Source organism: Spirosoma daeguense, assembly GCF_054776875.1.
Genome location: NZ_BAAHBF010000003.1, coordinates 519043 through 576713 on the forward strand (window position 1 = coordinate 519043; position 57671 = coordinate 576713).

Here is a 57671-nt window from a genome sequence, read left to right on the forward strand (position 1 = left end):
CCGGTCGTTTGTGATAGAGCCTACAAAGCGACCATTCTGCGCTACCGCGAAATCCGGTCCGAAGTTCACACGGTACTTAAGTCCGTCAATAATATTCGCTTCGGCATAAACACTGTTGAAAATCCGGTATTTCTTAGTTAAATCAACCTGAGCACCTGGCACAATTTCGGCAAGTGGATTGGTCAACAGCGCATCATTAGTAGGAGCGAAGATAATGTTTCCATTATCGTCATATGGCCGGCCAAGTGGATTCTGCTGAAGCGTAAACCGATACGGGTTAAGGCTGGTTCCGTTACGGGTGCTATACATCATGTAGGCCGAGAGGCCAACTTTGATCACTTTGTTAATCTGGTGGTCGACATTGGCCCGAAGTGAATAACGCGAATAATCTAGGCCTGGAACGATCCCCTTATCCAGAAAATAACCTGCCGAAATATAGAACTGTGTTTTATTATTCCCTCCCTGAATACCCAGCGAATGGTTCTGCTGGAATCCTGGGCGAAGAAGCATCGACTGATAGTCGGTGTTCCGGTTGGCTGCAATACCTGCTGCTACGGCAGGGTCGCCACCCAAAACGGCCACTTTTGAGTCGGCAAACGCGTCTGCTACGCCAGTTGGTACGTCCTTTCCGGTGGCATCTTTATACAAACCTGTAGAACGATAGGCTTCCCGAACGTACTCCGTAAATTCAGGTCCGCTAAACAAATGTACTTTGTCAAGTGCCTCAGTAGCACCCGCATACGCATCGTAGCTAATAGTCGTTTTGCCGTTGTTATTGCCGCGTTTCGTAGTTACCAGAACTACGCCGTTTGCACCTCTGGCTCCGTAGATTGCTGTTGCAGTAGCATCCTTCAGAATTTCAAGCGAGGCAACATCATTGGGGTTCAAATCCTCGTAACCGCCCGATGCAAAATCGAATGGGCGAGTTCCTAAAAGTTCATTCCGATCTCCCGTGAGCGGTACACCATCCACAACGTACAGTGGGTTGTTACCTGCATTGAATGAACGACGACCCCGAATACGTATCGTTGGTGTTGCACCTGGCTTACTACCCGACTGGGCTACGTCGACCCCGGCAACCCGGCCCTGCATAGCCTGGCCAATGTTGGTAATAGGCATTTCGGTAATCTGCTTCGCGCTTACCGAGGAGATGGCACCTGTTAACTGACTTTTCTTCTGCGTACCATATCCGACAACAACAACCTCGTTCAGGGAGCGGTTGTCGGCCTGAATTGTAATGTCGATCGAAGAACGGTTACCAACGGTAACTTCTTGAGAAACAAAGCCGACCGAGGAAAATACTAACACGGCCTGATCGTTCGGAATGCTAATTCGATACGTACCATTAGCGTCGGTGGTTGTACCACGCGATGAACCTTTTACCGTTACGTTAACCCCGGGTAGTGGGTTGTTATCGTCGGAAGAGAGCACTTTACCGCTTATGGCTCTTTCCTGAGCTGGGTTTGTGTGCGAAGGCGGGCTACTTGGCACAGCGCTTAACGCTGGTTGCCCTGCCAAAGCCAGTGCTGTCAGGCCAAGCAGAGGAAGCCACGTTCTACGTAGCAAATGAGTAGTTGTTGTACACATTATAGGTTGGAGTAAGAGTTAATTAAGAAAACGTGAAATAGAATAGACTATGGTAATAGCTTAGGCGAACTGGTAGGAACCTCGATCCATTCGCCGGGTTGAAGGTGAATGGGGTTATGGTGTTTGACCAGCAGATTAATACTGCCCGATGTTAAGGCGACGGAAGTGCTCCGCGATTGTTGACGAACCCGAAATGCTGTACCCAGTGCTTCGATAGTGAGATCGGTTGTATGTACCCGAAATAATCTTGCCGACGACGTATCATTGCGGTGTTGAACCGAAAAATCAGCTTCACCTTTGAGCCACACGGCCCGTGGCGTGTCATCGTTCCACCGGCGGGCATAACGTACTGTGCTGTTAGGATATAGTGTTAGTGTTGAATTATCTGGGAGCTTGAGTTTTCGTGTCTGATTTGGTTCAGTTGTTATGGTCGATACCCCCTGATTTGGTCCATATTGCATCCACAATGCCCAGCCAATCAATAAAACAACTCCCATAGCGGCTACTATCGTGCGGATAAAATACCACCAGCCAACCACAGCCCGTACATCGGGGAGAAGCGGTCGTACATCTTCCATTGTCTGGAGTGATACACGAATACGTCCCCAAACGGATGAAATTTCATCGGTCGACAACGGAGAGCTGGCGGGGCGGCTACTGACTGTAATCAGTTTTCGAGCTAGCTCTGCTCTGTCGCTGCATTCAGGATTCTGAGCGAGCCAATTTTGCCAATATGCTGCTACCTCATCGTCGTCAGGATGCTGCACCCAACGAACAAACAGGTCGTCAAGTACTAGTTCCTCAACAGTGTAAGCAGAGTATGGCTTGTTCACGATATATGTTTGTTGCGTGTAGGCCAAAGCGTCTGGACTGAGGGTTTCTACTTATTGAATCGCTAAATAAAATGTATTAATTTAATTGTATTATAAGGCCGAGTTTCTGGATTATTCTGCGTTTATAAAGAAGCTAAGAGACTCACTTTTAAAGGAAACGCATTCATAATGTTTAGAATAAAAATAGATATTATGAATAAAAAATCTGATTTTTTTTATGCAAGCGTTACCGGGATCGTTCCCAGAAGCCGCTAGGCAGACGAACAATTTCTCAAAAGTTAAAAAAACAGAATACTTAATAGGCCTATTTAAGCTGCTCCGTTGCGATCTTTGAAGTGGGAGAATTTGTACTTATTTAAGAATTTGCCTTTTCGATATTTAGCACAGCGGTATACTAATGAAAGGAACCATAAAACCTGAGTGACATGAGCGCCTTTCTGTGGGATGAAATTTAGTTGAACATACACGAGAGTTTTTAGATCACCGATTCAAAAGTCCAGAAAATAGCAAGTTGAGGTTGCAAGTTACTCGTTCAGAACCATTACCGGCTTCGGTCGTTATATCGTTATCAACGTTCTGAAATCTATGCGTTTACCTTATCGTCTGTTTTTATTTCTTCTTTTGTACCTCTGCACTAGTCAGTTGGTTATGGCGCAGGCTAAAGTATCGGTCAAGGAAGAAACAAAGCTGACTAGCACCCAATTGGTAAATAACATGCCTGATACAACGGCTAGTATACAACCCAAATCACTAACCTTTACGGCGTCGACCGATCAACGTTTTTTTTTCTTTAATGATACACGTACAGAAGATAATCGACGTGTTCCTGTCAGTGTTTATGGATTGCGGGCTGGTTTTTTGTTCCCGCCCAGCCGTCGGCGACCCAATCTGAAAGAAGGACGAACGGCCAGTTTTAAAGCTGGTGCTGGCTTTTACTTTGTCAATCAGCAACTTGACAAGCCTGGTTTATTACCTAATACGTCTGAATCAATTACCCGCCGACTGCGAATGGCTACCGTTTATTACGAGCGGTATCTGCTACGTCGGAGGGCGTTTGAAGTTAGTTTACCCCTCGAATTTGGTTATGGGCATTCGCGTTATGAACGTAACGACGATGGAGCCGACAAGCATGAACTAGCCAGAGGAGTGTTTATTCCATTAGGTGTTGGGGTTTCAGCCGCGTACCAATTTCCGACAGTGAAATGGCTACGTCCTTTACACTGGTTTGGTCTGAATATGTTGGTGGGCTACCGTTTTATTCTGAAAAAAGATATTCCCGAAAGCCAGATTAATTATACGGGATTATATCTATCAGTCGGCCCGTCGTTTTTTCTCGAAAACCTGACCGCCGATATTAAATATTGGCGACAGAAGCATAAAAAGAGAAAGAATGGATAATGAAAAATAGTTTGTAAAACATTATCCATTATCAAACGCCTATTGCAGTTTCCCACCGAACGCTTATCGCCTGTTCGAGATCGGGGTGTAGGCTAATGGCAACGGGGCAAGTATGGGCTATTTTTTCGAGCCGTGCGCGCGTTTCGTCATCTGGTAGAAAAACTTCGCCGTTTCGATTGGCACGTAGCACAAGATCGATTTCAATACGTTTGATACGTCGGGGGGCATCAGAGCTCATAACTTTCGTTACGTCGAGGGCGCTGTGTGTTAAATCGATGCCATCGCGACGGGCGAAAATCGCCATAGTTGTAATAATGCAGGAGCCTAGTGCGTTGGCTACTAAGTCGGTGGGCGAAAAAGCTTCACCTCGTCCTTGGTTATCGGTTGGTGCATCGGTGTTGATATGCGTTCCTGATTGGATGTGCTCACAGTCGGTACGTAAATTGCCCTGATAATCAATATGAATGGTTGCCATATGCTGGAAATTATGCTGTATTAGCAGTAAGTTAAACCACTTACGAACTTACTTTTTTTGGTTAAACATAAAATAATTGGTGTAGTTACGCTAATACGGGTTATGATTTCGTAAAAATTAGTAGCTTTATTTCAGGAATTTACGACAATGCGAACACTTTACGGACTTCTTGGGCTTACGGTATGCGGCCTGATGCTCTCGGCTCAGGTTGCTCAGGCACAAAATACAGATGCCGACGATGAAATTTACCCAACTGAAACCACGTTTGGTATCACTACCAACACAAATGCTGGAGTGATTGGTGGCGTTTCATTTCGGCAATCGAAACTCTTATCCGGTACGTTATTTGGCTTACCGCAATACCGATATTTAAGTGTAGAACTCGTTAATGTGAAGCACCCAAAGGAACTTCAATCTTCGATTAACTCACTAGGGTCTCGTTATATCAACGGAAAAGAAAATTACCTGTTTGTGCTACGTCCGCAGTATGGTCGTGAGGTGAAACTGTTTCAACGCAAGGCCGATGAAGGTATCGCTGTAAGTGCAATTGTAGCTGCCGGACCATCGTTGGGTATTATTAAGCCTTATTACCTTGAAGTTGCTTATGGCAACAACAGTCGAACTGTGCCCGCTTCGCAGGTAAATGGATTCACAACACCAACTGGCGAAACCGTGATTGGCTCGGGTGGGTTTCTGGAAGGATTTGGTCAGTCGAAACTAACGGTTGGGCTTAATGTAAAAGCGGCTCTAAGTTTTGAACTGAGCGCGTTTCGAGCCAATACAACAGGTGTTGAAATCGGTTTTCTGGCCGAAGCTTTCCCAAACACGATTGTGATTATTCCCAATACAAGCCCTACTGGTAATCGCGAAGACGGTAATCGAAGCCTATTTACATCGGCTTACATAACCCTGTTTTTCGGAAGCAAGAAGTAGGGGATAGGGATTGCAAAGAGCGGGGTAGAATAAAAACTACGGTATCCCATCCCCTGCTATCCGTGCTTATGACAACCCCTGCGCTTTTCGTGAACTTTACGGCCGAAAAACGAATTCTGATGGAAAGTATTGAGGAGTTATGATTGAATTACCTGTAATACCCTCCGAACAACAACGCAAAAAACGTCCGGACTGGCTCCGCGTAAAGTTGCCTATTGGGCCCGAATACGCTAAAGTACGTAAGCTGGTCGACGAACATAAGCTACATACCATTTGCGAAAGCGGCAATTGCCCGAACATGGGCGAGTGCTGGGGAGCAGGTACGGCAACCTTCATGATTCTGGGAAATGTTTGTACCCGGAGTTGTACGTTCTGTGCCGTAGCGACTGGCCGTCCTAATGAGTATGATACCGACGAACCGCGTCGGGTAGCCGAAGCCATCGTACTGATGAAGGTGAAACATGCGGTTATTACATCTGTAAACCGTGATGAGCTGAAGGATCGGGGTGCTGAAATTTGGTACCAGACCGTACGGTTAATCAAAGAAGCATCGCCTTCTACAACAATCGAAACATTGATTCCTGACACAAAAGGAAATTGGGAATCGCTCGAACGAATGATTTCGGCTGGCCAGGAAGTGGTTTCACACAATATGGAAACGGTTGAACGGCTCTATCGTCGGGTTCGTCCACAGGCTCGTTACGAGCGTAGTCTTGAGCAGATTCGTCGGACGAAAGAATATGGACAACGTACTAAATCTGGTATCATGCTTGGTTTGGGCGAAACCCATGACGAAGTTTTTAAAGCGATGGACGATTTGGCTGCAAACGGTCTGGACGTACTGACGCTGGGTCAATATCTTCAGCCAACCAAAATGCACCATGAAGTAATTGAATGGATTCACCCTGATACGTTTGCCATGTATCGGGAAGAAGGGCTGAAACGAGGGCTGAAATACGTAGAATCAGGTCCACTGGTACGTTCCAGTTATCACGCTGAGAAACACGTAAATGTTTAAAATGAGCCTTGCTACGTCGTTACAGTACGTAATAACTGCCATTGAGGTGCCAATTTTATAAACAATTAAGCAACTATAGTGCTTACTTAAGAAAAGTCTGAACTTGGGTTCAGACTTTTTCTTTGCTGCATGGAAAAATACGACTTCATCATTGCGGGAGGAGGAATGGCCGGACTTAGTCTAGCCTATTATCTGTCGCAGTCACCGCTCCGAGATCGCCGTATTCTAATTATAGATCGTGAACCGAAAGACCGAAATGATCGAACCTGGTGTTTCTGGGAACGAGAAGCAGGTCCATTTGAACAAATCTTGTTTCGAAAATGGAAATCTGTTTGTTTTCATGGCACTACGTATGCAGGCCCTGTAGATTTGGGCGAGTATACGTATAAAATGCTACGTGGCATTGATTTCTATCAGTTTGTACAGAATGAACTAGATAAACATCCTACGTTTGAGCGAAAACAGGCAACTATTAACCGGATCAAAGAAACGCCACAGGGCGGCTTTCTGATCGCTGACGATGAGCCATATATTGCCGATTACATCTTCGATAGTACGTTTGCTCTGAAACTAAACCAACCCGAAAACCATAACTTACTTCAGCATTTTAAAGGTTGGGTCATTACCACCGAAAAGCCCTGTTTTACTCCTGAAAAAGCTCAGATAATGGACTTTCGGATGGAACAGCACGGCGACTGTAGATTCGTTTATGTATTGCCGTTCGATAAAAAAACGGCATTGGTGGAGTTTACGCTTTTTAACGAGAAGCTTCTTGCAGACGATGAATATGAAGCACAGCTACGTCAGTATATCGACCGTTTTCTGGATACGGGTACGTATCGAATTGCTGAAAGTGAGTATGGTGTCATTCCAATGTCAGACGAACTGACACAGGAGAAACCTTCGGAACATATTGTTCGAATTGGTACATCGGGTGGATTTACAAAAGCATCGACAGGGTATACATTTCAACGAACACAACGGTATTTGAGCAATATAGTCCAGAATCTTGTCGAAACCGGAAACCCAATACGTCAGGACCCTTGGTTTAAGAAGCGATTTAAATTATATGACAGTATATTCTTGAACGTACTGGAAAAGAATCGTCATCCAGCCGACGACGTTTTTACGCGAGTTTATACCGGAAATCCCCGACGTGTGTTTACGTTTCTGGACGAGGATACGAGTTTCGTTGATGAACTCCGACTCTTTGCTACGATGCCGATTTGGCCGTTTATAAAAGCGTTTTTCGATGTTATTCGGCGTAAATTAACTGGAGCGCGCTGAGCATTATTGTTGATTTGTTTGCCACCTATTTATAAACTCGTAGCTTTGTGATTGCAAACAAAGTCATATAGATAGCGTAATGCCATATCTCTTCACGTCTGAATCCGTTTCTGAGGGACACCCCGATAAAGTCGCTGACCAAATCTCTGACGCACTGATTGATAATTTTCTAGCGTTTGACCCATCTAGTAAAGTTGCCTGCGAAACACTGGTAACAACCGGACAGGTTGTACTGGCTGGTGAAATTAAAACTGAAACGTATCTCGACGTTCAGAAAATCACCCGGGAAGTTATCCGTAAAATCGGCTACACGAAAAGCGAATATATGTTCGAAGCTAATTCGTGTGGCATTTTCTCGGCATTGCATGACCAGTCGGCTGATATTAATCAGGGCGTTGACCGTCAGGCCGATGATTCGGATTTCGAAGCCAAAGCCAATGCGCAAGGCGCTGGCGATCAGGGCATGATGTTTGGCTATGCCACTAACGAAACGGATAATTTTATGCCATTGCCGCTAGATTTAGCGCACGCTATCCTGCGTGAAATGTCGAATATCCGTAACAACGAAATTGATCTGATGCCGTATCTGCGTCCTGACGCTAAGTCGCAGGTTACGATTGAGTATTCGGATGATGACCAGCCGATACGCATCGATACCATCGTAGTTTCGACGCAACACGATGATTTTGCCGATGACGAAACGATGCTGGCGAAAATTAAAGAAGACATTATCAATATCGTGATTCCTCGGGTAAAAGCAGCTCAGAAAGCAGACCTGCACAGCCTGTTCACAGATGATATTACGTATTACATCAACCCAACAGGTAAGTTCGTAATCGGTGGTCCACATGGCGATACGGGCTTAACCGGACGGAAAATTATTGTTGATACGTATGGTGGTAAGGGTGCTCATGGTGGTGGTGCTTTCTCAGGTAAAGATCCTTCGAAAGTTGACCGTTCGGCCGCTTACGCAACTCGCCACATTGCTAAAAATCTGGTAGCTGCTGGTCTGTGCGATCAGGTGCTGGTACAGGTTTCATACGCGATTGGCGTTGCAAAACCATGTGGTTTATACGTAAACACCTATGGTACGTCGAAAGTAGATCTGCATGATGGCGTGATTGCCGAAAAAGTAAGTCAGATTTTCGATATGCGCCCGTACGCTATTGAGCAGCGTCTGAAACTGCGTAACCCAATCTATTCGGAAACGGCAGCTTATGGCCACATGGGACGTAAGAGCGAAGTTGTAACGAAAACATTCACTTCGAACGGACAGACGAAAGAAGTGGAAGTTGAATTGTTCACTTGGGAAAAGCTTGATTTTGTTGATAAAGTCAAAGAAGCTTTTTCGCTGTAAGGAATATATACCTACAACAAAAGCCTCTCCGTTGGAGAGGCTTTTGTTGTTTTTAGATTAGTTATAGTTGGTTAAAAGTCGTCTGTTTCAACAACTTCATCTTCTTCCTCTTCTTGGGTTCTTGCCTGTACAATGGCCGAGTTGGAAATATCATTTCGTTTTTGCTTACACCGAACGAGTTTATCTTTTAATACGTCCATAACGCGGTCGGTAGCGCTTTCGAAACTTTTGTCGTGTTCTTTCACGAACAACTCTTTGCCGGGAATCAATACTCGTACTTCGACTATTTTTTCCTTAACCTTGTTAGTGTCAGCCCCTTCGAGCCTTAAAAATACCTCTCCGCTGATAATGCGGTCGTGAAAGGTATCCAACTTGTCAAGCTTAGCCTGGATGAAATCTAACAGGCTTTGATCGGCTGTGAAACGCACAGCATGAATTTGTAGTCTCATTGTGTCGCCTTTAAGGTGAATAATCTATGAACATCAATGGATTAACTAAGTTTGGCTATACATACCAGAATGTCAATAGCTTCTACGAAAGATGCAACTCGGTTTCACGGATTTATCTGATTGAAAAACGTAATAGCCTGATGGAGCAACGTTTTAGCATCCGCGTGGAACGATTTACGACTAAAGTTCTTCGAAAAATATAATTATAAAATTATGCCAATAACGCAAAAATGGGTTTTGCCGGGCGTAAGGTAATGAGTGGCCGAGGTGAAATAAGTTTGTTATGTATCGATTTGAGAGCAAATGTACGCACGAGCATCGCCAGCAGAATCTGCATTTCCATCAGCGCAAATTGATTACCGATACATAAGCGCGGCCCGCCACCAAAAGGCAAATAAGCATAAGCGTGAGCCTGGTCTTTTTCATTGCCCGGCGCAAATCGATCGGGATTAAATCGCTCAGGATCTTGCCATGAATTGGGGTCGCGATGGAGCAAGTAAGGGGATACAAGAGCTGTGGCTCCTGCCGGAATAATATATGGTCCGACTGTGTCATCCTGAAAGGCAAGTCGGGTCATAATCCAGGCGGGCGGATACAAACGTAGTGATTCCTGAATAATCTGTAATGTATACGGCAACGCCCGAAACACGTCGGCTGGTGGGGTACGCTCGTTGCCCAAAACAGACTCAATCTCTGTTTTCAGACGAGCCAACACGTCAGGATACTGGGTAAGCAGGTGGATCGTCCACGCCATCGACACTGCTGTTGTTTCATGGCCCGCTGAGAAAAGCGTAACACATTCATCACGTAGTTGGGTATCGGACATGCGCTCGCCAGTTTCTTCATCCTCGGCACTAAGCAACATGCCCAACAAGTCACTACGTTGTGCTTCTTCTATTAATGAATTTTGCCGTCGCTGATTTATCACATCATAAATGAACGTATTAACTAGCTGGCTCGACTGACGAAAACGTTTATTAGCTGGCGTTGGCCAATGCAACGGGAAACGAATAGGTGATAACAATCGACGGTTCGCTACGTAGTTGAGCGTATCCAGTGCCGACGACAGTCCCGATAATTTGCCTGCCGTATCAGAGCCGAAAAGCGTTTTGCAGACAATACGCATCGTAACGTCCATGAATGCCTGTGATACGTTAACAGGCTGTTGTTTTGGAAGCTGTTTAAGTTCATCAATCCAGTCGGCGGTTTCCGAAATCATTGTTTCTGCCAGAGCCACCAGTTTTTGCCGATGAAAAGCGGGCTGAGCCAGTCGCCGTTGCCGACGCCAGAAATCGCCTTCACTGGTGAGTAGACCATTCCCTAGAAAAATCCGAAGCACCTGAAAGGCTGGTGAGCGGCCATAGTTTCGATGATTCTCCTGTAAAACATGCTTGGCATCTTCGGGTTTAAAAACCAGATATTGATTTCGTCCGCCAATCTGCAAATGAACCATTCGGTCGTGCTGTTGCTGGAGCGAACGTAGCGTTTTCAGCGGATTATAAAGAAAAGCAAGGGTATTGCCCACCATCGGCAGGCCAGCTAATTGCGGTACTGGCAGGGGCGACGTAGCAGTAGTTTCCATTAAAAAAAGCCATTCCCGAGTTATAAGGAATGGCTTTAAATATAACAGCTAGCTAGCAGAATCGCTACGAATTTACCACCTCGCCACCGTTGATGTGAATAACCTGACCCGCATAATACGTAGCGTCTTCGGAGGCCAGAAAAACGTAGGCAGGGGCCAGTTCTGCGGGTTGTCCGGGACGTTCCATGGGCGTATCTTTTCCAAACTCACCTACTTCCTTTCGGGTTTTGGTAGCTACAATCAACGGTGTCCAGATTGGGCCGGGAGCCACTGCATTGACGCGAATGTTACGTTCGATTAGATTCTGCGACAGAGAGCGGGTGAAAGACGTTACAGCTCCTTTGGTCGAAGCATAATCAATAAGCGCTTCACTACCCCGATACGATACAACCGACGTCGTATTGATAATTGAATCGCCAGCGGTCATGTAGGGCAACAGAATTTTCGTGAGCCGAAACATCGCCAGAATATTCAGCTCAAACGTTTCGCGCATTTGCTGATCCGAAATATCGACGAACTCTTTTTGTTCGACATGATTGGCGGCATTATTTACTAAAATATTGACGCGACCATACGTATCAATCACCAAATCGACGGCATCCTGAATAAATTTCAGGTCTTTCAAATCGCCCGAAAGCAGTAAACACTTACGGTTTTCAGCTTCAACAAGCTCTCTGGTTTTTTGCGCGTCTTCTTCTTCTCGTGGATGATATATGATTGCCAGATCAGCACCTTCACGAGCAAAGTGAAGCGCAACGGCCCGGCCAATACCCGAATCGCCACCAGTGATGAGGGCAATTTTATTTTTCAATTTATCGGAGCCCCGATAATCGTCCCGGATGTAAATCGGTTGCGGGTCCATTTTATATTCCAGCCCCGGCTGTGCATTCTGATGCTGAGGCTTGGTTGCAATTTCCATTTGATCCATGTCTGTAGGGAATAAAGCAAGTGTTAAGAGCAGTGGCTACCCAAAGAAGTAACAGGTGTCGGTAAATTTGCTGCTCTTTAAATTTGATTTTACGCATTCACGATGGTTCCGCCATTGGGATGTAATACCTGACCGGTAATATAAGATGCATCACTTGAGGCCAGAAAAACGTAGGTAGGCGCGACTTCACTGGGCTGTCCGGGGCGTTTCATTGGTACGTCTTTCCCAAACTCGGCAACTTCTTCGGCACTTACCGACGCTGGGTTCAATGGAGTCCAGATGGGGCCGGGCGCAACGGCATTAACCCGAATACCTTTGGAAATCAGATTGCTCGACAATGCCCTCGTAAACGTCATAATTGCCCCTTTGGTCGAGGAGTATTCCAGCAAATCAGCGCGGCCCTGATAAGCCGTTACGGAAGTTGTGTTTATGATTGTATCACCTTCCTGCAAGTGAGGTACAGCCGCTTTTGTGACCCGAAAAAATGAATAAATATTTGTTTCGAACGTAGCGAGCAGGTCTTCGTCGGTTTCCTCTTCCAGCGTTTCGTGTTGTAATTGGAGGGCCGCATTGTTGACCAGAATATTGAGTTTCCCGAATTTCTTTACCGTATCGTCGACAATTTTACTGCAATACGTTTCCTGACGAATATCGCCCGGCAGGAGTAAACAACTACGTCCTTCAGCTTCGACTAACTCTTTGGTTTTCTGCGCATCGACTTCTTCACGAGGTGTATAGGAAATGGATACGTCGGCACCTTCGCGGGCAAAATGCACAGCCACCGCCCGACCAATACCTGAATCGCCACCCGTAATCAGCGCGACTTTATCTTTCAATTTATCGGCTCCCTGATACGATTCCCGAATCACTTCGGGCTGGGGTTTCAGTTCTGCTTCAATGCCCGGCTGGGTGTTCTGATGTTGAGGAGGAATTTTAATTGACATAACGTTGCTTTGGTTTTTCTTGCTTTTATAAGCTCAAAGCAATGTTGGTTGTTTACAGAAATCTATCGGAATGATAGGATTTGGCCCCGGTAAGATGAATTCGTAATATAGCAGTTGAAATACATTGGATAATGAACATAACTGGTGATGCAAAAGCGGCTCGCACTTACGATGCTATCGTGATTGGTTCGGGTATTAGTGGGGGATGGGCGGCTAAGGAACTCTGTGAAAAAGGGTTGCGAACGCTTGTGCTGGAACGTGGGCGTGATGTACGACACATTACCGATTATCCGACGGCTACTCAAAATCCCTGGGATTTTCCGCATCGGAATCGAATGTCAGAAGCGTTCGACAAAGAGAATCCTATTGCCACCAAATGTTACGCGCTGGATGAGAGTACCCAGCAATTTTTCGTGAAAGATGCCGAACATCCTTATGTTCAGGAAAAACCGTTCGACTGGATTCGCGGCTATCAGGTAGGAGGTAAGTCATTGATTTGGGCGCGGCAGACGCAACGTTGGAGTAAATTCGATTTCGAAGCCAATGTTCGTGACGGGGCCGCTGTCGACTGGCCGATACGTTATGAGGACGTAGCGCCCTGGTATAGCCACGTCGAAAAATTTGTGGGAATAAGCGGTAATAAAGATGGTCTGGAAACGCTGCCTGACGGCGAATTTCTGAAGCCCTGGGAATTGAACTGTGTTGAGAAACATATTCAAAAACGCGTTGCTGAGCAGTATAAAGATCGCCACGTTATCGTCGGTCGTTGTGCCCATCTGACCGAACCTAAGCAAATTCATTACGATCAGGGCCGGGCACAATGTCAGGCACGGCATTTATGTTATCGGGGGTGTCCATACGGTGGCTATTTCAGTTCGAATTCTGCTACGTTACCTTGGGCTGCCAAAACGGGTAAGCTTACGCTACGTCCTGATTCAGTTGTTCACTCGATTATTTATGATGAAACAAAGGCCGGGTCGACGTTCGGGAAAGCGACTGGCGTTCGCGTGGTAGATGCCCACACAAAGGAAATGACGGAATATTATGCCCGAGTTATTTTCGTAAATGCAGCTTGCCTGAATACCAATCTGATTCTACTTAACTCAACCTCCCGGCGATTTCCAAACGGTTTGGGCAATGATAATGGCTTATTAGGTCGCTACGTAGCGTTTCACAATTATCGCGGAAGTATTACGGCTGATTATGAGGGTTTTAAGGATGACTACTATTTTGGTCGGCGACCAACTACGGCCTTTATGCCGAACTTTCGAAATGTTGGTAAACAGGAAATGGATTTCCTACGAGGTTATATGGTTGCTTTTAGCGCTGCCCGTACAAACTGGGGCAGGGGAAAAGCTCAGGCTGGTTTTGGTGCCGAATTCAAAGATAAATTAAGTGAACCGGGTGCCTGGAATATTTACATGATGGTGCAAGCCGAGACGGTACCGCGTTACGAAAACCATGTTCGGCTGAGCACTGACCAGAAAGATGCGTGGGGCATTCCACAACTCGTTACGTCGATTGAATATACCGATAACGATGTCAAAATCTCGAACGATTTTCTGGAGCAGGGAGCCGATATGCTCGAAAAAGCAGGCTGTATACGAATCAAACCTAATCATGATCAGCGTAATCCCGGTCTTGACATTCACGAAATGGGCGGAGTCCGTATGGGCCGTGACCCGAAAACATCACTGTTGAACGGACATAGCCAATTGCATTCGGTAAAAAATGTCTTTGTAACTGACGGTGCAGCTATGACATCCACCGGCTCTCAGAATCCATCTATTACGTTTATGGCATTAACCGCAAGAGCTGCTACGTTTGCCGTTAACGAAATGAAAAAGAAAAATTTATAGCGTGACTGATAACGATTTACAAATTAAGCAGACACTTTTTAGCCTTTGTCAAACCTACGTACAGCAACGTATCAACACAGCTCGTATGGCTATGGAAGCGGCTCAGGAAGCGGCCAATTCAGAGTCCAAAAGTAGTGCTGGAGATAAATACGAAACAGGCCGAGCAATGGCGCAACTCGAACGCGACCGAAACGCCCAATTGTTAGGAGAGGCACTAAAACTCCAGCAGGATTTAAACCGACTGGCGGTTGATAAAATCTACGAAACAGCTCAACCCGGAAGTATGGTTATTACCAATCGTGGTACGTTTTATATTAGTATCAGTGCGGGTAAATTAACCTTCTCTGGAAAGGATTATTTTGCTGTATCGCCCGCTTCGCCGATTGCTACATCGTTGTCGGGCCGAAAAGCGGGCGATACCGTTACGTTTAACCAACAGACGTATCAGATTCTGTCGGTGAGTTAATGTACCCGTTCGCCACCAATCCATGTTTGTTTTACCACAGTCTGGCGAATTTGTTCATTCGGAACAGTCATAATGTCGCGGTCAAGAACCACGAAATCAGCTTGTTTGCCAGGAGCGATGCAACCGCGTAAATGATCTTCGAAGCAAGCGTAAGCCGCCCAACGCGTCATCGCTAACAAGGCTGATTTACGGTCGACGGAGTTTTCCATCTGAAAGCCGCCAGCCGGATAATTTTTGGCATCCTGTCGGGCTACGGCTGCGTGAAAGCCGAAGATCGGATTTACGGCTTCGACGGGGAAATCGCTTCCGAACGTAATGAGTCCATTTTGCTTCATCAAGTCATTAAACGCATAAGCACTTTTCACTCGTGTAGCTCCCAGACGATCGGCTGCCCAATACATATCTGACGTAGCGTGTGTAGGTTGGACAGACGGAATGATGGAGTATTTCCCGAATTTCGCTACGTCATCAGGCGATACAACCTGCGCGTGTTCAATGCGCCAACGCCGGTCGTTTTTCTCGATAAGTAACTTGCCATATAAATCGAGCATCAGATGATTGGCCGAATCGCCAATGCAGTGGGTATTTGCCTGAAATTTCGAATTATACAGCAGTTTCGTAACACGCTCCAACTCAGATGGGCTTAATAGAAGAAATCCGCTGGTTTCAGGGCGGTCGCTATAGGGCTGGCGCAGACAGGCACCCCGCGAACCGAGTGCACCATCGGCATAAAGCTTAAACGAACGTACTGTCAGGCGGTCGGTTTGGAAAGGGCCGCGCTGGAGAAAATAATTCATATTCGTCTCGCCGAGACTGATCATGGCATAATCCCGGATTTTAAGCTTACCGATACGTTGCAGACTATCGATCAGGTTGATTTCATCGGGATTGATACCTGCGTCTGAAACAGTGGTCAGTCCTAAGGCAACACACATTTTTTGCGCATTAATCAGCATTCGGGTTTTATCGGCGGCATCGGGTCGGGGAAGTACGCGTCTGATGAGTTGCATGGCGTTATCTACCAATACGCCGGTAGGTTCGCCGTTTTGCAATACCACTTCTCCGCCAGCCAATTGAGAACCGGCCGTTATGTTTGCTAACCGAAGGGCTTTGGAATTTACGACCAATGCATGTCCATCTATACGCATCAACGCAACTGGAACGTCGGGAAACGCGGCATCGAGTTTTTCTTTTGTCGGAAAGGTTTTTTCAGGCCAGTCGTTCTGATCCCATCCCCGTCCCGAAAGCCACTCTACGTTGGGATGGGCTTTGTAGAAATCTTTTAAACGTTGAATCACTTCATCATACGACGTAGCACCAACTAAATCGGCCTGATCGAGAACCTGACCCAAGCCCAGAAAGTGCGCATGTGGGTCGTAAAAACCCGGATAAACAGGGAGTCCATCCAGATCAGTTTTGGTTTCGGCATCATATTCTTCGGCTAAGGTTTTCGACGAACCAACGGCCAGAAATTTACCATCTTTTATAACAAAAGCATCGGCGGTTGAAAAGCTCGAATCAGCGGTATAGATCGTGGCATTGGTAACGAGCAAATCCGCCTTTTTTTTTGATGAGCAACCAGATATAAGCAGCGAAAGAGTAGAAAGCAGTAATGCTATACGTTTCATGGTGTTCGGGAAGAAAAATGCAAGATAAATGAAAGGCTGATAAACTGATGTGCTTATCGCAGATTCCCTTACTTTTGTTGTAGTTGTTTTTGATAACATTAATTCAATGAAACTCAGCCACTGGCTCACTCTAGCTTGCCTGCCTCTTTCGGTCTTCGCTCAACAAACGCCCAATGCCATTCAACGTGCTCAGCAACGTACTTTTACAGTCGCTACAATTCCGCAACCTGGTGAATTACTGACTTTACAACAGGCTGTTCAACAGGCAATTGATAAAAACTATCAGATTAGAATCAATCGTTCGCAGGAAGAGATAGCCCGAAACAATTACACCAAAGGGAATGCTGGTTACCTGCCCGTTTTTACAGGAAATTTGAACTCGAACGGAAGCTTACAAAGCTTTCGACAAACGTTTATTGATAACATTCGCCCTCCGCAGGAAGTAAAAGGTATTTTTAACCGAAACTCCAACGTGGGGGTTAACCTGAATTATACTGTTTTTAACGGGTTTGCTCGTCGAACTTTTTACACGCAGCTTCAGCAGTTGCTTCAAATCAGCACGGTGAACACACGGGCTAACGTTGAGGCCACGATTGCTGGCATCGCAACCAGCTATTATGACGTAGTACGTCAGTTACAGCGCTTAATCGCGTTCAGTCAGGCGCTCGATATTTCGCGCGAGCGGCTTGAGCTGGCCAGAGCAAACTATGAAGTAGGAACGCGCTCGAAAGTTGATTTTTTGAGTGCTCAGGTCGATTATAATACGGATAGTGCGGCCTTGCTGTCGCAGGAGCAGTCATTACGAAATGCTAAAATCATCCTGAATACGCTATTGGTACGCGATCCGCAAACGGAGTTTTCAGTGCGTGATACCATCGTTGCCCGAGTTGATCTGCAACTGGCTCCGTTACAGCAGTCGATGTCGACCAACAACCCGCAATTAGCTTCGCTGGTGTTGAACCGTAGCGTGGTTGATTTGAACGTCGAGCTGGCTAAAGCCCAACAACTCCCGCTGGTTACAGCACAAACAGGATATAACTATCAATTTATTGATAACCAAGGCGGTTTTGGGGTTGCTACCGGACGTACCAGTGCCGTAACCTATGGCGTAGTAGCGTCTATCCCGATTTTCAATGGCTACAATCTGAAGCGGCAGATCCAGAATGCAAAGGTTAACACAATGATTGCGCAAAATCAGGAAAACGATTTACGTCTTCAGTTGCAGTCGGCTGTGACACAGACGTATCATAACTATCAGAACAGCTTGAAGCTACTTAATCTGGAGGTTCAAAATAACCAACTGGCGAATCAGAACGTAGAAATTGCCTATGACCGGTACAGAATTGGAAACTCAACGTTTGTTGAATTCCGGGATGTGCAACGTAACGCCATCAACGCACAGACGCGCCTGATCGAAGCCGAGTACAACGCTAAAGCGGGTGAAATTGAGTTACTTCGGCTTAGCAGTACTATCTCGCAGGAGCTAGGTTTGTAAACACTTATTGGTTGAGCCAGTTATTGCTGAAACGTATTAACTGCTCAACCAACATGCCCTGGTCAAAAACAGACTATCCTAATTCGCTGAAGTATTTTATGGCCCCCGTTCGGAACAAGGCCATCGAAATCGCTAATGCCCTTCTTGCCGACGGTGCCCCCGATGACCGCGCTATTGCCATTGCTACGTCAAAAGCCGAAGAATGGGCCGAAAATCGTGGGATGAAGATTCGGAAAAATAACGCCCCAGAAACGAAATAACCGCCAGATTTCAAGCCTGTTTATATACCGACAGAAACTATGAAAGAACCGGTTGAACCGTTCGATTGGGAGCGCATACTGCTCGATGATTTCCCTTGGCTATATCTGGGCGAAGTAGCGCTTCGAACCATATTCATGTTCCTGATTCTGCTGATAGCCTTGAAAATTTCAGGAAAGCGGCAAATCAGTCAATTATCAGTATTTGAGCTTGTTTTGGTGATTGGCTTGGGTTCGGCGGCAGGCGACCCAATGTTTTATCATGACGTACCACTGGCTTCTGCGGTTGTGGTCTTTGCGGTCATGATAATTTGCTATAAACTAATCACAACATTATCCGATAAAAACCGCCCAGTACGGGAAGTGCTGGAGGGCAAGCCGATTTATGTGATCGAAAATGGCTGTATTCTGATCAATAACTTCAAAGACGAAGATATAACACAGGATGAGTTGTTTACGATGCTACGTCTATCGGGAATTCGTCACTTGGGAGAAGTCCAATACGCTATTCGCGAGCCAACGGGTGAGGTTAGCATTTTTTCATTCGAAACATCTGAAAAACGCGCTGGCTTACCAGTTCTGCCAAACGCGTTGAAGATGGCTGTAAAAACTATAAAGCAACCCGGTACGTATGCCTGCTGCGTATGCGGTAATGTACAAACGTTTGGGAATGAGCAGCATCCGGTTTGTCTAAACTGTGAACATGATAGTTGGGTTAAAACGGAGCAGTAAACGTTGTTACGTTGCTTTAGCCACTTTTTTTACTGACTTTTTTACCTGATCGTTCAGGAAAGTCAGTAATAATTTCTCTACACCGTCGAGACCATGCGGGCTGGTTTTTCGATAACGATTGCTACGTTGAATATACGGATTCAAATCATGACATTCGTAGGCTTCTAACAGTTGCGGATGAACGTAGTGTTTTCGGCAAACGGTACGTGTATTTCCTAATTGATGCGCCACCTGATCGAGCACTGTATTCACATTCTTCTTCGATTGTTTTTCACTCTCGCAGGGTTCTAGTTCAACAAGTAGACGTAATGCATTGACGGTTCCGGCCCAGGTTCGAAAATCTTTGGCCGAAAAATCGCTTCCCATTGTTTCGTGCAGATAGTCATTAACCATCCCTGAATCAATAGGATGCCGTTCTCCGTTTTCATCGAAATATTGAAACAATTCTTTACCCGGAATGTCACGACAGGCTTTAACTAGTTTTGCCAGCCGTCGGTCGTGGAGCGCGATGTCATGATAAATACCTTTTTTGCCTTTGAAACTAAAACGTAGCTCCTGTCCATTTAGCTTAACATGACGGTCTTTCAAGGTGGTCAGGCCGTAAGACCCATAATCCTTTTCGTAAGCCGCGTTGCCAATTCGAATCAGCGTCTGTTCCATTACAGATAAGGCAATAGCAATTACTTTATTGCGTGATAATGAGCGCTGATTCAGATCTTTATGAAGTTGCTTGCGTAGCAACGGCAGGGCTTTACCGAAAGCCGCCATCCGGAAGAATTTTGTTTCACTCCGAATAGCATTCCATTTTGGATGATATCGATATTGTTTTCGATTTTTGGTATCGATGCCGGTTGCCTGTAAATGGCTATTGGCTTTTGAGCTAATCCAGACGTTTTGCCAGGCAGGAGGTAGGGCAAGCCCACGAATACGATTCAACGTTTCGTCGTCATGGATTTTATTTCCCTTCGTGTCAACATAGGAGAACGTAGCACCATTTGCTTGCCGACTGATACCGGGCGTGGTATCGTTGCTATAAATGAGTCGGGCAGCACGGGCTGTCTGAACGAGGTCGTATTCGGGTTGCGATAAATTCACTGTATTTAGGTCTCAAAAGAATAATGCAGGTGAATAACCGCTTGAGCAGGGAATTGGTTAGGTAGCTGGAGAAATTTCTGGGGAAACGGGTTTTACTACGTATCGTTGACTACCGAATAGATGTACGCCATTCGGCTGCTTTTCCGAAAAACCACAAGGATAACGTAGTGGCATAATGATAAAAATCGGTTGGATGAATAAGGCTCTTGAAGGCATCGGCTTTTGTGGCAAGTCCCATTGCCATAGCTGCCATTACAACCCACAACCCCCGTTTATTACGTTGCAGTAGTGAAAATACCGCCAACAGCATCAGTACCAGAATTCCCAGTGAGGGAACAATTGGTGTAAAAACGCGCACATCGGGGAGTAAGAGGCTGATAAACAGGAATAAACCGAATAAAACAGTGGTAACGAATGTGACCAGTGAAAGGGTCCGCAGATTAAGAAGTGCATACACGGCAGTAACCACGCAAACAACACCTAACGTATTGGAAAGAACAACCATGGATTGGCGCAAAGGCTCAAGCGATTCATTTCCTGCAAAATGAATAACGCTAATCAGTGCCGCCAACGAAGTAGTAAGCAGGAAAAACCCCCATAATAGGCGGTTAAAAAAGGAAATACGTCCGAAAAAATGCCAGAATACGCCAACGCCCGCACCGGCCAAAATAGAGCCGGAAAGGATGTGTGAAAAAATCATCACGTAATTTACGAAGTTTCGGCTACTTTTGCCCAACTTTTTATGAGAAGTAACGTGGTTAGACGAAAGAAGAAAGATAAACGTTGACTCGAATGCCTTTTTTCAACTATCTGCTCGTCTTTCCTCTTTAAAACCGTATCGCCAACGATTTCCAAAACCGTCATGAGTGTTTTAGTAAACAAAGACTCCAAAGTTATCGTCCAGGGCTTTACCGGCTCGGAAGGCAGTTTTCATGCCCAGCAAATGATTGAATATGGCACCAACGTAGTTGGGGGCGTTACGCCCGGTAAAGGTGGGCAAACACACCTCGACCGGCCGGTGTTTAACACCGTTCAGCAAGCTGTTGACCAGGCCGGAGCTAATGTGTCCATTATTTTTGTTCCACCTGCATTTGCTGCCGATGCCATTATGGAAGCCGCTGAGGCAGGCATCAAGGTTATCATTTGCATTACGGAAGGGATACCAACGGAGGATATGGTTGGTGTGAAAAATTACCTGACCGACAAAGATGTACGCCTTATTGGGCCAAACTGCCCAGGTGTTATGACGGCCGAAGAATGTAAAGTAGGTATCATGCCGGGCTTTATTTTCAAAAAAGGTACAATTGGCATTGTTTCGAAGTCGGGAACGTTAACGTACGAAGCTGTTGACCAGTTAACCAAAGCAGGTTTGGGCCAATCGACTGCTATCGGTATTGGTGGCGACCCGATTATTGGTACGACGACCAAACAGGCTGTTGAATTATTAATGAATGACCCCGAAACCGAAGCTATCGTTATGATTGGTGAAATCGGTGGCGGTATGGAAGCTGAAGCAGCTCACTGGATAAAAGCTGACGGAAATCGGAAACCTGTTGTTGGGTTTATTGCTGGCCAAACGGCTCCAAAAGGTCGTCGGATGGGCCACGCTGGGGCTATCGTAGGCGGTGCTGATGATACAGCCGCTGCTAAGATGGCCATCATGCGTGAATGTGGCATTCATGTAGTTGAATCGCCTGCTCTGATCGGTGATACAATGCTGAAAGCTTTAGGAAAATAAAAAAAGCGAAAGAGTGAAAGAACAAAATAGTGAAAGAGTGAAAAAGCAGGGGTGGTGTATCAAAACGATCGCGACGCTCTTTTGCTCTTTCACTCTTTCACTCTTTTTATTTTCCAGTGTTACGGCCCAGACGCGAAACGTAGGAACTGGCCCAGATGGACGTTATTACCCTGTACATGATTTTCGGGAGGATTTTCAGGTATATGACGAAGGAGCAAAAGCCTATATTCCGTACATTGTTGAGCAACATGCCGACCAGATTGCCCTAAGTGCTTATATCGACCTCGAAAGTAACCGGAATTACAGCCTGTTGATTTCAACAAAAGAAGACGGCTATCTATTTATCAATGCCGCTCTAAAACGAAAACTGGTTGCTAATCAGTGGCAGATACTACGTATCGATAGCCTGTATCGATTATATCGTCAGCCCGAGATTTTTCTGACTATTTACGGTGCCCCCGGCATTGATGGTAAACAACTATTTATTGGTTACCCAAAGTCGACTACGCAAAAGCAAGTGGTACTACGTGACGATAATTTGAGTGTTCGGCCTCGTCCACAGACTGTTTATGCGAATTTTCTGGGCTTAGGTTTATTGTTTTTGTTAGCCTCCCATGCGTTTCTGTATTCACTATATCACCGAGCTTTTCTTCGGTTCTATAGCCTACGCGATTTACTCTCATTGCGAGCGCAGGAAGAATCTTTTCTGATTAATAGGCCACTCAGTGGTACTAATACACTATTCGTGCTGAATCTTAGTTTTGTGATTGCTTACCTGATCATCTTTGTGCAAAGCCGAAATCTGGACGTATTTGCATCGCGGAGGCTATTGTTAGGAGAAACCAATCTGGGTTGGCTGATTGGTGAGTTTTTCCTGCTTAGCACGGCCGCGTTCTTTAGCCTGATGGGCAAATACATAAGTCTTGAAGTCATCGGCGGACTCTATAAACTACAGGGTATTGTTTACGTTCATTATTTCAAAATCCTGCAGGCATCTCTGTTGTTTTTTTCCTTTCTAACAATCTTATTGGCCATAGTAGCTTATAACCTGCCTCTAGTCGAATGGCCGGCAAGTTTGCTGATTTTTCTTCTTACGGTCTTTTATGTAGCTCGCCTGGCGCTTCTCTACGTCGTGATACGTAGTCAGGAGCCTATCAAAAATCTCTATTTATTTTCGTACCTTTGCATTGTCGAATTGATCCCGCTTATCATTGGTTTGCGTTTTGCGCTGTGATAAGAAGTTGATGGTCTGAAGTTAGATAGCTATGGTAACAAACTGTTGGTTCTGGCAGTTTCTGATATATCTACCGGCTTCATCCCACAACCTAACGATTGACCCCGAGTAGAGATTCAATGAACGAGCCCAGCATGCATCTTGCCGAAAACCGGCTTACTAAGGTGAACCGGTTGTTAGTAACCCAATCCCGACCTGCCGACGAAAAGTCTCCGTATTTTGATTTAGTCAGCAAATACAACGTCCAGATTGATTTCCGACCCTTCATCCAGATTCAAGGCGTATCATTTAAAGATTTTCGTCGTCAAAAAATTAATATCCTAGGGCATACGGCCATTATATTTACCAGCCGTAATGCCATCGATCACTTTTTCCGGATTTGTCAGGAAGGACGTATCGAGGTGCCTGCCGATATGAAATATTTCTGTATTTCGGAGCTGACAGCCAATTACTTACAGAAGTATATTGTTATTCGGAAGCGTAAAATATTTAGCGGTACGAAAACGGCTGTTGAGCTTTTTGATTTAATCAAAAAACATAAGACAGAGAAATTCCTTTTCCCCTGCTCAAATATCCGTGGAAATGATATTCCAGAGTTTATGGATACGAGCGGACTGCACCTGACGGAGGCTGTCATGTATGAAACCGTACCTACTGACTTATCTGATTTGGATATCCGTAGTTATGATATTATTGCTTTCTTCAGCCCCTCTGGTGTTAGTTCCTTATTGAGCAATTTCCCAGATTTTGCTCAGAATGGTACACGATTAGCAGCATTTGGTCCTACAACGGCTAAAGCTATTGTGGAGGCTGGATTGACTCTGGATATTGAAGCTCCTTTACCCAATGCACCTTCTATGACCGGGGCGCTGGAGTTGTACATAAAAAAGGCCAACAATTAATTTAGTAAATAATACTTATGTGTTGAATGCCAGAGGTGAGTTTTATAGCTCATTACTGGCATTCAGTCTTTATTTATATACCAATAATTTGGCCTTATCAGCGTTTACTTGTAAACTGTGACCCGATAGTAAAAAAGCTGTGTTTGTTCATAACCAGCAATTCCGAATCCTGTTGTATTAGTATGATTCGCACACTCTACGTTTACGCCTTCCTGCTTACCATTGCTATCCCATCAGCCTTGGCTCAGCAGGACCCACAATTTAGTTTGTATATGTACAATCCGGTTTATTATAACCCGGCAGGAGCTGGATCGGAGGGCGTATCCAGACTACAACTTACTCATCGGACTCAGTATCTGGGTTATCAGGCAATTGGCAGTAATGATGATGGAGCACAGAGTACGCAGTTGTTGTCATTTAATATGCCTCTTGATAAAATAAAATCAGGTATTGGCATCTATGCACTGAATGATAAGCTCGGGGCTGTTATTAATCAGGCTGTACAACTTTCTTATGCTTATCGAATGACACTTAAAAACGGTACGTTGGCAGTTGGCTTACAGGCAGGGTTGTTCAGTAAAGGATACAATTACGGCCAATTACGGCCCGGAGAGGCAGGCGATCCGCTTATTCCTACGGGTACAATTAGCCAGGCAAGGCCTGATTTTGGAGCTGGTATTTATTATAACACAACGGATTACTGGATCGGTGTAAGTATGAACCATATCAACCAGGCAACTTACACTGTTGGGACAGATCGGTCAACTAACCCGCTGAATCGAAACATGTATTTGTCGGCAGGTTACCGACTCGGGTTAGGATATAATATTGACATACAGCCGTCTATACTGGTTCAATATACAACACCCAGTCAGGGAAACGTAACGGTTAATTTGACTGGTACATATGACAATCGGATTTGGGCAGGGCTGGGGTATCGTTATCAGGATGCGATAATGGCTACAGTAGGCGTAAACCTTATGCGTAATAATGCATTACGTGTGGGCTACTGTCTGGATATCGTTACGGGGCAGGTAAAGAGCCCAACATCACATGAGCTAATGGTATCGTATGCGCTGCCAGCTATCGATGCCAGAAAAAAACCTATTATACGCACCCCACGTTTTAGGTACTAATTTAATAAAAAATTGTATAGTTCTCTGAAGGGGTGTATACCGTTAAATATTTTGGCAATATTGTTGTTAGAGTGTTTGGCATAAGAATGTTATTTTTGGGAGATAGGCTGTTTTGACGATTAATGACGGTTCGGGCTATGCTCAAAATAAGAGTTATAAAGAATACCGAACAGAAAATAAATTGGAACGAGCATATACATACAATAACCAAACAGATTTTCGTTTTTAGTCTGATCTCGCACAAGAAGAAGGTAAAAGTTCTACAATGATGAAGTATAACTGGTTAATAGTCAACGCAACCCGGGTAGTGATGGTAGCTGCAGTGGTATTGCTTATGCAAGGTTGCGGCTTTCTAAAGTCGAAATTTGGCGGCAAGGGAGGTAAAAATGGCGAAGTAGGCGTTACGAATGGTGAAATTACCGCCACGAAACGTAAAGGCTACTCGCAAACTACGCCTTATGGTATGGTACTGATTCCATCGGGTTCGTTTATCATGGGGCAGGCTGATGAAGACGTAGCAGCCACTCAGATTAACATGAACCGGCAGGTGACCATCAGTTCATTCTACATGGACGATGCCGAAATTTCGAACCATGAATATCGGCAGTATGTAAATGCACTTCTGGCTGACTCAGTTTCGACGCTGGGCGAAGAAGAAATTATGTCGAAATATTATCCTGACACAACAGTTTGGAAAAATGACTTTACCTATCACAATGGTGATCCGATGCTGGAGTACTATTTCTCTCACCCAGCTTTTGATACGTATCCAGTAGTAGGTGTCAGCTGGAAAGGCGCACAGCATTTTAGCCAGTGGCGTACAAATTTGTATAATGATTTCCGGACAAAAGAAGGCCAGTTCAACTCCCCCCGTTTCCGGTTACCATCAGAAGCCGAATGGGAATGGGCCGCACGCGGTGGTAAAAACGGTGCCAAATACCCTTGGGGTAACCCCTACGTAGCAAATGGAAAAGGTTGCTACTTAGCTAACTTCAAACCACAACGTGGTAACTTTGATGCTGACGGCTACCCATATACAGCACCAGCAACAGCTTATAGCCCTAACGACTATGGCTTATACAATATGGCTGGTAATGCGGCAGAGTGGTGTCGCGATGCTTACGCTGACAACTCAAATGCTATTGTGTGGGATATGAACCCAGATAACCAGAACGCTGATGAACCTCGCAAAGTGGTTCGGGGTGGCTCTTGGAAAGATATTGCCTACTACCTCGAAACAGGTACACGCTATTACGAATATGAAGACCAGAAACGTTCATACATCGGTTTCCGTTGTGTAATGGATAACCTCGACGGACGTACCGCTACGGCACGTGGTGGCAAGGTAGGTGGTAGCAAAAGTAAAAGCAGCAAAAAATCAGCGAAGAAAGTATAATAATCAGGCATAGATGAATCGTTTCATTCTGAGACGGCATCTATGCCTGATTTTTGACCATTACCCATACATAGTTCCCTATTCCAACCAACAATCGCTTATCATGGCAGCAAAACAGTCAGAGAGTTTCTTTTGGGATCGCTTAGTTCCTACAATTTATAGTGCTGGTGCAGCCGTCGTTATTTTCGGCGCATGGGCTAAGATTACACACAATGAGCAGTTTGGTTTTATGTTAACAGTTGGTCTGCTGACCGAGGTTGTTATCTTCGCCTTGTACGCTGTTCAAAGCTTTACAAATCCAACAACAGCAGCTAGTGATTACGCCTGGGAACGAGTTTATCCTGAATTAGCTGATGATTTTAAAGGTGAAGCGCGGAAACCTGCCGCTCAGCCAAATGGCCTGACTGCCAATATGGATCAGATGTTGGCGCAGGCAAAAGTTACTCCTGACGTGTTTGAGCGCTTGGGCTCCGGTTTCCGTAACCTGAATGATACCGTATCAAAACTGAGTGATTTGACTGACGCTACAGTAGCTACCAACGATTATGCACGGAACGTAAAATCGGCGGCTGGTTCAATTGGTGAGATGAATAAGTCATATGGTACGGCTATCACGGCAATGAATTCGATGGCTGATGCCACGACCGATGCAAAAGACTATCGCGACCAATTCCAGAAAGTAACTAAAAATATGGGTGCGCTGAACGCCGTTTATGAACTTGAATTACAAGATACGAACAAGCACCTTAAAGCAATGAATGCATTCTATGGCAGTCTTACAGCCGCTATGGAAAACATGAGTGACGCAAGCCGTGATACGCAACAGTTCAAAAACGAACTGGCAAAATTGACAGGTAATCTGGCTTCACTGAATAACGTTTATGGCAGCATGCTGACAGCCATGCGTGGCAACTAAGATTAGTTATGGAGTTGTAAAGTTGTATGATTGTAGAGTTCCTGAATAGGAGCTTTGCCAACGTACGCACACTTTACAACTCTTTAATGTTACAACTTTATAATTCCTTTTATTCATACTACCATAATTTATGGCAGGCTCACATGAGACACCCCGTCAGAAGATGATCGGGATGATGTATCTGGTATTGACCGCAATGTTGGCTTTGCAAGTCACTTCGGCGATTCTGGAAAAATTTGTACTGATTAACAATAGCTTAGAACAATCAACTGGCGCTGTTAGCAAGGTGAACCAGTCGACCTTTGATAATATCCGTGCTACCGTAGAGAAATCAGGAAACCGGGCTACCGATTTGGCCATCGTTAAACAAGCCGACGAAGTGCGGAAATTGACGGCTGATATGGTTGCAGAGGTTGATAAGCTAAAAGAACAAATAGTTGAAGCAGGTGGTGGTCGTGACGAGTCTGGTAATATCAAGAACCTGAGCGAAGAAGAAAAAGTAGCTCAGTTGATGATTGGCACAGCTCGTAATGGCGCTGCTTTCAAATTAAAAGATCAGCTTAATGGATACACCGATAACGTGTCGAAATACGCTGGTACAAAATATGCACCTTTAGCACTAGATGGTAAAGACGATCCAATTGCTAACCGCTCGCCAGAACAACGCCGTAAGGATTTTGCTGAACTAAATTTCGCCCAAACACCTGTCCCAGCCGCTTTAGCCGTACTGAGCCAGAAACAGGCCGATGTTCGTCGTATTGAAGGTGAAGTACTGGACGTACTAGCCAGTAAAGTCGGTGCACAAGACGTTAAGTTCGATAAAATTATTGCTATGCTTAGCATGGATTCTAAAGTTGTGGTAGCCGGTACGAAATTTAAAGGACAAATGTTCCTCGCAGCTTCGTCTTCTGGTATTCAACCGCGCATGAGTTTAAGCGGAGCACCGGTACGTATGCAGGATGGTCTGGGTATTGTCGAATTTACAGCGCAGGGCGGTGCTTATGACAAAAATGGTCTGGCACGCCGGGTTCTCACAGGATCTATTGCTTATCAGACAGCCGCTGGTCTTAAAACTGTTCCGCTATCAGCTGAATATTTCGTGGCTAAGCCATCATATCAGGTAGAGACAGGAACGATGCCTCCGCTGTACTTGGGCTGTGCAAACAAACTGAGTATCCAAAGCCCGCAATTGGGGGCTTTATGGAATCCCAACTTCTCGGCTGATGGCGCTTCGGTTGTGGCCTCGGGCGAGAAAGGAAAGATTACAGTTGTACCTACTTCTAAGAATGTGGCGTTAAATATCAGTAACGCTGGTAGTCTGTTAGGAACTGAACGCTTCAGAGTAAATGTAGTTCCTCGCCCAAGTATAGAAGTTTTTGTGGGCGGAACGCGCGCAAACGATCCACGTGGTGTACCGGTATCTTCGGCACGTAGCGTGCGGATTCAGGCCATAGCTGATCCTAGTTTTGCAGCTTATTCACCAGATGATGCTAATTTCCGGACAACAGGTGCCACGGTATCTCTAGTTAGAGGAACTCGGCGTGTTACGTTTACAACCGTGCCGGCTGGTGGTGGATCTATTACCGGTATTGCTTCCGAAGCACAACCGGGTGATCGACTGATTATCCAGATTGATGGTGTGCAGCGTAGAAATTTCCGGGGTGAAATTAATGATGTACCAATGGGTAGCCCTATTTCACAGGTTTCGCTCTATTAACGTACTAAATAAGTTTGTTAATCGTTAACAACTAAGAATTTACAACAAATAGCAGCCATGAAACAAAAGAGTATGATAGGATATGCTGGTGGTCTGGCCGTAGCATTCCTTGCGCTGACAGGTGGTGAAGTACTGGCTCAGGAAAAAGCAACCAATGGTACGAATCCGAATTCAGTTCGGGGTATCAATGAGAATGACATCATGATGAAGAAAACTCTGTGGCGTCGGGTCGACCTCAAAGAGAAGCAGAATCAATCGATGTTCTCGAAGAATAATGAGATTTCAAAATACCTTTTGGAGGCTGTAAAAGCAGGTTTAATCGATGCCTACACATCAGATTCGTGCACGACAAAGATTACGCCTGAGAAGTTTCACGAAAATCTGTTAGTTCCAAACTCAGGTGGTGGTCTGTCGAAAGAAGAGATTGCCGCTGGCTTTGGAGAAGATAATAAAAATGGTGCCGCTGGTGATGGCTGGGATAAGCCTAAAGCAGATGATAAGAAAAAAGCTGATGATGGTTGGGGAGCACCCAAAAAAGCAGCCGCTAAAGCAGAGCCTGCTGACGATGGTTGGGGAACACCCAAGAAAAAGGCAACAGCCAAGAACGCAAAAGGTAAAAAAGGTAAAGCAGCACCTGTTATTGAGCAGCCTATCGTAGAACCAAAGAAAGATTCGGCTGTTGCAGCCGCTCCTGCTTTCTCGGGTGATGAGTTCTTTCCAAAAGAATTGAACATTCTTGAAATTAAGGAAGACTGGGTATTTGACCGTAAGCGTTCACGTTTGTATTATGATATTCAGACCGTAACGATTGTGTTGCCCGCCGATAGAAACACTGCTGGAGGATACGAAAAGCCAATCGCGTCGTTCAAATACAAAGATCTGGACAAACTGTTCCGTAGTGATCCGAAGAAGTTTATCTGGTACAACCCACAAAACCAGGCACAACACAAAAACTTGGCTGATGCTTTTGATCTACGTTTATTCTATGGACGTATTACGAAAGTGGCAAACCCAGGCGATCAGGATTTAATTGGAATGTATGGTGACCGCGAAGGTCTTCTAAAATCATATCAAACTGAATATGAACTGATGGAGACGGAGCATGGTCTATGGGAGTATTAATAAAAAAAGCGGCTTGAAGGCCGCTTTTTTTATGATCATTTGCCAGCTTTAAAAAAGCTGGCTTTTTATTGCTCAATAGTTTCAAAATACGTTTTCAGCTTCTCAGCCCGATCTTTGCCAACTACTTCGGCAACCTCATCGAACGTAGCTTCGCGAATTTTTTTCACTCCTTTAAAATGCTTGAGGAGCTTAGCCGCTGTTTTCTTACCAATACCCTCTACGTTTTCTAATTCGCTAATCAGACTATTCCTGCTACGTTTATCGCGGTGATACGTAATAGCAAAACGGTGAGCTTCATCGCGAATTCGCTGAATAAGTTTAAGCGATTCCGACTTCTTGTCAATGTAAAGCGGGAGGTTATCTTCAGGAAAATAAATTTCTTCAAGTCGTTTGGCAATCCCAATTATAGGCACTTTACCATACAAATCCATCGCTTTTAATGCGTCGCAAGCGGCACTTAGCTGGCCTTTTCCGCCATCAATTACAATTAAATCCGGCATATCAGTTCCTTCGGTCAGTACGCGAGAATAACGACGCGTAACAACCTCATACATGCTGGCAAAATCATTCGGACCAATAACAGTTTTTATAGAGAAGTGCCGGTATTCCCGGTTAGCTGGTTTTCCTCCAATAAAACAAACCATCGCCGACACTGGATTCGTGCCCTGAATGTTTGAGTTATCAAAGCATTCAATTCGAACAGGTAAGTTTTTTAATTGCAAATCCTGCTTTAATCGAATCAACACACGATCTTTTTTGCTGGCGTTGGCTGTGGCTTCGGCAGCAGTCCGTTCCTGACGTTCACGACGGAAATACAATACATTTTTCAACGACATATCCAGCAGTTTCTTTTTGTCGCCAATCTGTGGTACTGTTACTTCTGCTTTTAGATCAATATCCAACGGAATATTCGTTATGATTTCCTTCGCCTGACTATCGTATTGGCTACGCATTTCAACAATCATCATGGCCAGCAAATCAGGGTCTGTTTCTTCGAGTTTCTTCTTGATTTCGACCGTGTGCGTCTGAACGATTGTACCGTTCACAACACGCATGAAATTAACATAAGCTGCTGATTCATCGGAGGCAATAGAAAAAACATCAGCATCCGCAATTTTGGGGTTAACAACAGTCGATTTACTCTGGAACCGTTGAAGCAGCTCCATCTTTTCTTTATATTTCTGAGCCTGTTCAAACGCTAAATTGCCCGCTGCTTCAATCATACGGGTTTTGAAATACTCCTGAGCAGGTTTCAAATTACCTTTCATGATGTGGTGGATCTGCTCAATATCCTTTTCGTAGTCACTTTCTGTCTGTTTGCCTTCGCAAGGCCCTTTACAATTGCCAATATGATACTCCAGACAAACTTTATACTTTCCGGCGGCTATATTTTCTGGAGCCAGATTATAGTTACAGGTACGTATGGTAAACAGTTGGCTAAACATATCCAAAACCGTATACATAGGCTTCAGATTGGCGAATGGCCCGTAATATTTACCTAGCTTACGGTCGATCTGGCGAGTGGTTAAAACACGTGGAAAGTTTTCGTTTGTGACACAAACAAACGGATACGTTTTGTCGTCACGTAGCAGAATATTGTATTTAGGCTGATACCGTTTTATAAGCTGATTCTCCAGCAAAAGTGCATCAAATTCAGTATGAACAATGGTGAATTCAATTTTTCGAATCTGACTAACCAGACGTAGCGTTTTGCGATCGTGATTTTTGGTGTTGGTAAAGTAACTACTGACTCGATTTTTCAGGTCTTTAGCCTTGCCAACATAAATAACTTCGCCTGATACGTCGAAATAGCGATATACACCCGGCTCGTGCGGCACTTTAACTAATTCCTGTTTGTAGTTGAATTCTGGCATAGTGGCGCCCCAATGAGATGGTCTAACGTAGTAATACTGGCAATTAGGCCAGCATTATAAAACAACGAAAATTCGGGAAAGGTTGCTATGAAAAAGGCCAGCTTTATAGCTGGCCCTCCCTAATTATTGCAAAATTTCATCTTCATCTTCCGGCACTACTTTAGGCGGAACGTAGCGTTGTGTTGAGTCAATATGATAACCGCCACAGTCGATCTGAAAGTTATTTGGTTTGCGGAAAGGCTCTGGGCGATAACTGGTTAACGTTTTATCGGCATAAACCTTTTGCATATACATAGCCCAGGCTGGCATAGCTATGCGCCCACCCTGACCAAGCGAAATATCGCGGAAGTGAATTGGTCGATCATCGCCACCAACCCAAAGCCCAGAAACAAGGTGTTGGGTCATGCCCATAAACCAACCATCGGAATAATTCGACGTAGTACCCGTTTTAGCGGCAATTTCGTTGCCCCCTTCCAGCAGTTTGTATTGAGTACGTAGCCGGATAGCGGTGCCATTCGGTTCTTCAACAGCTCCGCGCATCAAATGCAACATTTCATAGGCCCGATTGGAACTGATGACCTGATTCGCATCGGGGTGAAATTCACGTAATACGTTGCCGTTTTTATCTGTAATTCGCCAAATCATCATCGGTTTAACTCGAATACCTCCATTGGCGAAAGCACAATAGGCAGCTACCATCTCATATACCGATACGTCGCTTGTTCCCAAACAGAGAGTCGGGTCTTCACGCAAATCTTTGCTTTCTATGCCCATCTGGTGAGCATATTTGATTACTTCAGCCGCACGAGTTTTCTTAATCAACTGAGCACTAACCGTATTGATCGACTGGCCTAAGGCTTCGCGCAGAGACAAACTCTGATAACTGTAACGTCCGGTTGAATTTTTAGGCGTCCAGGCTGGGCCATTATTATTGTCCTCACCGTGAGCAAATGTGGTTGGCTGATCAGTTAGATGGCTACAGGGAGTCACAAATCCCTGATCCATAGCTGTCAGATAAACAAACGGCTTAAATGTAGATCCCGGCTGACGGCGGCTTTGACGAACGTGGTCAAATTTCATGTGTTTGAAATTGATACCACCAACCCAGGCTTTTACATGTCCGGTACGTGGGTCCATCGACATAAATCCCGTGTTCAATAATCGCTTGTAATAGCGTATCGAATCTAGCGGACTAAGCGTTGTATCTTTCTCATTTCGTTTACCGCCATATACAAACACTTTCATTTTCAATGGCTTACGCATTTCACGCCAGATGGCCTGCTCATCGCTTCCAAACTCTGTTTTTAACTGTTTATAACGGGAAGTACGTTTCGCTACGTTTGTGATAAAATCAGGTATTTCAACGTATTTCTTGGTACGTGTATCTTTCTTAACCCACGGATTCCGACCGCGCCAGTGCTCGTAAAACTTCTTCTGTTGATCACGCATATTGGCCATTACAGCTTCTTCTGCGTAGGTCTGCATTCTCGAGTCAATAGTTGTATAAATCTTCAGGCCACTGGTATAAAGATCGAGATCGGCACCGGGATTTTCTTCGTTATATTGTTTGATCCAACGTCGTAGGTCGGCGCTGATAACCGAACGAAAATAAGCCCCCATACCCGTATTCTGGTTCTCAACGCTAAAGTCGAGTTTGAGAGGTTTCCGTTTGTAAGCAAAAAACTGCTCTTCGGTCAGGAACTTATATTTCTTCATCTGCGACAGTACTACGTTCCGACGCTCTTTAGTACGTTGCTCAAACAGACGAGGATTGTATAACGTAGGGTTTTTAAGCATCCCGACCAGCATGGCAGCTTCTTCTACGTTCAATTGCCAGGGTTCTTTGCTGAAATAGGTTTTAGCCGCTGTCTTAATCCCATACGTATTGTTCCCAAACGAAACCGTGTTCAGGTACATCATCATGATTTCCTGCTTAGTGTAGTTTCGCTCCAGACGCAAAGCCAGAATCCATTCTTTTGTTTTGGCGATAACCAGACCAAGAATAGGAATATTTCCTAAAGCACCACGTAGCTCTTCCTGACGTGTATCGAACAGGTTTTTGGCGGTTTGTTGCGTTAGCGTACTACCTCCCCCTGAGCTAGACGCATTCCGAAATGTTAGAAAACCGGAAACCGCGCGAAATAGCGAGCGAGGGTCGATGCCTGAGTGTTTAATAAAACGAGCATCTTCGGTAGCCAGCAGTGCCGACGTAACGTTGGGCGAAACCTGCGAAATTTCGATAGGTGTGCGGTTCTCGATATAATACTTACCTAACAACTGCTGGTCGTAGGTGTATACTTCCGAAGCTTCTTCACTTTTCGGATTCTCAAGGGCTTTCAGACTAGGCATACCGCCGAAAAGCCAGAAAAAATTGTAACTGACGGCAACCACGTAAAGGATCAATAACGTGATGCCAAGCAGTGTATATCGCCAGAGGTTTCGGATAATTTTCCGAAAGGGGCCGGACGCAAATTCAATCATTCCAGAGTTTGGGTTTCAAGTTCTAGTGTGTTGTCTGATTTCAGATTTTCGATTAACTACCCTAAAATAGGATGTATAAAATCAGGAACAGTACAAGTTTATTTACGTTTGGCAGTTGCTTGTTCAGCAGCCGTTTGCATTTCTTTAACGCGAGGAAGGAGCTGACTGGCCGGGTAATCGCGCACAAACTCCTTGAGAGCCTGACGATACGCATCCAGCGTTTGCATTTTGCCCACAAGAATAACACGTAACAAAGCCAATTTATCTTCTAATTGAGTACCTGCAAAATTACGTAGCGCATTTTCGGCTTGAGCTAAGGCTTCGGTGTTATTATTGGCTTTGTATAATTCATATATGGTGGTATACGTTTTTTGCGCTTTGGCTTCTGAATCCGTTGTTTGACCAGCGCTACGTCCACTCAGGCGCGCATAAGACGTATTAGGGTACTCTGCTAGGAGTTTTTCTTTCCAGGACGACGATTTTCCTAGTTGCTCGTTCGACAGGTGAAGCAGGTAATAAACTTCGGGTTTTTGTATAGTATTGGGATAACGTGTCAATAACTGCTCGAAGGTAGTAATAGCGTCGGTTGGCTGATTTAGCTGAAGCTTGTAGAGTTTTCCTAATTGGTAAAGTGCATTTTCTAGACGCTGATTGGCAGTTGCCTGTGCATCTTTCGAAAATGGAATTTGACTCCGCATGGCGTCTTTTTGCGATTTTCGAGTAGGAGCAGGGTTGGCTCCGGCAATAGGTGCTACGTCAGACAATTGAATCGGCACATTCGGATTTATTGAATTGGCGGGTGAATTGCCCGAAATCGGATTGTTCTCCGCAGCAATGGCGGCTGATGCTTCTTTGTTACTACGTCGCCAGTTATCTTCAAGTGGGCGGCTACTCCATTTGGTCGTGAATTCCTGCCTGCCCTGACTTAATGAAATCGGATTATATAAAGCCCAGCGTTCGGCAGGTTGGAGATTCGAGTTTGTAGCTCCCGGCACTACGTTGGTTGTCCCATTGGTAGCCTTATCAACAATCTGTTTTGCTAGTTCAGCCTGCGCTTTATCATCTTTTTCGCGTTGGTCAAGCACCTTGTCGAGAAGCTTATTCAGTGCTGCCGAATCGAGCTGGGCCAGATGAAGTAAACTGTCCTGAGTACGTATCGTTGTTTTGTGGAGAACGAATTCATCAAGCGTTTTTTTACGAGCCGCCAACGCTACGTAGTCAGGCGATTGTTTGGGCAACAATGCCAGTGCACTGTCGTAATACGTTTTTGCGCGGTCGTAATTACCTTTCTTGTCATAATATAATTTCCCGATTTCCAGATACGTATAAGGAACCTGCGTGGTATTTGCACCGGCTGCCTGAATCGATTGAGTATAGAGTTGAATCGCTTTATCGACCTTACCGCTACGTGCTTCAAGAAGCCCCATCGTAAAGTAAATCTTATCTTTCAGGTCTTCGTTTTTACGATCTTTAAGCATGCGCTCAAAGGTTTCATTCGATTGCGCCAGCCGTTTCTGATCGCCCGTCAGACCATTACTCTGAATGGCATAAAGGTTAGCGTAAAAAGCCTGATCATACGTTGGCCGTGAGCTAAGGACCTGCCGATATTGATCGACCGCTTTGGCTGGCTGGCCAGCAATATCATACAATTGCCCAGCAATCAGGTGCAAGCGAGCCTTTGCTTCCCCTTTTTTCAGCACAGGGAACGTAGCTTCCAGAATACCTACGGCCGTAGCGTATTCGCCCTGACGTTCATGCAGATACGCTTTGGTAAGATAGAAATCGCGGGTGTTTGCTTTATTGAGAGGTTGCGTTCGAAGAAATTCTGCTACGTTCAGGGCGTTTGTATAGTCACGCGCTTCTACATACGCCCGCATCAGACCCACAAGTGCTACGTGTTTATCGTTTTCGTTCGTCCCCTTCGTATTGACGTATTTGAATACCTCGATCGCATTTGGTAAGTCCTGTTTCAGCAATCGCGCCCGGCCAATGAGGTTGTAAGCATCATCGAGCCATTTACTATTCTGGTGTCGTTCGGGAATGAGCGAGGCTTTTTTTATGGCATCGTCAATTTGCGGTTTTACCGACGAAATGGCATTAGAATCGACCGGGAGAAGAATCGGCAGTAATTGGCTGTAATTTTCCTGACGGGTTTTAAACAGAATCTGTTCAGCCTCGTTAATCTGATCGCGGGCAATAACGTAGGCGTTGTAGTGAGCGGTCAGGTTATGATAACCTTTACTAAGCGGCTTTGTACTATATTGAGAGCACGACGTCAATATGTCGGCCAATAAAATAAAGGTCGCAAGGAGTAAGAATGGATGTTTACGAAAACTGCAGGACATTCGGAGATTACGCGTAGTCGCTCGTATTAAAACGTCTCAGGCCGCTCTGACAATATGGAACGTTTGGCCAAATTAACGAATTTTATAGGCCATATTGTATTTACTGCCTTAATTCTATGGAAAATAGCCCTGAAAGCCCTGATCCGAACAGCGATCAAAAGAATTTATTGAAGAAAACTACTGAACGGACTACGTCGTTTGTGCAGTTCAGTGGCATTGCATTTCAGATGCTTGGTACAATTGGGCTGGGTGTCTGGGGCGGAATGAAAATTGACGAATGGCAGCAAAATCAACGGCCCATCTGGACTATTGTGCTAGCACTTACGGCAATAGGTGCATCGTTGTATCTTTTTATTCGCCAGTTGACCAGATAGAGACAGGGCATACCTGTCTCTACATAGATCTGCGTTATTTTACCACTTAAGCAATGCCGATGCCCAGGTGAATCCACTTCCGAAGGCTGCCAGGCAAATTAGATCGCCTGGTTGAACTCGTCCTTGCTCATAGGCTTCGGTTAAGGCAATGGGTATAGATGCTGCTGTTGTATTGCCGTAATGCTGAATATTATTGAAAACTTTCTCTTCGGGCAGGTTCATCTGCTGACGAACATATTCCGAAATCCGAATATTAGCCTGATGAGGTACCAGCAACGATAAATCGCTGGCACTGTACCCATTTGCTTCCAGACTTTCGTTAATAACTTCCATGAACCGGACAACGGCATGTTTGAAAACCGTATTTCCGTTCATCGTTACGTTGTAATTTCCTTCAGCTAAGGTTTTTTCATCAATCCAACGCCCATCGCGACTACTTCCCGGATCGCGAACGTAAAGTTCTTCGGCATGACGACCGTCGGCATGGAGGTGTGTCGATAAAATACGATGTTCAGGATCGGTAGTTGCCTGTAAGACGGCCGCGCCAGCGCCATCGCCGAAAATAACGGCCACGCCACGGCCTTCGTTACTCTTGTTTAGGAATGTTGACTGAATCTCTGAACCAACCACCAGAATGGTTTTATACATTCCTGTTTTGATAAACTGGTCGGCAATAGATAGCGCATACACAAACCCTGAGCACTGGTTTCGAATGTCGATAACGCCAACACCCTCAATTCCTAGTTCGCGTTGCATCAGAAACGCAGAACCGGGAAAATAGTAGTCGGGCGTAATTGTAGCATAAACAATCAGGTCAACGTCGGAAGGCGCTACGTTAGCACGATCGAGCGCCATCCACGAAGCTGCCGTTGCCATACTGGCATTGGTATCTTTGCCGTAAGTGAAATACCGACGTTGTTTAATACCCGTCCGTTCCTGAATCCAGGCATCGGAGGTATCCATATATTGGGTCAGATCCTGGTTTGTGACAACATTTTCGGGAACGTAGTACCCTAACCCTTTTATGCTTGAATAAACCGTGCTCATTGATTACGTAGAAAGTAAGAAACGAAAATAGTACTTTTTGTAGATGGTATAGGCATCAAAAATGAATTGTACTATTTAAGCTAATCAGACAACTGCTTAAGCTGCGTGTAACTCAAAGGAATATTCTTCCATAATAAGATTGGCCAGCAACTGTTTGCAGGCTGAATCGACGGTTGAACGCGCCTGATCCTCACTATCGGCCTCAACTTCGAGCCGGATATGTTTGCCAATACGAACGTTGTCTATATTGTCCATCTGGAGGTTGTGAAGTCCAAGCTTAACAGCTTTTCCCTGCGGGTCCAGAATTTCCGAGCGGGTCATGATATTGATCTCAGCGATGTATTTCATAGATATGGAAAGAGTGAAAGAGTGAATGAGTGAAATCGGACCGCCGATGCGGAGCGACTAGCCTGCCGAATGGTACTCGCTCCGCATCGGCGGTCCGATTTCACTCATTCGCTCATTCGCTCTTTAGAAAATAGTGAAACAAGAATGTACAGAAGAATAATTAATGGAATGGCTGCGAACTGCAAAAATAACAGGAGCAGTACAGAAGCCAGCAGAAAACTGTATTTAATCCGATTTTCGGCCCAACCGAACGACTTGAACTTGAGGGCAAAAAGCGGAATTTCAGCCACCATCATAAACGAGAAGGCGATCATCATGCCTAGTGCTACGTCATTTTTCCAGAGGCTATCGAACTGAGGCTGATAGCGTTCCATAAGTGGAAATGCGGCAATAAACAACGTATTGGCTGGCGTTGGTACGCCAATAAACTGATCGCTTTGCCGGGTATCGATGTTGAACTTGGCCAAACGTAGCGCCGATAAAACCGCAATCAGAAACGCACCGTATGAAATATCCCCTAATCCCTGAAACCAGCAGAGTTGAAATACCATAGTGGCTGGCAACACACCGAACGTAACAACATCGGCTAGCGAGTCGAGTTCTTTACCAAATGGCCCCGATACCTTTACTAAACGTGCCACAAACCCATCGCCAAAGTCAAGAACAGCGGCTATACCAATTAGCCATGCCGCCGTATCCAGATGACCACGTAGCGTCATAACCAGACCAATGCACCCGCAAAGCAAATTGCCGCAGGTCATAGCATTCGGAAGATGTTTTAGTAAGTTTCTCAATGATAAGTGATGAACGATAAGAGATAAACGATGAGTGATAAGTTTGCTGACACCAGCGTTTATTGAGTGCGTCAGCAAACTTATCACTCATCGTTTATCACTTATCACTCCTTTAATAAATGGATTAGTCCGTTTTTCGTGTCCAATTGTGGTTGTTTCCATATGACCTGGATATACTACGTAGTCGTCGGGCAAGGTATAAAACTGAGTTCGTATGCTGTTCATCAGATCGTCATGATTGCAGTACGGAAAATCCGTTCGGCCAACACTTCCCCGAAATAACACATCGCCACCAACAACGTAGCGTTCGGCGTGATTGACAAATGCTACGTGTCCGGGTGCATGACCGGGCACAAAGATTATATCCAGCACCGTATTCCCAAACCGAAATTGCTCGCCTTCGGTTAAAAAGGCATCAATTTCGGAAGGTTCATAACCACGTAGTCCATAAAGTATGCAACGCGTTGGTACGTCGTTATAAATGACCATATCGCGCTCATGTAAATACGCTTTAGCGCCAAACTTGCGTTTAACGTAGGCAACGCCAAATACATGGTCGAGGTGCGAATGTGTTAAAAGCAAGTACTTGACGGTAAGCTTATTCGTCTCGATAAATCGGCTCAGTGTTTCCTTCTCGGCCTGCTCATAACAACCAGGGTCAATAATGACTGCCTCGTTGGTTGCATCATCAGCAATTACGTAAGTATTTTCCTGAAAAGGAGAAAAAGTGAAGGCGTGAACCATAACGTAGTAGCGACAGAGCGTGAATGTTCCTGTCTAAAATTTTACAAAAGTAGAAAGACCGTTGGCTTTTTACGCAAGTCAGGTACCTGGGTTTTCCATTCCCGTATGGTTAATGTCCGTATAAACGCATCGGGGGCTGTTATATTACAAGCTACGCACAGGCGCGTATTGGCCTGACAACTGGTCAGAATATCGGCAAAAAGCGCATCGTTTCGGTAGGGCGTTTCCATGAAAATCTGGGTTTGCTGCTTTTGTTGCGCTTCGCTTTCCAGATGACGTAGCGAACGGATACGGTCTTGCTTTTCGATGGGTAAGTAGCCGTGAAACACAAACGATTGGCCACTCATGCCCGACGCCATTAGCGCTAATAATATAGCCGATGGCCCAACTAATGGCTCCACGCGCCACCCCAACGTATGGGCCATACTGACTAACGTAGCACCCGGATCGGCCACACCAGGACAACCCGCTTCAGACAGGACTCCAGCGTTACGTTTCCGCTCCATCAACTCCTGAATCTGTCGACGCGTTTCGGTAGGGGGAGTGTCTTTGTTGAGGTCGAAGAACGTAGTATCGTCAATAACCCGACTAGTTTTCAGGCCGCTGATAAATCGTCTTGCCGACCGGGTATTCTCAACAAAATAAGTATCTGTTGTTTCAATAACCTCCCGAATTCGGGAAGGTAAAACCTGCGCGAACGTATCATCGGCCAGTAATGTAGGAATCAGAAAAAGTGTTGGCATAACTGGTTACTGCACAAATTTCATAAGAACGTCAACAAACTCAGTTGGTTTTTCGGCCTGCACCCAGTGACCCGCTCCGTCAATGGTTTCGATTTTGGCGTTTGGGAAGATACGTTTAATTGTCGAAACATCTTCATCCATAATATAAGGCGATTTTTGCCCTCTAATAAACAGGGTAGGCTCAGTAATGGTACGTGGATTGGTCAGTTCTTCGCCAATGCCATGTAACTCCCGTTCAATTACGGGCAGGTTCAGGCGCCAGGCGAACTCGCCCTGTTCATCGCGATAAAGATTTTTAAGCAGAAACTGACGTACTGCCAGAATTGGCTCATATTTACTGAGTATTGCGTCAGCATCGCCACGACTTTTGATTTTCGTCAGATCGATAGCGTTTAACCCACGTATCAGTTCGGCATGATGAACGGGGTAAAATTTGGGGGCAATGTCGACAATGACCAATTTTTGATACGTTTCAGGATATAGCATGGCATACTGCATCACCGCTTTGCCACCCATTGAATGCCCAATCAGAATAGGTGCGTCAAGCTTGTGGTCGATAAGAAATTCATGTAAATCGGCGGCCATTGTCTGGTAATCGTGATCATCAGCACGCGGGGACTGCCCGTGATTTCGCTGATCAAGTAAATACACCTGATATCCTTGTGCCGCAATTGATTTACTGATCGTAAGCCAGTTGTCGGACGAACCAAAGACACCATGAAGAATAACAATGGCCGGACCTGTATCGCCGACTTGACGGAAGAAAAGTTTCATAAAGTAGATATCAACTAAATATGATAGCCAGCAATCGGTGGCGAAGCAATGTCAGCACAGCTATCGTGATTGGTCGGACAAAGATAAAAACCGTCAGTAGTACCACTATAAAATGTGTTAATAAATAGCATTAATAAGATTGGTTGTTATGGTAATTTGAATTTATGTATACTAAGATAGTTTTATGAGTTACTATATTTGTAACTCGCTAGAACTTAGTTAATAATATCGTAATACAGTATTATAGAACCTAAACATCCTTAAATTGGGTTATTTGTAGAATTTTGTCGATACATACGTATATAGTGGTACTTTTTAAAGATAAACCTCTTTTGCGGCTCAAAAAAAATAAGCATATTTGTCTCTGAGAATTTCTCAGAATAAAAAAGGGTCTTAACAAGACTACTAACCAAATCAAACACTTCTATGTCAAAAAAATTACTGCAATTTCGAGTAGCTCTTGTGCTGATCGGCAGTATGCTGTTTGCTACGTTCGCTGGAACCGTAGCCGTAGCGCAGGTAACAACCTCGGTTATTAACGGTCTTGTGTCCGATGATAAAGGAGCAGGTTTGCCTGGTGCTACAGTCATCGCTATTCACGAACCATCGGGTAGCCGATATGGTACAACAACGAACGCATCGGGGCGGTATACGCTGCCGGGTGTTCGGGTAGGTGGACCCTTTAAAATTACGTCAACGTATGTTGGTTTTAAAGATCAGGTAGTTGACGGTGTATTTACGAACCTCGGTACATCTGCCGACGTAAACTTCAAGATGGTTGATAATAGCACAGCTTTATCGGAAGTTGTTGTTTCTGGTAACCGGAACGGTATTATTAGCTCTAACCGCACAGGGGCTGCTGCTTCTTACGGTCGTGAAACCATCAACACGATTCCTACGCTTGGCCGTACGATCAATGACGTTACCAAATACAATGCGTATGGCAATGGTCAGTCTTTTGGTGGTCAGGATGCTCGTTTCAACAACATCACGATTGATGGAGCGGTTTTCAACAACGGTTTCGGTCTGGGCTCTTCAGCTATTGCTGGTGGTCGGACAGGTACAACTGCCGTTTCGCTTGATGCTCTTGACGAAATTCAGTTGAACGTAGCACCTTATGACGTACGTCAGACCGGTTTTACAGGCGCTGGTATCAACGCTGTTACGCGCTCTGGAACGAACGATTTCTCTGGCTCAGTTTACTACCTGTTTAGAAATAACAGTCTGGCTGGTAAAAAAGCTGATGGCCGGGATTTACCTCCTGTTACGATTGATCAAAAAACACAGGGTTTCCGTATCGGTGGCCCGATCATCAAAAATAAACTGTTCTTCTTCGCTAACGTAGAACAATACAAAAGCAGCGTTCCTGCTCTGGATTATTCAGCCAACCGGGGTGCAGGTAGCACAGGTAACGTATCACGCGTAACGATTGAAGATCTGGACGATATTACTACGTTCATGAAAACAAACTTCAACCGTGATTTGGGTGCTCCTGATAATTACAACAATGAGGTTAAAAGTATCAAAGCGCTGTTACGTCTCGACTGGAACATCAACGATAACCACAAACTGGCGATTCGGTACTCACACCATGATTCGCAGTCTGACCAATCGATCAGCAACAGTAACAGTAGTGGGACGGCCGGTTTTGGTAACCGGGCAGGTTATTCTTCATCGGGTTATGCTGGTAACTTAGCTTTGTCTCCTCGAAACACAGGCTACATCATTGCCGATAACACTCGTTCGATTGCTGCTGAATTAAACTCGACCTTCGGCGGTAAATTTGCTAACAAACTGGTTGTTACGTATAACAAACAGGTTGAAGACAGAACCTACATGACCGATGTTTTCCCAACGATTGATATTTTGAAGGATAACACGACCTACATGTCGGTTGGTTTTGACCCATTTACGCCAAACAACAAGCTGAACTATTCTACGTTGAACGTAACGGATAACTTCAGCTACTTCGCTGGTAATCATACGTTGACGTTTGGTTTGTCTTACGAAAAATATACATCGAACAACGTATTTTTCCCAGCGTCGAACGGTGTGTACGTATATAACTCGATCGCTGATTTTAAAACAGCAGCTCTGGCTTCTCTTAGTGCTAATCCTCCTACTACGTCGCCAGTACCAGTACGTCAGTATAACCTACGTTATTCACTTCTTGATGGTGGTGTTGAGCCACTACAAACTCTACATAGAAGCACCTATAGTGCCTATGTTCAGGATGAATTTCAGGTTAAGCCAAACTTTAAGCTGACCGCAGGTGTACGGGCTGATATCTTTGCCTATGACAATTCAACGGCTTCTGCCTTCAACAACCCGGTTGTAGCTCGTCAGATTTATAAAGATGAAAACGGTCAGGATTATAGACTGAACACAGGTGCATTTCCGAAAGCTCGTCTGCTTGTTTCGCCACGTATTGGATTCAACTGGGACGTGAAAGGTGATAAAATGACCCAGATTCGTGGTGGTAGTGGTATTTTCGTATCGCGTATTCCTGAGGTTCTGGTATCTAACCAGTTAGGTAACAATGGTGTAAACACCGCCCTAATTAGCTTCCAGAATACCACCGCTTATCCATTTGTAACAGATCCAAGTAAGCTTCCTACTGCTGTAAAACCTGTTGTATCGAATGTTGAAAGCATCACCGGTTATGCAGTTAACGCTACAGATCCTGAATTGAAATACCCAATGGTTTGGAAAACGAACTTGGCGGTTGACCAACGTTTGCCATGGGGATTGATTGGAACAGTAGAGGTTATCTATAACAAAACGCTGCAGGCCCTACGTTATATCGATGCTAACCTAAAAGCGCCAACACGTCAGTTGGCTGGCGGTAGCGATACTCGTAGCCTCTTCCCTGCGGCAGGTGTAACGGGTAGCGCGGCTATCAACACAGCTCGATTCATCAATTACCCGTATAATACCAATGCTTTCGTTCTGAAAAATACAAACGAAGGTAACTCGTATACGTTCACGGGTAAATTGGAAAAGCCTGCAACCAATGGCTTTGGTGGAATGTTGGCTTATACGTATGGTTTGGCTAGAGACCTTCAGTCGGTTGGTAGTACAGTTGTAGGTAACGCCCCAACAGTTTATGGTCAAAACTACCTGAATGTTTCTTTTGGCGATAACGACCTGCGTCACCGGATTATCGGTTATGCAAACTATCGTTTGAACTACGGTGGCAAGTTCGGTGGCTCGACCACCTTCACGCTTGGTATGCAGTCGACCAGTGGTTATAAAGTATCGTACATTGTTGGTGGTGACCTGAACCAGGATGGTCAGACGTCAAATGACCTGTTATTTGTACCAGCCGCGGCATCGTCAACGAACTTTGCTTCATTAACCGTTGGCTCAGGTGCTGCCGCAGTTGTTTACACACCAGAGCAACAACAGGCTGCTTTCGAATCGTATATTCAGAACAACGATTATCTGAAAACTCGCCGTGGCCAATATGCTGAACGTAACGGTGGTTTTGCTCCATGGCTAACTCGTTTCGACTTCACCGCTATTCAGGAATTCTACATTCGTGTTGGAGCTAAAGGAACCAAGCACACGCTTCAGTTCCGTGCTGATATTCTTAACGTAGGTAACCTGCTGAATAACAAATGGGGTGTAGGCTGGGTATCTACATCGGCTAGCCCATTGTCGCTGGTTAGCGTTAACGCTGCGGGTGTTCCAACGTATCGTCTGGGAACTCAAACAATTAATGGCAGAGCGGGCCTAATTCAGGATTCGTTCGTGAAAAGTGTAACAATCGATAACGTTTGGCAGGCTCAGCTTGGCGCCCGTTACTCATTCTAAACGTAATAGAAAGTGTTTTGCAAAAATCCCCGCATCGTTTATGTGGGGATTTTTGTTTTTTGGTTTGTATCATGAGAAAGTCAGTTTTTGTTTACCTGTTTTTTCTGTTCGGGAGCCAGAGTATGGCTCAACAGATTGATCGTTTTCGTGAAACGCAGACACTGGATGAGTTTTTTGAGTATACCCCAAACCGTAAGCGACCTCTTATTCTCGCCCATCGCGGTGGGCCGGGGCAAGGTGATACGGAAAACTCCATTACTACGTTCGATAAAACGGCTAAAGATCTGCCCGACGCCATTATTGAAATGGATGTGCGAATGACCAAAGACAGCACGCTCGTTCTGCTCCACGATGCTACGTTGGATCGGGAGTCGGATGCGAAAGGGAACGTAACAGAATGGACATCCGATAATCTGAAGAAAGTTCGACTTAAAACATTGTCCGGCCAGCTAACCGATGAGCCAATTCCTACTTTCGCCGACGTATTAAACTGGAATCAAAATCGCTACGTACTGGCCCTGGATGTAAAGCCTGGGACTGATTTGGGACGAACGATGAAGATGGTGCAGAAATATCAGGCCGAACATTCGGTGTTTGTCATTTGCTATTCACCTGCCGAGGCCCAGCGAATGCGCGACCAATACCCAACGCTCTGGCTGGCGTTAGGCGTGAACAGCATGGCCGATCTGGACCGTTTCGAACAAAATCCACTTGTAAAGCAAGGACGTTTAGTCGCTTTAACTCCTCAGGTACTTCAGCCAACATCGTTTTATGAACGACTGCATAAACTAGGCATTCTCAGTTCTGTTGGTACGTATGGAACCGGTCAGTTAGACGAAAAACCAATGGCCGAAGCTGGTACTGGTTATAAGAAAATCGTCAAGCAGGGAGGTGATATTCTGACCACAGATCGTCCGCAGGAAGTAAACGCTTTGTTCTAATGATTATGATTCGTTTCCTAATTCTTGCGTTACTGCTGTATTCGTTAAGTGTAAAAGCGCAACAGACGGGCAGTACGTTGCCAAACTGGGAGGAAGGACAGCTCGATATTTATCACATCAATACGGGTCAGGGAAATGCTACGTTTGCTATCCTGCCCGATGGTACTACGTTGCTAGTTGACGCTGGAGCCATTAACTCGCTTGACTGGCGCATCAACAAACCCCGAAATATTCCTACTAAACCAGACAACACACGGCAGGCTGGCGAATGGATTGCGCGTTACATCCGTAATACGTTACGTTTTCAGAAAAATCCCGTTATCGACTATGCCATGATTACGCATTTTCACGACGATCATATGGGAACACCGCTGAACGTAACGAAGCGTTCTGATGGCGGATACGTAGCGAGTGGTATTACCGAAGTTGCCGATTATATCCCGATTCGAAAAATAATTGACCGTGGCTGGCCTGATTACACGTATCCGCGCCCATTTACGGCCGATTCGATGGTTAGCAATTATCGTCAGTTTTTGAAGTGGCAAATAGCGAATAACAACGTAGCGGTGGAGCGCTTTCAGGCCGGACGTAGCGATCAGATTGTGTTACGTCGCAAAGCAGCAACGTATCAGCAACAGTTTGACATTAGAAACCTCGCAGTCAACGGCAAAATCTGGACAGGGAAAGGAAGCGAAACACAGGCTATTTTTCCCGATTTAAGTACATTGAAACCGGCTGAATATCCGAACGAAAATATGTGCAGTATCGTCTTTCTGCTACGTTATGGCGACTTTACTTATTTTTCGGGGGGCGATATTCAGGGCGTTCTCCAATTTGGTGCACCAGCCTGGCATGATGTTGAAACGCCAATTGCCAAAATATCAGGGCCTGTCGATGTTCATTTGCTGAATCATCATGGCTATCCGGATTCAGAAAATGGAACACTGCTGGCTAGTTTGCGTCCTCGCGTGCTGGTGATTCCGGCCTGGGCATCATCGCACCCCGGCCGTGATGTATTGGAACGGGTTTTTTCTAATCAGAGCTACAAAGGCCCACGAGATGTGTTTGCGATTAATTTGCTCAATGAAGCAAAACCACCTATTCAGGATTTGTTACCCCGTTTGAAAAGTGAATCCGGGCACGTAGTGATACGTGTCGATAAAGGCGGGAAAACGTATCGCGTGCTGATTCTAGACGATACCAACGAATCATTTAAAATTAAGGCTGTACACGGACCTTATTCAGCACGCTAAATAAACGAATAACGTAATGTTATTTCTTTTCCGCAACCCGCTTCCCTTTCAGTAATTCAACACCAGCCTGATAACCCATCACAATCAAACGACCAATGTCGTCGGAGGTGAATTTCATCATATTCAGGAAGAGCGGTTCAGTTGGGCGCACAACGGTGAGGTTCAAGTCGCGACCATGTAGTTTTTCACGTTCCGCGAAGCGTTCGGCCCAGGCAATATCATTGTTAACTAATTGATTCACCGTAATATCTTTAACCCGATCCATCAAATTCAACAGGTTCCGATAATTGAATTTCTCGTTATAAATTTTTCGGGCGTGGCAGGCTACACAGGCAATATCGGTAGCGCCATCTTCAATAGCGACACGTAACGGAGCTACTTCACGTAAGCCCCCATCCAGAAACGCCCGCCGATGATCGCCACCAACCTGAATCGCTGGCATCAGAAACGGTAGGGAACTACTGGCAAATACATAATCCAGAAAATTCGGATCGTGCGCATCAGCATAATACATATCGCCTTCGATAATATCGACGGCACCTACCTTAAGCTTTACGGGGCCATTTTTAATTCCTTCCAGATCAATCGTATTTCGAATCAAATTCTGAATTGGGCTGTTATCTAGCAGACCATCGAATCGGCTCATGATTGTATTATAGCCCATTAAAAACCGTGACCGAATAATCGCTACGTCTTCAGGTTTTGTAATGTTACGTATCCAGAACTCCATCAACTGTCGTCCTACTTTTTGCCAGTCAACTTTTCCCGTTTCCTTCTGCTGACGAGCTGCTTCATGTGCAATGAACGTAGCATTCAGGCTACCAACCGAAATACCATAAAGCTGATCGGGCACAAAGCCAGATTCGAACAAGGCCATTACGGCGCCAACCTGAAAAGCCCCTTTTAATGAACCGCCACCAAGAACTAATGCTTTTACTGACGAATTTGATGGAGGAGGCACAGCGGCTGGTTGCGGAACGGGCGGAATAGGATTATCGATCATTGCAGACAGAAGTATTAAAATGAACGTCGAAGCTGGTAAGTTGAGGGTTTTCAATTAATAAACAAAACGTGCAAACACAACGATAGTTGCGAAAGAACGGCCAGAATTGCAAAACGTCTTTCGGCGTCTGCGCTTTCCTTACTAATATTGTCACTGAATAACTATCAGTCAATAGTTTCCAGTCGATTGATTCAATTCAATCGCTGGTTGATTTACGACTACCGATTCCCAGCCGACTCGTCGGATCGTTAACGATTGAAAAAAATGCCCCTCTCCGTCGCTGATATACAGGCCCCAATTGCTGCTGAAATGGACTTATTTGAGCAGAAATTTCGAGGGCAGATGAAAAGCGAGGTAATGCTGCTCGACCAAATCATGAATTATATCGTGAAGCGGAAAGGAAAGCAGTTGCGCCCGATGTTTGTATTCCTGATGGCCGGTATCTGCGGCCAGATAACCGAAGCAACGTACCGGGGCGCATCGCTTATTGAATTACTTCATACAGCCACGCTGGTTCACGACGACGTAGTAGATGATTCGAACTATCGACGCGGGTTTTTCTCGATAAACGCGCTCTGGAAAAACAAAGTAGCGGTGCTGGTGGGTGATTATCTGCTTTCACGCGGTTTATTACTTTCTGTGGATAATGGCGATTTTGACTTGCTGCAAATTGTTTCACGGGCGGTACGTGAATTGAGTGAAGGTGAATTACTACAGATTGAAAAGGCACGTCGGCTCGATATTACCGAAACGGTTTATTACGATATCATACGCCAGAAAACGGCTTCACTTATTGCTGCTTGTTGTGCTGTAGGTGCCCGTTCGACAGGTGCAGATGCAGAAATGGTTGAGCAGGCGCGGGCATTTGGTGAACAGGTGGGTATTGCTTTTCAGATAAAAGACGACCTGTTTGATTATGGAACGGCGGAGGTTGGTAAACCACTAGGCATTGATATCAAAGAGAAAAAAATGACACTTCCACTCATCTATGCGCTCAGCAAAGCCGGATTTATGGAGAAACGCCGGGTCATTAATACCATCAAAAACGAAAGCGATAATCCCCGGAAGGTAAACGAGGTCATCGAATTTGTGAAGAAATCGGGCGGTATTGAATACGCAACCGAAGCCATGAATCAATACGTTACCAGCGCACAATCGTTACTGAACTCCTTCCCCGATTCAAAGTATCGGCAGTCTATGCACCAATTGGTACAGTACACCATTGAACGTAGCAAATAAATGAGTGTTGTATACGAATCTGCCAGTCATGCCGATTTATTGATCTGTGACCATCAATTGTTTTATACATTTGCGAAAATGTTATTTCAACTACTAACGTAGCAGCTTATGCGTTTAATTATCTCTGGTATACTCGTAACGCTTCATACCGTATTTGCTATCGCCCAGCCGAAAAAAACGGCGGCAACGCCATCGCCAATTGCCCGACCCAAATTAGTGGTTGGGATTGTGGTTGATCAGATGCGCTATGACTACTTATACCGCTATTATTCAAAATTTGGTACAGGTGGATTCCGTCGGATGATGGATGGCGGATTTAATGCCCGTAATAACCATTACCATTACGCTGCTACGTATACGGGACCGGGTCATGCGGCAATTTATACGGGCTCCGCACCGGCATTAAATGGCATTGTTGGTAACGATTTTTATGAACGTAACATCGGCCGATTGCTCTATTGTGCAGAAGATACGACCGTAACAACGGTGGGGAATACGGGTAGTGCTGGCAAAATGTCGCCCCGCAACTTACTTGTGACTACCATTGGCGATCAGCTTAAATTGGCTACCGATGGTCGGGCCAAAGTGATTGGTATTGCCTTGAAAGATAGGGGTGCAATTTTACCCGCTGGTCATGCCGCCGATGCTGCTTATTGGTATGATTCGAAAGATGGTAATTTCATCAGTAGTACGTTCTATATGAAGGACTTACCTGAGTGGGTAAAGGCATTTAACGCCCGTAAACTGTCGGATCAATACTTAAGCCAGAAATGGGAAATGTCGTTGCCTGAGGCTCAATACACCGAAAGTACCGTTGATGATGAGCCATATGAAACAATTTTAGCGGGTGAAACCAAATCAGTTTTTCCACATACGTTTGCCATTCAGGCGGGTGGTAGCAAGTATGAGCCGCTACGCACTAGTCCATTCGGTGACCAGCTAACCAAAGAATTTGCACTGACGGCTCTAAAGGAAGAAAAATTAGGCCAGCGAGACGTAACAGATATGTTATGCGTCAGTTTCTCGTCGCCCGATTACATCGGTCACGCATTCGGTACACACGCCATCGAAACAGAAGACAATTACATTCGGCTCGACAAACAATTGACCGAAATTTTCAATCAATTAGACGCAACCGTTGGGAAAGGCCAATGGACAGCGTTTCTCTCTGCCGATCACGGCGTTGTCGATGCTCCGGGATTTTTGCAGCAATACCGTATTCCAGCGGGAATTCGGAGCTACGGCGAAATTGGCGAAACGGTGAAGGCAACCCTCGAGAAAGCGTATGGACCCGGTCAGTGGATGCTGTCGTACATCAACCAGCAGATTTATTTGAATCATGCGTTGCTGGTTGAAAAGAAGATTGCGATGCAGGATGTTTATGAACTGCTACGTAGCAAGTTACTGTCGATAAAAGCGGTTGTCAACGTAGTGAATTTGCATAATCTGGGAGCAGAGGCACTGCCAGAATTGCAGGCTAATTTATTCCGTAACGTAAATCACCCAAACCGTAGTGGTGATTTCTACGTAATGCAGCCACCGGGCTGGCTTGAAGGCCGCAGCCGAGGCACTACACACGGCACTACGTATGCTTATGATACACACGTGCCATTTCTGATTTATGGCTGGGGTATTCGTCCAGGCCAAACGCTACGTCGGACGCACATTCACGATATTGCTCCAACTGTTACGGCTCTACTCGGCCTGCTCGAACCTAGCGGATGCATAGGTAATCCTGTTGAAGAAGCGATAAAATGATATATGAAGTATGATATAGTAAGTATGATATATGGTTTTGAGTTAGATCATATATTATACTTACTACATCATACTTCACCCACGAAGCTTATTTCTTTAAAACCGAAATAACGTGTTACGCTATTTTCCAGAACAGCCAGTTGGCCCATTGCGTCGATGCCCGTAATAGTTCCTATAAAAAATTGCCCCTGGCTTTCAAACAGATGCTCTTCCTGATAGCGATAAAGTATCTGTAAGTAATTGGTTTTTAGTAGTTCTCGTTGCCCTGAGCGTAATTGAAGGTAGCGTTGTTCCAGTGATTCACAAAGCATACCTAGTAAACCGGGCAGATCATATCCATTCGGTAGGGGCGATTCTAGTTGTAATGATGTGGCCGTTGCGTAACTCATTTCTATCTGGTTGATATTGAGTCCCATACCAACTACAGACCACGCTATATTTGCGCCGTGAAGCGTATTTTCAATTAAAATTCCTCCTAATTTTTTGGTGCCTACATACACATCGTTGGGCCATTTTATGCGTAATTGATCTCCCAGAAGAGGTTGCAGTGCATCGTAAATACCTAGCGAGATTGCTATATTAAGCCAAAACTGCTCGGTAGCCCGAAGAAAAGATGGTTTCAGAATCAGTGAAGAGGTTAAATTCTGACCTGATGCTGCAATCCATTGATTGCCACGTTGGCCACGTCCGGCTGTCTGGTTGTCAGTAATGACAAGAGTACCTTCGACTGGGTCAGTTCGGGCAATCAAAGCAGACGCTTCGTCGTTAGTAGACTGACAGCTTGGCAGATATTGGATTATTTGTCCAACAAAAAGGGTTTTGGGATAGATTTTGTACAAAATATTGTATAGTTTAGTAGTAGAGCTAGTGGATGGTGCTAGGGTATTTTTACCCGGCAGACAAAGTACCCGCTGATTGGCTATCGTGCAATGTTAAACCGAAAGCATGAGAATTAACAAAAAGGAAGAATTTACCATCGAGCAAATACGTGATCTGGTTGTTCGGGGAATGCAGGAGAAGAAGGCGCAGGATATAGTTGTGATGGACATGCGTCAGGTTAAAAATGCTATCTGTGATTACTTTGTTATTTGTTCGGGTAACTCAGATACGCAGATTGACGCCATCGGAACATCCATTGAAGAAGAAGTATATAAAGTCAGTAAACAGAACCCCTGGCATCGGGAAGGGAAACTTAACCGTGAATGGATTTTGCTGGACTACGTAGATGTGGTGGCACATATCTTTAAAAAAGACCGCCGTGCTTTCTACGATCTGGAACAATTGTGGGGTGATGCCGAAATTCATTTGATTGAAGAGGACAACCTGACAGTAGCATCCTGAAGTAGAACTGATTAATTTTGACAGGTTAATACCATACTCAAAGCTAATTGGCCGTTGATGGGAAATGACAACCGCTTATCCCAAGCGTTTCGAAGAGGAAACATTCACTCTGGAAACGATGTTATTTTTTGAAATAGAAAAGTCAGTATAACCTGAAGAAATGGCAGAGAATAATAATAGAAATCCGTTAGTACCCCGTGGTGGGCCGCGTAAGCCCAACTTTCAGGGCTGGATTGTTGCGTTGCTGATTGCCGCTATTCTTGGCATTACGTTCTTTAACCGAAGCTCTGCCACGCGTGAAACCACGCAGAAGCGTTTTGAGAGCATGGTGAAGAACCATGAAGTTGCCGAGGTAGTAGTTGTTAATGACAAAATAGCCGAAGTCACTCTCACTCCACAAGCGGCCCAGAGCCCTAAATACCGCGCTCTTTTTTCCGAAAAACCTTATTTTGGTTCAAACAGCGGACCGCATTACCAGTTTCAAATTGCCTCTGGCGAAACATTCAAGAAAGATCTTGACGTGATTCAGCAGGGCATGCCCGATAACGAAAAAATTGATTACCGATTCGAGCAACGTAGTGATTTAGGTAGCATCATCAGTACATGGGGCTTCCTGATTGTTATGATTCTGGCTATGTATTTCTTGCTTGGCCGGATGTCGGGAGCGGGTGGACCGGGTGGTCAGATTTTCAATATTGGTAAGTCGAAAGCAGCGTTGTTTGATGCAGATAACAAAGTGAAAATTACGTTCAACGACGTAGCAGGTCTCGACGAAGCTAAAGAAGAGATCAAGGAAATTGTTGACTACCTGAAAAATCCGACCAAGTTTACGAAACTGGGTGCGAAAATTCCGAAAGGTGCTTTGTTGATTGGCCCTCCAGGTACAGGTAAAACGTTATTGGCGAAAGCTGTTGCTGGCGAAGCGGGTGTTCCTTTCTTTTCGCTCTCAGGTTCCGATTTCGTTGAAATGTTCGTTGGGGTAGGAGCCGCTCGGGTTCGTGACCTCTTCAAGCAGGCTAAAGAAAAAGCACCCTGTATCATCTTTATTGATGAGATCGATGCCGTTGGCCGTTCGCGTGGCCGTGGTTCTATGCCCGGTGCTAATGACGAACGTGAAAATACGTTGAATTCGCTGCTGGTCGAGATGGATGGTTTTGCTACCGATTCTGGTATCATTATTCTTGCCGCAACCAACCGTCCTGATGTATTGGATTCAGCCTTGCAACGTCCGGGCCGTTTTGACCGTCAAATCAGCATCGACAAGCCCGATATTATTGGTCGTGAAGCTATTTTCCGGGTACACCTGAAGCCAATCAAACTGGCGGCAGATGTTGATCCAAAAGAACTGGCTGCCCAAACGCCAGGCTTTGCCGGTGCCGAAATCGCAAACGTTTGTAACGAAGCTGCTCTGATTGCGGCACGTAGCGATAAGGATGCGGTTGATATGAAAGACTTCCAGGATGCGATGGACCGTGTAATTGGAGGTCTGGAAAAGAAAAACAAAATCATCTCTCCTGAAGAAAAAGAGATTGTTGCCTATCACGAAGCTGGTCACGCCGTAGCAGGCTGGTATCTGGAACATGCTGATCCACTCGTTAAAGTGACAATTGTACCGCGTGGCGTAGCCGCGTTGGGTTATGCTCAGTATCTGCCGCGTGAACAGTATCTGTATCGTACCGAACAGCTTATGGACGAAATGTGCATGGCATTGGGTGGACGTGCTGCTGAAGATATCATCTTCGGTAAAGTATCGACGGGTGCTTTAAGCGATCTGGAACGTATTACCAAGCTGGCTTATAGCATGGTAACGATGTATGGCATGAATGATAAAATCGGTAACATATCGTTCTACGATTCGAAACAGGCTGATTATGCATTCAACAAGCCGTATTCGGAAGAAACGGCTAAACATATTGATGAAGAAGTTCGTAAAATTGTTGACGTTGCCTATAAGCGCACGATAGGTTTGCTGACCGATAAGCGGGAAGCTCTGGAAATCATCGCGAAGGAGTTACTTGAAAAAGAAATTCTCTATCAGAACGATTTGGTTCGTCTTATTGGCAAACGTCCTTTTGAACGCGAAACGGTTTATCAAGCCTATAAGAATAAAGGCGTAGCAGAAGAAGTTAAAGAGGAAATTGGCAAAGAAGCCAAACCTGCCGAAACAGAACCTGAATCGCTGCCACTATAAAGAATCTGATTTAATATAAAAAGCCCTTCCTGATCAGGAAGGGCTTTTTATATTAAGAAGACCTATTTTTTGCCCAACTCAATAACCTGCATATCTAGAATTTTTCCGGCATCAAGCGAGAAACGTAGCACTGTTCGCATTGTATGAAATCCGGTTTTACCAGCTGCTCCCGGATTGATGAATATCATATTGTTTAGACCCGGATCACGTACTACTTTGAGAATATGCGAATGGCCACAAACAAAAATATCCGGAGTATCCGTCTGCAAAATAGGTCGAACAGTTGGATTGTATTTTGGTGGGCTCCCGCCGATATGGGTCATCCATATCGTTGACTCTTCACAGACGAATCGTTGGTTAGCTGGTAGTTCAGGCGTTTCATGGTCGATGTTTCCAGATACAATACGTAGCGGACGAAAGGCACGTAGCTGCTCAACAACATCTAATGCTCCAACGTCTCCTGCGTGCCAAATTTCATCACAGGAATCGAAATGCGCGAAAAGTGTTGGGTCAAGGTAACTGTGTGTGTCAGAAAGCAAACCAATACGTATCATATAAGCAAATTTTAAGAAGCCAGAATGGCGTCTTTCATCTCTGTTCGAATCCGTTTTTTATCAATCTTGCCAACGCTGGTTTTTGGAATCTCGGTGACGAACAAAATCCGATCAGGAACGTACCATTTATGTAATTCTCCCCGATCAACTCTCGCCTGTAAGCCAGCTTTTATACTTTCAGCAGTCAGATTATAGCCCGGTTTCTGAATGATAAGCGCATGGGGTCGTTCTCCCCATCGTTCGTCAGGTAAACCGATCACGGCTGATTCTGCAACGCCTTCTATCTGCGACAGTACGTCCTCCATATCTAAGGATGATACCCATTCGCCACCGGTTTTAATGACGTCTTTTGTTCGGTCGGCAATCGTAATCCAGTTATCAGGTGAAATACTGGCTACGTCTCCGGTATGTAACCAGCCACCTTTCCAAAGATCAGCCCCGCGTTCAGGGTCATTATAATAACCCTGAGTAAGCCAGGGACCACGTGCCACAATTTCGCCGAGTGAATGACCGTCATGCGGAACAAAATTTCCTTCGTCATCCATTAAACGCATGTCAACAAAAGGCGAAATACGTCCGGCACGGGTTCTAAGTTCAAGCTGCTCCGGCATAGGAAGTTGTTGCTCCGCTTCGTTCAAATAGCCAACAGCCATAACCGGAGCTGTTTCAGACATACCATAACCAGCCAAAACGGTAATTCCCAGATCAATAGCCGCTTTAGCCAGCCCTTTTGTTAGTGCTGAGCCACCAATCAATACTTTCCAACGACTAAGCGGTTCCTGAAATTTCTGAGCTGCCGGGTTGCTGACAAGCATATTTAAAATTGTTGGCACACAGTGCGATAACGTAACGCCCTCTTTGATCAGCAACTTCAAGAGTAGTTCAGGCTCATAGCGGCCGGGATAAACCTGCTTGGCCGACATCATGGTTGCCAGAAATGGAAATCCCCACGCATGGACGTGGAACATAGGCGTAATGGGCATATACACATCGGCAGAACCTTTAAAAGGCATGGCTTCATAACCAATTATATAGGTTAACAGGCCCATTGTATGCATAAACAACTGCCGATGCGAGAAATATACACCTTTCGGATTGCCCGTTGTACCCGTCGTATAGAACGTAGTGGCCCACGTGTTTTCATCGAAATCTGGAAATTCGAAATCTTTGGAAGCTGCTTTAAGTAAGGCTTCGTATTCACCGGCAAAACCTTCCGGAACTGCTGCCAGCTCCGTAATTTCTTCTGAACCTGTATATACTTTGTCGCTGAGCACTACGTATGTTTCAACCGTAGTTAGCTGGCCTTTTATAGCGGTTAGAATAGGAAGAAAATCCTCATGAATCAACACGATTTTATCTTCCGCGTGATTCATTGTGTATAAAACCTGTGCAGGTGAAAGCCGAACGTTAACGGTATGAAGAATGGCTCCCAGGCTCGTGACACCAAAAAAACATTCAAGGTAGCGGTGACTATCCCAATCCAGAACAGCTACCGTATCGCCAGGTTTTATACCTAACCCGGTCAGAACGTTTGCCAGTTTTCTAACGCGTTCGTTAAGCTGAATGT

Annotated in this window: 48 protein-coding genes and 1 pseudogene (2 of these 49 only partly in view); 26 read left to right on the forward strand and 23 right to left on the reverse strand. The window is 45.2% G+C overall.

Translation table 11 applies throughout. The features are described 5' to 3' along the window. Together ACYVD4_RS11245 and ACYVD4_RS11250 are read right to left on the reverse strand one after the other, a co-directional pair. On the reverse strand, positions 1–1587 hold the 5' portion of the coding sequence (locus tag ACYVD4_RS11245; RefSeq protein ID WP_460945517.1) for a SusC/RagA family TonB-linked outer membrane protein. Its footprint begins 1566 nt before the window's first position; the window shows 1587 of its 3153 coding nt (coding positions 1–1587); its start codon is at positions 1585–1587; its stop codon lies beyond the left edge, outside the window. 47 nt (positions 1588–1634) lie between these two features. Next, on the reverse strand, positions 1635–2420 hold the full coding sequence (locus ACYVD4_RS11250; protein ID WP_460945519.1) for a FecR family protein: 786 nt from the start codon (positions 2418–2420) through the stop codon (positions 1635–1637). Positions 2421–3005: 585 nt separating this feature from the next. On the opposite strand from ACYVD4_RS11250, the gene ACYVD4_RS11255 reads away from it, so the two are divergent. Beyond that, entirely contained in the window at positions 3006–3818 is an 813-nt protein-coding gene (locus ACYVD4_RS11255) for a hypothetical protein (RefSeq protein WP_460945521.1), read from the forward strand. Between the two features lie 31 nt (positions 3819–3849). On the opposite strand, the gene ACYVD4_RS11260 is transcribed toward ACYVD4_RS11255, so the two are convergent. Continuing rightward, a complete protein-coding gene (locus tag ACYVD4_RS11260; RefSeq protein ID WP_460945523.1) occupies positions 3850–4293 on the reverse strand; it encodes an OsmC family protein in 444 nt (147 codons plus the stop codon). Positions 4294–4440: 147 nt separating this feature from the next. Here ACYVD4_RS11260 and ACYVD4_RS11265 point away from each other — a divergent pair, with 147 nt between their 5' ends. The 4 genes from ACYVD4_RS11265 (at position 4441) to metK (ending at position 8888) form a co-directional block, all read left to right on the forward strand. After that, positions 4441–5226, forward strand: coding sequence for a hypothetical protein (locus ACYVD4_RS11265; protein ID WP_460945525.1), 786 nt, complete (start codon positions 4441–4443; stop codon positions 5224–5226). Positions 5227–5365: 139 nt separating this feature from the next. Further along, positions 5366–6244 (forward strand): lipoyl synthase, encoded by an 879-nt coding sequence (lipA, locus tag ACYVD4_RS11270; RefSeq protein ID WP_460945527.1) that lies wholly within the window; start codon positions 5366–5368, stop codon positions 6242–6244. A 129-nt stretch (positions 6245–6373) separates the two neighbouring features. After that, complete coding sequence (locus ACYVD4_RS11275) at positions 6374–7531, forward strand: lycopene cyclase family protein (RefSeq protein WP_460945529.1); 1158 nt, start codon at positions 6374–6376, stop codon at positions 7529–7531. 79 nt (positions 7532–7610) lie between these two features. Continuing rightward, positions 7611–8888, forward strand: a complete 1278-nt coding sequence (gene metK / locus ACYVD4_RS11280) for a methionine adenosyltransferase (protein WP_460945531.1) — start codon at positions 7611–7613, stop codon at positions 8886–8888. A 71-nt stretch (positions 8889–8959) separates the two neighbouring features. On the opposite strand, the gene ACYVD4_RS11285 is transcribed toward metK, so the two are convergent. From ACYVD4_RS11285 to ACYVD4_RS11300, 4 genes and pseudogenes are all read right to left on the reverse strand, one after another. Beyond that, on the reverse strand, positions 8960–9337 hold the full coding sequence (locus ACYVD4_RS11285; protein WP_460945533.1) for an HPF/RaiA family ribosome-associated protein: 378 nt from the start codon (positions 9335–9337) through the stop codon (positions 8960–8962). Between the two features lie 211 nt (positions 9338–9548). After that, a complete protein-coding gene (locus ACYVD4_RS11290) occupies positions 9549–10919 on the reverse strand; it encodes a cytochrome P450 (protein WP_460945535.1) in 1371 nt (456 codons plus the stop codon). A gap of 64 nt (positions 10920–10983) precedes the next feature. Then, a complete protein-coding gene (locus ACYVD4_RS11295) occupies positions 10984–11847 on the reverse strand; it encodes an SDR family oxidoreductase (protein WP_460945537.1) in 864 nt (287 codons plus the stop codon). 89 nt (positions 11848–11936) lie between these two features. After that, positions 11937–12797 (reverse strand): annotated as a pseudogene (locus ACYVD4_RS11300) (SDR family oxidoreductase); the annotation flags it as partial. A gap of 125 nt (positions 12798–12922) precedes the next feature. Here ACYVD4_RS11300 and ACYVD4_RS11305 point away from each other — a divergent pair. Next, entirely contained in the window at positions 12923–14650 is a 1728-nt protein-coding gene (locus ACYVD4_RS11305) for a GMC oxidoreductase (protein WP_460945539.1), read from the forward strand. A 1-nt stretch (position 14651) separates the two neighbouring features. Continuing rightward, positions 14652–15116, forward strand: coding sequence for a 3-oxoacyl-ACP synthase (locus tag ACYVD4_RS11310; protein WP_460945541.1), 465 nt, complete (start codon positions 14652–14654; stop codon positions 15114–15116). Here ACYVD4_RS11310 and ACYVD4_RS11315 read toward each other — a convergent pair. Beyond that, positions 15113–16744, reverse strand: coding sequence for an amidohydrolase (locus ACYVD4_RS11315; RefSeq protein WP_460945543.1), 1632 nt, complete (start codon positions 16742–16744; stop codon positions 15113–15115). The genes ACYVD4_RS11310 and ACYVD4_RS11315 overlap by 4 nt on opposite strands. 106 nt (positions 16745–16850) lie before the next feature. On the opposite strand from ACYVD4_RS11315, the gene ACYVD4_RS11320 reads away from it, so the two are divergent. The 3 genes from ACYVD4_RS11320 to ACYVD4_RS11330 are packed head-to-tail and all read left to right on the forward strand — an operon-like array spanning position 16851 to position 19228. Then, the gene (locus ACYVD4_RS11320; RefSeq protein ID WP_460945545.1) at positions 16851–18239 is read left to right on the forward strand and encodes a TolC family protein; all 1389 of its coding nucleotides are present in this window, start codon (positions 16851–16853) and stop codon (positions 18237–18239) included. 53 nt (positions 18240–18292) lie between these two features. Continuing rightward, entirely contained in the window at positions 18293–18499 is a 207-nt protein-coding gene (locus tag ACYVD4_RS11325; protein ID WP_460945547.1) for a DUF2188 domain-containing protein, read from the forward strand. A 39-nt stretch (positions 18500–18538) separates the two neighbouring features. Beyond that, positions 18539–19228 (forward strand): DUF421 domain-containing protein, encoded by a 690-nt coding sequence (locus ACYVD4_RS11330; protein ID WP_460945549.1) that lies wholly within the window; start codon positions 18539–18541, stop codon positions 19226–19228. Positions 19229–19234: 6 nt separating this feature from the next. On the opposite strand, the gene ACYVD4_RS11335 is transcribed toward ACYVD4_RS11330, so the two are convergent. Together ACYVD4_RS11335 and ACYVD4_RS11340 are read right to left on the reverse strand one after the other, a co-directional pair. After that, positions 19235–20323 (reverse strand): DNA topoisomerase IB, encoded by a 1089-nt coding sequence (locus ACYVD4_RS11335; protein WP_460945551.1) that lies wholly within the window; start codon positions 20321–20323, stop codon positions 19235–19237. Positions 20324–20432: 109 nt separating this feature from the next. Then, on the reverse strand, positions 20433–21023 hold the full coding sequence (locus ACYVD4_RS11340; protein ID WP_460946213.1) for a DUF6962 family protein: 591 nt from the start codon (positions 21021–21023) through the stop codon (positions 20433–20435). A 162-nt stretch (positions 21024–21185) separates the two neighbouring features. Here ACYVD4_RS11340 and sucD point away from each other — a divergent pair, with 162 nt between their 5' ends. The 8 genes from sucD (at position 21186) to porN (ending at position 30484) form a co-directional block, all read left to right on the forward strand. Continuing rightward, entirely contained in the window at positions 21186–22061 is an 876-nt protein-coding gene (gene sucD / locus ACYVD4_RS11345; RefSeq protein ID WP_460945553.1) for a succinate--CoA ligase subunit alpha, read from the forward strand. Between the two features lie 13 nt (positions 22062–22074). After that, complete coding sequence (locus tag ACYVD4_RS11350; protein WP_460945555.1) at positions 22075–23295, forward strand: DUF4271 domain-containing protein; 1221 nt, start codon at positions 22075–22077, stop codon at positions 23293–23295. Between the two features lie 119 nt (positions 23296–23414). Further along, positions 23415–24197 (forward strand): uroporphyrinogen-III synthase, encoded by a 783-nt coding sequence (locus ACYVD4_RS11355; protein WP_460945557.1) that lies wholly within the window; start codon positions 23415–23417, stop codon positions 24195–24197. A 182-nt stretch (positions 24198–24379) separates the two neighbouring features. Beyond that, the gene (locus ACYVD4_RS11360) at positions 24380–25333 is read left to right on the forward strand and encodes a PorP/SprF family type IX secretion system membrane protein (protein WP_460945560.1); all 954 of its coding nucleotides are present in this window, start codon (positions 24380–24382) and stop codon (positions 25331–25333) included. A 265-nt stretch (positions 25334–25598) separates the two neighbouring features. Further along, positions 25599–26729 carry a T9SS ring complex lipoprotein PorK/GldK gene (porK, locus tag ACYVD4_RS11365; RefSeq protein ID WP_460945562.1) on the forward strand — a complete coding sequence of 377 codons (1131 nt, stop codon included), beginning with the start codon at positions 25599–25601 and terminating at the stop codon, positions 26727–26729. A 103-nt stretch (positions 26730–26832) separates the two neighbouring features. Then, complete coding sequence (gene porL, locus ACYVD4_RS11370; RefSeq protein WP_460945564.1) at positions 26833–27645, forward strand: type IX secretion system motor protein PorL/GldL; 813 nt, start codon at positions 26833–26835, stop codon at positions 27643–27645. A 130-nt stretch (positions 27646–27775) separates the two neighbouring features. Then, complete coding sequence (porM, locus tag ACYVD4_RS11375) at positions 27776–29362, forward strand: type IX secretion system motor protein PorM/GldM (protein ID WP_460945566.1); 1587 nt, start codon at positions 27776–27778, stop codon at positions 29360–29362. A 57-nt stretch (positions 29363–29419) separates the two neighbouring features. Beyond that, entirely contained in the window at positions 29420–30484 is a 1065-nt protein-coding gene (gene porN / locus ACYVD4_RS11380; RefSeq protein ID WP_460945568.1) for a type IX secretion system ring subunit PorN/GldN, read from the forward strand. A 65-nt stretch (positions 30485–30549) separates the two neighbouring features. Here porN and uvrC read toward each other — a convergent pair whose 3' ends face one another. The 3 genes from uvrC to porW form a co-directional block, all read right to left on the reverse strand. After that, positions 30550–32358, reverse strand: a complete 1809-nt coding sequence (uvrC, locus tag ACYVD4_RS11385; protein ID WP_460945570.1) for an excinuclease ABC subunit UvrC — start codon at positions 32356–32358, stop codon at positions 30550–30552. A gap of 123 nt (positions 32359–32481) precedes the next feature. Continuing rightward, positions 32482–34839, reverse strand: a complete 2358-nt coding sequence (locus ACYVD4_RS11390) for a penicillin-binding protein 1A (protein ID WP_460945572.1) — start codon at positions 34837–34839, stop codon at positions 32482–32484. A 98-nt stretch (positions 34840–34937) separates the two neighbouring features. Further along, on the reverse strand, positions 34938–37184 hold the full coding sequence (gene porW, locus ACYVD4_RS11395) for a type IX secretion system periplasmic lipoprotein PorW/SprE (protein WP_460945574.1): 2247 nt from the start codon (positions 37182–37184) through the stop codon (positions 34938–34940). 116 nt (positions 37185–37300) lie between these two features. On the opposite strand from porW, the gene ACYVD4_RS11400 reads away from it, so the two are divergent. Further along, the gene (locus ACYVD4_RS11400) at positions 37301–37558 is read left to right on the forward strand and encodes an AtpZ/AtpI family protein (protein ID WP_460945576.1); all 258 of its coding nucleotides are present in this window, start codon (positions 37301–37303) and stop codon (positions 37556–37558) included. A 39-nt stretch (positions 37559–37597) separates the two neighbouring features. Here ACYVD4_RS11400 and ACYVD4_RS11405 read toward each other — a convergent pair whose 3' ends face one another. The 6 genes from ACYVD4_RS11405 to ACYVD4_RS11430 form a co-directional block, all read right to left on the reverse strand. Beyond that, on the reverse strand, positions 37598–38605 hold the full coding sequence (locus ACYVD4_RS11405) for a 3-oxoacyl-ACP synthase III family protein (protein ID WP_460945578.1): 1008 nt from the start codon (positions 38603–38605) through the stop codon (positions 37598–37600). Between the two features lie 96 nt (positions 38606–38701). Then, on the reverse strand, positions 38702–38953 hold the full coding sequence (purS, locus tag ACYVD4_RS11410; RefSeq protein WP_460945580.1) for a phosphoribosylformylglycinamidine synthase subunit PurS: 252 nt from the start codon (positions 38951–38953) through the stop codon (positions 38702–38704). A gap of 104 nt (positions 38954–39057) precedes the next feature. Then, positions 39058–39747, reverse strand: coding sequence for a CDP-diacylglycerol--serine O-phosphatidyltransferase (gene pssA / locus ACYVD4_RS11415; RefSeq protein ID WP_460945581.1), 690 nt, complete (start codon positions 39745–39747; stop codon positions 39058–39060). Positions 39748–39834: 87 nt separating this feature from the next. Next, positions 39835–40491 (reverse strand): MBL fold metallo-hydrolase, encoded by a 657-nt coding sequence (locus ACYVD4_RS11420; RefSeq protein WP_460945583.1) that lies wholly within the window; start codon positions 40489–40491, stop codon positions 39835–39837. 41 nt (positions 40492–40532) lie between these two features. After that, a complete protein-coding gene (locus ACYVD4_RS11425; RefSeq protein ID WP_460945585.1) occupies positions 40533–41234 on the reverse strand; it encodes an SAM-dependent methyltransferase in 702 nt (233 codons plus the stop codon). Positions 41235–41240: 6 nt separating this feature from the next. Continuing rightward, entirely contained in the window at positions 41241–42008 is a 768-nt protein-coding gene (locus ACYVD4_RS11430) for an alpha/beta fold hydrolase (RefSeq protein ID WP_460945587.1), read from the reverse strand. Between the two features lie 426 nt (positions 42009–42434). Between ACYVD4_RS11430 and ACYVD4_RS11435 the strand changes: the two genes are divergently transcribed. The 3 genes from ACYVD4_RS11435 to ACYVD4_RS11445 all read left to right on the forward strand — a co-directional run bounded on the left by ACYVD4_RS11435 (position 42435) and on the right by ACYVD4_RS11445 (position 48018). Continuing rightward, the gene (locus ACYVD4_RS11435) at positions 42435–45824 is read left to right on the forward strand and encodes a TonB-dependent receptor (RefSeq protein ID WP_460945589.1); all 3390 of its coding nucleotides are present in this window, start codon (positions 42435–42437) and stop codon (positions 45822–45824) included. A 71-nt stretch (positions 45825–45895) separates the two neighbouring features. Beyond that, entirely contained in the window at positions 45896–46765 is an 870-nt protein-coding gene (locus ACYVD4_RS11440; RefSeq protein ID WP_460945591.1) for a glycerophosphodiester phosphodiesterase family protein, read from the forward strand. A gap of 5 nt (positions 46766–46770) precedes the next feature. After that, a complete protein-coding gene (locus ACYVD4_RS11445) occupies positions 46771–48018 on the forward strand; it encodes a ComEC/Rec2 family competence protein (protein WP_460945593.1) in 1248 nt (415 codons plus the stop codon). A 19-nt stretch (positions 48019–48037) separates the two neighbouring features. Here the strand turns inward: ACYVD4_RS11445 and ACYVD4_RS11450 are convergent, their stop codons facing one another. After that, positions 48038–49021, reverse strand: coding sequence for a patatin-like phospholipase family protein (locus ACYVD4_RS11450; protein WP_460945595.1), 984 nt, complete (start codon positions 49019–49021; stop codon positions 48038–48040). 264 nt (positions 49022–49285) lie between these two features. On the opposite strand from ACYVD4_RS11450, the gene ACYVD4_RS11455 reads away from it, so the two are divergent. Both ACYVD4_RS11455 and pafA read left to right on the forward strand, forming a co-directional pair. Continuing rightward, positions 49286–50260, forward strand: a complete 975-nt coding sequence (locus tag ACYVD4_RS11455) for a polyprenyl synthetase family protein (protein ID WP_460945597.1) — start codon at positions 49286–49288, stop codon at positions 50258–50260. Positions 50261–50368: 108 nt separating this feature from the next. Then, entirely contained in the window at positions 50369–52018 is a 1650-nt protein-coding gene (gene pafA, locus ACYVD4_RS11460; RefSeq protein WP_460945599.1) for an alkaline phosphatase PafA, read from the forward strand. Between the two features lie 68 nt (positions 52019–52086). Here the strand turns inward: pafA and ACYVD4_RS11465 are convergent, their stop codons facing one another. Continuing rightward, positions 52087–52857 carry a biotin--[acetyl-CoA-carboxylase] ligase gene (locus ACYVD4_RS11465; RefSeq protein WP_460945601.1) on the reverse strand — a complete coding sequence of 257 codons (771 nt, stop codon included), beginning with the start codon at positions 52855–52857 and terminating at the stop codon, positions 52087–52089. 106 nt (positions 52858–52963) lie between these two features. Between ACYVD4_RS11465 and rsfS the strand changes: the two genes are divergently transcribed. Both rsfS and ftsH read left to right on the forward strand, forming a co-directional pair. Then, complete coding sequence (rsfS, locus tag ACYVD4_RS11470) at positions 52964–53359, forward strand: ribosome silencing factor (protein ID WP_460945603.1); 396 nt, start codon at positions 52964–52966, stop codon at positions 53357–53359. Positions 53360–53519: 160 nt separating this feature from the next. Then, a complete protein-coding gene (gene ftsH, locus ACYVD4_RS11475) occupies positions 53520–55550 on the forward strand; it encodes an ATP-dependent zinc metalloprotease FtsH (RefSeq protein WP_460945605.1) in 2031 nt (676 codons plus the stop codon). Between the two features lie 62 nt (positions 55551–55612). On the opposite strand, the gene ACYVD4_RS11480 is transcribed toward ftsH, so the two are convergent. Further along, a complete protein-coding gene (locus tag ACYVD4_RS11480) occupies positions 55613–56104 on the reverse strand; it encodes a metallophosphoesterase family protein (RefSeq protein ID WP_460945607.1) in 492 nt (163 codons plus the stop codon). An 11-nt stretch (positions 56105–56115) separates the two neighbouring features. Beyond that, on the reverse strand, positions 56116–57671 hold the 3' portion of the coding sequence (locus tag ACYVD4_RS11485; RefSeq protein WP_460945609.1) for a fatty acid--CoA ligase. 136 nt of this gene lie beyond the right edge of the window; 1556 of the gene's 1692 nt are visible here — the last part of the coding sequence; its start codon lies beyond the right edge, outside the window; its stop codon occupies positions 56116–56118.

Bases quoted from the DNA above. Each gene is read 5' to 3' on its own strand.
- ACYVD4_RS11265 (WP_460945525.1), top strand. From the start codon at position 4,441: ATGCGAACACTTTACGGACTTCTTGGGCTTACGGTATGCGGCCTGATG.
- ACYVD4_RS11440 (WP_460945591.1), top strand. From the start codon at position 45,896: ATGAGAAAGTCAGTTTTTGTTTACCTGTTTTTTCTGTTCGGGAGCCAG.
- ACYVD4_RS11425 (WP_460945585.1), bottom strand. From the start codon at position 41,234: ATGCCAACACTTTTTCTGATTCCTACATTACTGGCCGATGATACGTTC.
- ACYVD4_RS11405 (WP_460945578.1), bottom strand. From the start codon at position 38,605: ATGAGCACGGTTTATTCAAGCATAAAAGGGTTAGGGTACTACGTTCCC.
- porM (WP_460945566.1), top strand. From the start codon at position 27,776: ATGGCAGGCTCACATGAGACACCCCGTCAGAAGATGATCGGGATGATG.
- ACYVD4_RS11445 (WP_460945593.1), top strand. From the start codon at position 46,771: ATGATTCGTTTCCTAATTCTTGCGTTACTGCTGTATTCGTTAAGTGTA.
- porN (WP_460945568.1), top strand. From the start codon at position 29,420: ATGAAACAAAAGAGTATGATAGGATATGCTGGTGGTCTGGCCGTAGCA.
- sucD (WP_460945553.1), top strand. From the start codon at position 21,186: ATGAGTGTTTTAGTAAACAAAGACTCCAAAGTTATCGTCCAGGGCTTT.
- ACYVD4_RS11340 (WP_460946213.1), bottom strand. From the start codon at position 21,023: ATGATTTTTTCACACATCCTTTCCGGCTCTATTTTGGCCGGTGCGGGC.
- ACYVD4_RS11325 (WP_460945547.1), top strand. From the start codon at position 18,293: ATGCCCTGGTCAAAAACAGACTATCCTAATTCGCTGAAGTATTTTATG.
- ftsH (WP_460945605.1), top strand. From the start codon at position 53,520: ATGGCAGAGAATAATAATAGAAATCCGTTAGTACCCCGTGGTGGGCCG.
- ACYVD4_RS11455 (WP_460945597.1), top strand. From the start codon at position 49,286: ATGCCCCTCTCCGTCGCTGATATACAGGCCCCAATTGCTGCTGAAATG.
- purS (WP_460945580.1), bottom strand. From the start codon at position 38,953: ATGAAATACATCGCTGAGATCAATATCATGACCCGCTCGGAAATTCTG.
- ACYVD4_RS11360 (WP_460945560.1), top strand. From the start codon at position 24,380: ATGATTCGCACACTCTACGTTTACGCCTTCCTGCTTACCATTGCTATC.
- ACYVD4_RS11480 (WP_460945607.1), bottom strand. From the start codon at position 56,104: ATGATACGTATTGGTTTGCTTTCTGACACACACAGTTACCTTGACCCA.
- ACYVD4_RS11450 (WP_460945595.1), bottom strand. From the start codon at position 49,021: ATGATCGATAATCCTATTCCGCCCGTTCCGCAACCAGCCGCTGTGCCT.
- ACYVD4_RS11420 (WP_460945583.1), bottom strand. From the start codon at position 40,491: ATGGTTCACGCCTTCACTTTTTCTCCTTTTCAGGAAAATACTTACGTA.
- ACYVD4_RS11330 (WP_460945549.1), top strand. From the start codon at position 18,539: ATGAAAGAACCGGTTGAACCGTTCGATTGGGAGCGCATACTGCTCGAT.
- ACYVD4_RS11430 (WP_460945587.1), bottom strand. From the start codon at position 42,008: ATGAAACTTTTCTTCCGTCAAGTCGGCGATACAGGTCCGGCCATTGTT.
- lipA (WP_460945527.1), top strand. From the start codon at position 5,366: ATGATTGAATTACCTGTAATACCCTCCGAACAACAACGCAAAAAACGT.
- ACYVD4_RS11260 (WP_460945523.1), bottom strand. From the start codon at position 4,293: ATGGCAACCATTCATATTGATTATCAGGGCAATTTACGTACCGACTGT.
- pafA (WP_460945599.1), top strand. From the start codon at position 50,369: ATGCGTTTAATTATCTCTGGTATACTCGTAACGCTTCATACCGTATTT.
- ACYVD4_RS11390 (WP_460945572.1), bottom strand. From the start codon at position 34,839: ATGATTGAATTTGCGTCCGGCCCCTTTCGGAAAATTATCCGAAACCTC.
- porK (WP_460945562.1), top strand. From the start codon at position 25,599: ATGATGAAGTATAACTGGTTAATAGTCAACGCAACCCGGGTAGTGATG.
- porW (WP_460945574.1), bottom strand. From the start codon at position 37,184: ATGTCCTGCAGTTTTCGTAAACATCCATTCTTACTCCTTGCGACCTTT.
- ACYVD4_RS11315 (WP_460945543.1), bottom strand. From the start codon at position 16,744: ATGAAACGTATAGCATTACTGCTTTCTACTCTTTCGCTGCTTATATCT.
- rsfS (WP_460945603.1), top strand. From the start codon at position 52,964: ATGAGAATTAACAAAAAGGAAGAATTTACCATCGAGCAAATACGTGAT.
- ACYVD4_RS11400 (WP_460945576.1), top strand. From the start codon at position 37,301: ATGGAAAATAGCCCTGAAAGCCCTGATCCGAACAGCGATCAAAAGAAT.
- metK (WP_460945531.1), top strand. From the start codon at position 7,611: ATGCCATATCTCTTCACGTCTGAATCCGTTTCTGAGGGACACCCCGAT.
- ACYVD4_RS11355 (WP_460945557.1), top strand. From the start codon at position 23,415: ATGAACGAGCCCAGCATGCATCTTGCCGAAAACCGGCTTACTAAGGTG.
- ACYVD4_RS11295 (WP_460945537.1), bottom strand. From the start codon at position 11,847: ATGGATCAAATGGAAATTGCAACCAAGCCTCAGCATCAGAATGCACAG.
- ACYVD4_RS11435 (WP_460945589.1), top strand. From the start codon at position 42,435: ATGTCAAAAAAATTACTGCAATTTCGAGTAGCTCTTGTGCTGATCGGC.
- ACYVD4_RS11290 (WP_460945535.1), bottom strand. From the start codon at position 10,919: ATGGAAACTACTGCTACGTCGCCCCTGCCAGTACCGCAATTAGCTGGC.
- ACYVD4_RS11305 (WP_460945539.1), top strand. From the start codon at position 12,923: ATGAACATAACTGGTGATGCAAAAGCGGCTCGCACTTACGATGCTATC.
- uvrC (WP_460945570.1), bottom strand. From the start codon at position 32,358: ATGCCAGAATTCAACTACAAACAGGAATTAGTTAAAGTGCCGCACGAG.
- ACYVD4_RS11275 (WP_460945529.1), top strand. From the start codon at position 6,374: ATGGAAAAATACGACTTCATCATTGCGGGAGGAGGAATGGCCGGACTT.
- ACYVD4_RS11285 (WP_460945533.1), bottom strand. From the start codon at position 9,337: ATGAGACTACAAATTCATGCTGTGCGTTTCACAGCCGATCAAAGCCTG.
- ACYVD4_RS11320 (WP_460945545.1), top strand. From the start codon at position 16,851: ATGAAACTCAGCCACTGGCTCACTCTAGCTTGCCTGCCTCTTTCGGTC.
- porL (WP_460945564.1), top strand. From the start codon at position 26,833: ATGGCAGCAAAACAGTCAGAGAGTTTCTTTTGGGATCGCTTAGTTCCT.
- ACYVD4_RS11255 (WP_460945521.1), top strand. From the start codon at position 3,006: ATGCGTTTACCTTATCGTCTGTTTTTATTTCTTCTTTTGTACCTCTGC.